The following is a 57671-nucleotide window of genomic DNA, read 5'->3' as shown; positions in this document are numbered from 1 at the left end:
ATCCTGTGTATAATGAAGCTGTAAGACTTTTAGAGTTTTTACAAATGTTTAAAGATATTGATAAGGATTCTGTTCCATCAAATTCTTTAATAAGAGAATTTATTGGAGGAAGCTGTTTTTATCAATATTAATATATTTTTAAAAATATATTTATTAAAATTAAATATTAACAGTTTAAGTTTATCAAAGATAGTAATTAAAAAGGTTAATTGCTATCTTTTTTCATTTGAAGAAATAAAAATTCTTTAAAATATGTTGAATTAATAGATATTTTTTTTATTTTAGTCGTGATATTATATTATGTGGGCATACTAATGAAAAGAATTATTAATAAGTTTGTGGCAATTTTACCTAGTATGTTTAAGGTTGATCTATTAGGAGGCTGATTATGAAAAGTTATAGTGTATTTGATATTATGGGACCAATAATGATTGGACCATCAAGTTCGCATACAGCAGGCGCCGCAAGACTGGCAAAGCTTGCAGCAAAAATTGCAGAAGGTAATGTTAAGGAAGTTATATTTATGCTTCATGGATCTTTTAGCAAAACCTATAGAGGCCATGGTACTGATAGAGCTTTAGTTGCTGGGATTTTAGGCATGGATCCATGGGATGAAAATCTTAGAAATTCCTTTAACATAGCAGAAGAAAGAGGATTAAAATATAAGTTTGAAGAAGCTGATTTAGGAGATGTTCATCCTAATACAGTTAAATTTATTATGACTGATTCAAATGGAGTTAAAACTACAGTAACTGGGTCATCTATCGGTGGAGGAAATATTGTTATTTTTGAATTAGATGGACAAAGTATCCAATTTACAGGAGCTCATCCTACTATAATAATTAACAATCTCGATGTTCCAGGTATGATTTATAGAATAAGCAATCTATTGTTTGAAAATAACATAAACATTGCATCTATGAATGTGTACAGAAAATCAAAGGGTTCAGAGGCTACTACCGTCATTGAAACAGATGGTGCAGTTCCAGCAACAATTATAGATAAGATTAGAGGAATTGAACATGTAAATAATGTTGAACAAATTCTTCCACCAGTGAAAGGAGAATAAGTGAATGTTTTTATCTAAAGCTACTGAAGTTATAGAAGTTTGCAATGAAAAAAAAATATCTATTGCGGAATACACAATACAAGAAGAGTGCAAGCTTTCCGAATCAACTAGAGAAGAAGTAATAGAAAGAATGAGAGAAAATTTAATGGTTATGAAAACATCTGCTCAAGAAGCCATGGATAGAGAGGTTATTTCTATTAGTGGATTAATTGGTGGAGATGCAACAAAGCTAAGAAAATATTATGAGAATAATGAACCACTATGTGGAGAGTTTATGGTTAAAGCCATGGCAAGAGCACTTTCTTGTTCAGAAGTGAATGCAGCTATGGGAAGAATAGTTGCGTCACCAACAGCAGGAAGCTGTGGAATAATACCTGCGGCTGTAATTACTGCAGGTGAAAAATTAAATAAATCAGATGAAGAAATGATTCAAGCTCTATTTACAGCATCTGGTGTGGGCGTAATAATTGCTAAAAATGCTACTATGGCTGGTGCAGAAGGTGGCTGTCAAGCAGAGTGTGGAAGTGCAGCAGCTATGGCAGCAGCTGCAGTTGTAGAGATGATGGGTGGAACCCCACAGATGGCCTTTGACGCTGGTGCAATGGTAATCAAAAATGTTGAAGGGTTAGTTTGTGACCCGATAGCAGGTTTAGTTGAAATTCCTTGTGCAAAAAGAAATGTAGCTGGGGCAGTAAGTGCATTAACTATGGCTGATGTAGCTATGGCAGGAGTTGTGAGTAAAATTCCTTTCGATGATACCATATTGTCAATGTATAAAATCGGAAGAGGACTTCCAAGTGAATTAAGAGAAACTGCATTAGGTGGTTTAGCTGTTACACCTTGTGGATTAAAGTTAAAAGAAAAGGCATTGGCAGGAGATAAGTAAGTTATCATGTAGGATTACTTTCTATTATGAAAGTAATCCTATATTTTTTTTCAATGATTTTTAAAGTGTAACTGTTTTTTTGTTATTGAATAAAGTAAGTATATAACTAATAAAACAGGAGAAGAAATGAAAGAGATGCAAAATGTAAGAAGTAATTTAAACATAAGAAATATGATTAATAAATATGGAGTGGTTATTACTATTATTTTATCAATAGGAGCTTTATTTTTAAGAATAAACTCAGAAATATTAAGTTTGTTAATATATTCTTTTATGATGATACCTTTAGCAATTGTGCTAGGAAAAGGAACTTCTAGAATATCTGATTATGTAGGTGAAAAAAGAGGTGGACTAATTTCAGCAACAGCTGGGAATATTCCTGAATTGATGATGGGATTATGGTCAATTAAATACGGAATGGTGGCTATGGCTAAGGCTGGACTTTTAGGTTCAGTAATAACTAATATGCTTTTAGGTCTTGGAATAGCTGTATTTTGTGGAGGAATGAAATATAAGGAACAGACTTTTAATAAAAACATAGCAAGAACAAATTTGAATATGATATTCTTAGTTGCGTTTACAATTATAATAATTTCTGCCCTTAATAAATATTCTTTTATTGGTGAGGTGAAATTTCAGCAGTTAAGTGTTATAGTGTCATTTGTTCTTATTGGAGTATATATACTAGGGTTAGTATTTTCATTGTTTACTCATAGTAATTTATTTATTGTTACAGGTAAAAAGTGCGAAGAGCAGGATGTTAATAAAAATGAAGTTTGGATGATTTTTGGGCTTATTATTGTAATCACAATTTTATTATATTTTATAAGTGAAAGACTTATTTCTAACATTAGTTCTATTGTTGTAGATTATAAAATTTCACAAGAATTTATTGGTATTATTTTAATTCCGCTTCTTGGATCATTTGGAGAGAATGCTTCAAGTATAGTATGTGCCTTGGAAAATAAAATTGATGCTAGCTTAGAGACAGCAATAGGATCAAGTATTCAAATAACAATGTTTGTTATACCTATTCTAATTATTTCATCAGCAATAATGGGTATTGATATAAATTTATTATTTTCTACATTTCAAATAATTATAATGTCTATTGCCATGGGGATGTCTTACTTTGTATTTCAAGATGGGAAAACCTATTGGTTTGAGGGTGCTTTATTAATTTCTGTATATATAATAGTTACTTTAGCATATTATTATGTGGTTTAAATAAAATTAAAGTCAACTACAGTTGGTGTAGTTGACTTTAATTATCTTTTCTTAATTTGGAAGTGACTAACCATTAAGTATGAAAGCAATAACATCAATACAAATGGTACAAGTAAAGGCATTGTTTTTATTTTTACTGCAGTGAAAATTTCAAGCACTGCCATTAAACTACCTGCTATTGTAATGGGTATACCAGTAAATACATTGTTAAAATCAGAACAATTATAACGAGCTAGTCTGAATCCTCCAGCTACTGGAAATACTATTAATGGTATGTAACCAAAAAGTCCGAGGTTAGAAAAGTTATACAAAGAAAATGCAAGTATAGCTGGCGCAACACCAAAAGTTACTAAATCAGCTAAGGAATCTAATTCCTTACCTAGATCACTATGGGTATTTAGAAATCTTGCGACAGTTCCATCATATCGGTCTAAAATACCGCCAAGAAGAATAAAAATTCCGGCAGTAGTAAAATCTTGATATATAGTACATTGTATGGATAAAACTCCACATATTAAATTTCCTAAAGTCATAGTATTTGGGATAATAGATTTATTCACAATATCACCTCTCCTAATATTATATACATTTTGCCGACTTATGTAAAATATATATGCACATTAAATAAATTTTATTTAAAGTATTGGTACAAAGTGGTAATATCTATTGAAAAAGAAATACTTAAGTGCTACTATAGTATGGATTAACTGATACATATGGAGGAAATTATGAAAAGGGTAAAGTTTATTTATAATCCTTATTCAGGAGAAAATGCAATTATAAGTCGTATAGATGATGTTGTAAATACCCATCAAAAGGCGGGTTATACTGTTGAACCTTTCAGAATAGATAAAGACTCAGATATAAAGGACGCCTTTGAAGGTATTGATGACACATATAAATATATACTTATTGCTGGTGGGGATGGAACTATTGATTCTGTTATAAACAAGATGAAACAGAATAATATAGATTTACCAGTAGCATTTTTGCCTGTTGGAACAGCAAATGATTTTGCAAAGTATCTAGGTATGCCTAGCGACGTAGAAGAAGCTTGTAATCAAATAATTAATAGTAAAATTAAGCGTTTTGATTTAGGTAAGATAAACAATAAGTACTTTGTTAATGTAGCTAGTACAGGGGTATTTACTGATATATCTCAAAAAACTGATAATAGTTTGAAAAATACCATGGGTAAATTAGCTTATTATGTTAAAGCATTAGAAGAAGTCACTAATTTAAAAAGAATAAATGTAAAGATTGAATCACCAGTAGTTAACTTTGAAGGTAAAATCTATACTTTATTAGTGTTCAATGGCCAAACTGCTGGAAACATAAAGTTTGCTGATTTGTCACAAGCTGATGATGGTCTTTTAGATGTTGTTGTATTAAAGCAAGAGCTTATTACAAGTGCTTTAAATAATTTAATTATTAAAATGAAAAAGGGTCAGCTTGCAGATATGGATGGTGTATTATACTTTAAGTGCAGTGAACTTAGAGTTGAATGCTATGATGATGTGGTTACTGATATTGATGGAGAAAAGGGGCCTGATTTCCCATTAAATATAACCTGTGAAAGAAGAGCAGTTAAAATATTAGGCTATAAAGAATAAATTTTCATAATCTAATCAAAAGGATAATATATATAAATTGAAATAGGTTTTAGGAGAGTGAAACATGAATATTTATATATATCTATCCTTTTTGTTATTTTTAGTATTTTTAAGCTATGAAGTTATTACGTCTACATTAAAGTTTTGTCCAATTAAAATAAAGGAAGCAGTTATTCTGCCACTAATTTTAATTTGTTTTAGAATAGGAAGCTTGTTGACTTTATTGCTAGTAGATGATATTAAGTATGTTTACATAGTAAGGAACTTCATATTTTTAAATATAATTTATATACCAATGCTTATATTCTTAAGTGTTTATGTATTTTATAGAAATACTAAAATTAATATTAATTGGATTTATGGAATATTTTTTATTGGAGCAGCAGCATATATGATATGTATATTTATATATCCTATGGAGTACTATATATCAATGTCATATGGATACAATGTTGTGTTTAATAGTCAATTGCCATATAAAATACTGTTATGTATTAATGCGGTTTCATTTTTTATTGGTGTTAAAAGTTTGAGATTTAAACACAGTATTAAGTGGGGTAGCTTCATAATTATATTAGCTTCTTTGGTATTTATAGGTGGCGCAGCAACAAGTTTAAAGAGCACAGAGCATATTGGGTATCTTTTAATTGGTGACTTAAGCTGGATTATTTGTCTTTATACAAGTATTTTGACATTTAAGATTAAAGCAAAGGGACATAATATAGTAAAGTATAGTATGTAGTTTATAAAGGTAAATTAATAAAAACTCTAAGGAAAAGAATTCCTTAGAGTTTTTGTTATTATCTTTGTCTAGAAGTAGTTTTTTTATTTCGACTTGAAACTTTTCCATTCTTTGAAGCTTTAGGTCTTTGAGATGAAGGGCTTTGTTGTTTTTTTGAAGAAGAATTTTGAGTGTTTCCTCTTCTAGAACCCTTAGTTGTGTTTTGAGCTATATCTGTAGGTGTAGTTTTCTTCTTTTTACTTCTATTAAATGGCACAGGTGTTATTAAACAATTTTTACCATGTCCTATTAGATCTTCTCTATTACATTTTATAAGAGCTTCTTTTACTAAGCCGTGGTTATCTGGATTACCAAATTGAAGTAAAGCTCTCTGCATGTTTTTTTCCTTCTGACTCTTAGCAACATATACCTTTTTACCAGTATTAGGGTTAATACCTGTGTAGTATATTGCTGTTGATAAGCTTCCGGGAGTAGGGTAGAAATCTTGAACCTGTTCTGGAAGATGTCCCATGGATTTAATATATTCTCCAAGCTCAATGGCAGCATTTAAATCACTACCAGGGTGGCTTGACATCATATATGGAACAACAAATTGCTTCTTACCCATTTTAGCATTTATATCTATATATTTTTTTCTGAATTTCTCGTAAACATCCTTAGATGGTTTTCCCATTTCCTTAAGAACAACATCACTGATATGTTCTGGGGCAACTTTTAGCTGTCCGCTGATATGGTGTTCACATAATTCATTAAAGAATTTAGGGTTTTTATCATATATCAGATAATCATATCTAATTCCAGAACGAACAAATACTTTCTTTACTTTAGGAAGACTTCGTACTTTCTTTAATAGACTTAAGTATTCAGTATGATCGATGATTAGGTTCTTACAAGGTGTTGGGAAGATACATTGTCTATTTTTACATACACCATGTTCCACCTGTTTTTTACAAGCTTTTTGTCTGAAGTTTGCTGTTGGACCACCAACATCATGGATGTAGCCTTTAAAATCATTATCTTCAGTTAAAAGTTTTGCTTCGTCTATGATAGAATCCTGACTTCTGTTTTGAATAACTCTTCCTTGATGGTAGGTTAAGGCACAGAAGGAGCAACTTCCATAACAGCCTCTATGGCTTGTAATTGAAAACTTAACTTCGTTTAATGCTGGTATGCCGCCGTCTTTTTCATAGATTGGATGGTAGGTTCTTGTGTAAGGCAGATTATAAACCCTATCCATTTCCTTTGTTGATAGTGGAGCTTGAGGAGGATTTTGAACAACATATTTATCTCCATAAGGCTCTACAATGGTTTTTCCCCATACAGAATCCTGCTCGTGGGATGCTAAATAATAACTTTTTGCATATGCTTCTTTACTATTTGTTATTTCTTCAAAGGTTGGAAGCTCTACAAAATCCTTTACTTTATCTAAGTTTTTTGCAACATAACAAGTACCTCTTACAGAAGTTATGTTTTCTACTGGCTTACCGAAGTTAAGAAGTTTTGCAATTTCAACTACAGGGCGTTCACCCATACCATAAATTAAAAGGTCAGCAGTTGAATCTAAAAGAATGCTTTTTCTAACTTTATCATCCCAATAGTCATAATGAGCAAATCTTCTTAAACTGGCTTCGATTCCACCAATGATAATTGGAACATTTTTATAGGCTTCTCTAGCTCTGTTAGAATATACTATTACAGCACGATTAGGTCTATAGCCACCCTTTCCACCTGGAGAATAAAAATCATCATGTCTTTTTTTCTTGGCAACTGTATAGTGGTTAACCATGGAGTCAATATTACCGGAGTTGATTAAAAATCCAAGTCTAGGTTCTCCAAGCTTTTTAAAGTCTTCACAGCTATCCCATTTTGGCTGGGCAATTACCCCTACAGTATAACCCTCGCTTTGTAGTAATCTTCCGATTATGGCAGTTCCGAAGGATGGGTGATCGATATAAGCGTCACCAGTTATTATTATAAAATCAAGCTGATATATTCCTTCAGCTTTCATATCTTCTTTTGAAATTGGTAAAAATTTTTCGTTTTTATTCATAGGTTTGCCTAAAATATTTCCTTTAGTAAATTTCAATAAAATTGATAATAATATGAGATGAAACAACAATAATACTGAAATTAAAAGAAACTCAAGGCCTACGCCTCCTTTCGTATAGTGAGTGCACATTAAATTATATTAACATATAATCTAGGAAATATGAATAGAAACTAAAATGGCAAATTGTGATATGGAAATTATACATTATTAAAAAAATAATCATATTTTCATAAAATAGTTACATTCCCATGGTTTCTCGACTATAATAAATTATGTAAAAATATTTTTGAGCATAAAGGAGTGAACACTTAATGGACAGTGGGCCTTGGCATGAGGACTATGATAATAATTACAAACTGAATAAGGGTGAAGGAAGACTGTTTATTATAATTTTTACAATTTAATTTAGTACCTAGTCATTCCTTCATCGAGGGAGGAGACTGCTATGGAAAAATTAAAAGAGTTTTACTTAAGTGATATACTAGGGAAGTATGTATATGATGAATTAAATTATTGCATAGGTAAATTAGAGGATATATACGTTACAACAGAATTTGGATATCCAAGAGCAATAGGTTATAAAATAAAAAGCGGAAGAGAAATAGAAAATTTTGAATTTAGAACTATCGATATTTTTAAGGACAATGGAAAATGTGTAATCAGAGTAGTTCAAGTTAAAGATATTATTCCAAGGAAATATTCATACTTATTATCTAAAAATTTATTAGATAAGGACATTGTTGATGTAGATGGTAAAAAAATTGTTAGAGTAATGGATTTAAAGATGATAAAGAGCGGTGGATATTTAACTGTTGTAGGGGTTGAATCAGGTCCACTTGCTATAGCAAGAAAAATTGGATTAGAGGGGATTACAAAGAAAGTTTGTAAAATAATAAATAAAAATCCTAAGAAAAATATTTTAAGTTGGGAAAGTGTCCAATCACTAGAGATGGTTGCATCTTCATTAAAATTAACAACTCCATACAATAAGTTGAGTAAACTTCATCCAGTTGATATTGCAGAGCTTATAGAGGATTTATCTCCAGAGGACAGGGTAAAGGTTATAGATGGACTAAATATTGACTTAGCTTCAGATACTTTAGAAGAGTTAGATCATGATATTAGTCAGGAGATTCTTAAAGATTTAAGTGAAAATAAAGCTAAGGAGCTTTTAGACTTAATGCCAAATGATGAGATTGCTAATATGCTTGACGATTTAGATGAAGAAGCAACTAATAAAATGTTAGTTAATCTGGATGATGAAGATGAAAGTGAAGTAAGGGACTTAATGAAATATGAGGATGAAGTAGTAGGAAATATAATGAATACCGAATTTATTTCATTTAATATTGATATTACAGCTGAAGAAACCATCAATATATTAAGAGAACTTAAGCCGGAAGAAGAAATTTTACATTATGTATATATAGTAGATAATTATGAGCGATTGTTAGGCGTTATTTCATTAAGAGATTTAATAATAGCAAATCCTAGCAGTAAGCTGAAATCCATAATGGATACAAAGATTTTTAAGGTATCTGATAGTGATGAAATAGAAAAAGCTATAGCAATGGCTGTTAAATATGATTTATATTCGGTTCCAGTTGTGGATGAAGAGGATAAACTATGTGGTATTGCAATTATAGGAGATATTATTGATGAAGTTCTGTCACCAAGCTGGAAGAGGAAAATCAAGAAAATAATCTAGCAAAATTAAATGAAGATATATTTAATATCGTTAGTGTATTGTTGTTAATAAGAAGTTCTGCTCAAGGAAATTTGAGCAGAACTTTATTTTTATTATTAAGGATAGAGTAGATAGAAAGAAACTCATAGTAATAATATACTTAACAACCTAATATACTTCCATAAGAAGAATAAAATATTCTTTTGCTTATGGAGGGGAAAGTGATGATGAAGAAAAATTTTTTGATTGCGGTTAGTATATTAATGGGTATACTTTTTTCCATAATCATCTTTATAATTTTTGAAATACATATGGTTGTTACTGAGCATGATAATCTCATATATAAAGGGATAAGCATTAATGAAATCGATGTATCACTTTTAAATAAAGAGAGAGCTGAAAGAAAGATAACAGAGAATTCTATAAAACTTAATGAAAATAGGAATATATTGATATATGCAGATGAAAAAGAATATAAGATTTCTTTTAAGGAGTTAAAGGTTGAGGAAAATATTGATCAAATAGTAGATGTAGCCGTAAATTATGGTAAGAATGACAAGATAATAGATAAATATAAATATGTAAAAGAAGGCTTAGAAAGAAATTTTAAAACAACAATTACCTTTGATGAAGAAGCTTTTTCAGCCCTTTTAAAGGTTCTTTGCAAAGAACAAAATATGTCTCCAGTTAATGCGGTTATAGAACATGATTGGAGTGGTTTTAAAGTAACACCGCACCAGAGTGGAAGAACCATCGATGAGGCTGCTTTAAGAGGGGATATTAAAGAGTCTATAGAAGAAAATAGAGATGGTGAAGATATTATTATAAATCTAACATTTAAGAAATCAGAACCAGCAATTTATGAAGAAGACTTAAAGGCTATAAATACATTAGTATCAAGCTACAGTACAAGTTTTGCAAACTCATCTTCTGGAAGAACTAGAAACATTGAAGTAGCATCATCTTATATTAATAATAAAGTGATAATGCCTGGAGAAGAGTTCAGTTTTAATAAAGTTGTTGGAGCTACTACAAGTGGAAAGGGATATTCCTATGCAAAGGTAATAAAGAATGGGGGTTATGTAGATGAAATTGGTGGTGGAATATGTCAGGTATCATCAACTTTATATAATGTTGTTTTAAAGACTAGTTTAGCAATTACAGAAAGAAGAAATCATAGTAAGGTAATAAATTATGTTCCGAGGGGACAAGATGCAATGATAGCTTACGGCGTATCAGATTTTAAGTTTGTTAATAATTTCAAATATCCAATTCTTATTGAAAGTGTAATAAATAATAATATGCTTACTTTTAATATATATTCTAACAAAGATTCATTTAATTATTTGTATGAGATAAAAAATGAAGTTGCAAAAGAAGTAAAACCTAAGAAAGAAACAATTTATGACTATGGGTTAAGCAAAGGTACTGTTATTGTAGAGCAAGAAGGGAAAAATGGATATGTAATAAACACATATAGGGTTAGGTATGAGGAAGGAAAAATTAAGGAAAAAATTCTGGTTTCAGAAAGTGTATATGCAGGAAAAAATACAATAGTAAGAATAGGAAAAGATTAAAAAAGAAAATATTAATGTAAAATATTGTATTGTGTAGCTTGGATTGTATATAATTGAAGTTATACAATACTTTTTTTATATATTTTTATTGGAAAAAGTAAATATGTAGATTATTTGGGGAAAAGCCTAAGAATAAGGGGATGTTAAAGTGAATCACAATGTGGAAATAGTTGAGAAGATAATTAATAATGTTGGTAAAGTGATAATTGGTAAAAGACAAAATGTTTATGAGATAGTTAAGGGAATGATAGCTGGTGGACATATACTTATAGAGGATGTACCAGGAGTTGGTAAAACAACTTTAATTAAGGCAATTAAGCAGAGTTTTGATTTGAGCTATAGCAGAATACAGTTTACACCAGATTTGTTGCCATCGGATATTACAGGAATATCAATTTACAATTCAAGCACAGGTACTTTTATCTTTAATAAGGGACCTGTGTTCTCGAATATAGTATTAGCAGATGAAATAAATAGAACATCACCAAAAACGCAGTCTGCTTTATTAGAGGTAATGGAAGAAATGCAGGTATCAGAGGGTGGAAAAACTTATGAGCTTGAAAAGCCTTTTTTTATAATGGCTACGGAAAATCCAATTGAATATGAAGGGACCTTTTCCTTGCCTGAAGCTCAGCTTGATAGATTTATTATTAAGGTACATATGGGATATCCAATTAACAGAGATGAAGCAGAAATTCTACGCTTATACAGAAAAGATAATCCACTTGAAGAGCTAACACCAGTTGCTACAAAGGCTGATTTAGAAAATCTTCAGAGGGCGGTTAAAGAAATTAAGGTTAAAGACGATATTAATAAGTTTATAGTTAAGATTGTGGATGGTACAAGAAATCACAGGGATATTTTCTTAGGAGGCAGTACAAGAGCTTCTTTAGCGCTTTTGAGAATTTCACAAGCTACAGCATTAATAGAGGGCAGAGATTATGTAATACCAGAGGATGTTAAAAGCAGTGTAAAACTAGTGCTTAATCATAGAATTATTTTAACAAATAGTGCTACTGCAAGAGGAGTTAAGGTTGAAGATATACTAGATGAGATATTAAGTATGATAATTGTTCCTAAGGTGAGAGAAAATGATTAAGATTAGAAAATCATTTTTAGTTCTTCTTCTTTTATCCTTTGGATATGCTTTATTCTCTGGTGGAAATCTACCTTATTCTGTGTTTTATGCCTTGCTTTTAATAGTTTTATTTATGGGAATTTCAACCTATTTTTTAGGTAAGAGTATGTCTGTGAAGATGGAAGCTGAAAAGTGGGAAATGACATCAGGAGAAAATAATAATTTGGTTATAAAGGTGTATAACGACTCTATTTTCCCTGTTCCCTACGTAGAAATAAAAAGTTCATTAGTTTCTGAAATTTTACCACGAGATAGAGGAGATATAATTTCAATAGGTGTTAATTCGCAGAAGTTTATTAAAAAAAACTTTAGAATAAATACAAGAGGACAATATCATTTGGGAGAAATATCATGCAGTATCGGTGATGTTTTAGGGGTGTTTTCCTACAAGAAAAAATTTAAATATAAGAAAATAATAAAGGTATACCCTAAAATATATGATTTAAATAATGTGAGAATAGTTGGTGCTAACTTAAGGGAATTCAACACTAAGAATATTAGAGCATATAATAAAGGTCCTGAAAGTGCTGAGACTATTAAAAATATTAGGGAGTACAGGAGAGGGGACAGTTATAAAAGGATAAATTGGAAGGTTACAGCAAAGCATGGAAAGCTATTTGTTAAGGAATATGATAGTAGTGAAAGTCCACGTATACACGTGTTTTTAGATTTGAGAAAATCAGGATTTGTACTTGATAAAGATGGTGAGAATGAAGAAGCTATAGTTGAGTTTTATCTATCATTAGTTCGATATATCATTCAAAGAAATGGAAATTGTCAAAGTATTATTATTAATAATAAGGTAAAAGTCAGTGATATAGTAGGAGAAAGTTCCTTAGAGCTTTTAAAAGAACAAATGGTAACCACTTTTAGTGGAGGAAGTGGAAATTTATCAGGTTACATGAAGAAATTTTTATGTGAAATAAGCAAAAAGAGCGCGGTTGTGGTTGTAACTTCAAATATCACAAGAGATAATTTGAATTATTTAGTTTCATTAAAGCAAGAGGGATACGAGATAAATTTATTTTATTTTAATAAATTCATTGGAGATGAAGCAGAATTAATTGCAGAGATAAAAGGACAAGGGGTAAGCTGCTATAATATTGAGGGAATTAGGTGATTGAATGAGGCTGAAAAGTGAGAAAACACTAAGCTTATTTTTGGTTATAATCAATTTAATAGTGATAGTTAAACTTTTAAAAGATTCGTTTATAATTCAAAATTTTGATTATGGATTCATTGCATTTCTTATAATTTGTGGAATATTAATTTATTTGCTGTTATCAGAAGTGTTAAAAGGAAAAAGAAGAAAGTTGATTTTTATTGCTACTATTCTTTTAATATCAGGAGTACTTGCATATAAATATTTTAATGTGCTTGTTGATGAGATACTTTATCTAAAGCAAAATATTCTTAGTATAAATAACGCAGCTTTAGAAAGAAGCCCCATTGATTTTCAAGTATTTAAGCATTTATTTGCAATAGTAATACCAGTATTAGTAGTTACAGGTGCAGTGATAACAAAAAGGTGGAGCAAGTATCCTATAGCACTTACAAGTATTATTTTTATTGGATTTTGGTACTTAATTTTTTATAAAAAGGTAGAGTCTAATTTACCATATTTTATTGGAGTGTTTGTTGCAAGTATAGGTGTGAGTGAACATATAAAAAGGTGCAAGGAGTATGAAGGCAAAGAACTTAAAATCAATATAAGTAAAAGAGTTGTGATAGTTACAATACTGATTTTATCCATAAGCCTACCGTTTATAGTAAAGGTTTTGCCTCAAGAGTTTAATGGGAAGTCAATCAATGGAATATTTAAGAGCATGAAAAATCAATTTGCAGAGCAGGAACTTACAGAAGCTGATTATATAAGTAATGCTGTTAGATATAGATTTTCAATGCGAGAAAGTGGGTATAGTGACTCTAATTATAGTTTAGGAGGTCCAATTCGCATTAGTAAACGAGAGGTTTTTACAGTAAAAGCAGATAAGCCATATTATCTTCGAGCTAGGGTTAAGGATACTTATTCAGGTAACAGCTGGACTGCGCCAAGAGAAAATATCAGGGAACAGCTTGAAAATACTTCTAAATATGGGGGTGGATTAAATTATTTATATGAGGCTTTAGAGGGTTATGAAGGATATACGGATTTAAAGGCGGAAGAAAAGGAAATTGTGATCACTCCTGAAAGGAATTTTAAGAGTGGAAGTTGTTTTACTCCAAATGGTGCTTTTAAAATTGAAGAAGTTAAAGATAAAGTATTTTATAATGATATTCCAACCTTTATGTCAGACAATTATATTAGAGAACCATATGTGGTGAAGTTTGTTTCTTACGGTAATTATGATAATTATCTTGAAGGAATTGAAAATGAAAATTACTTTAAATATGTCTATAAAGAGGATTACACGCTACCTATGAGAACCTATGGACAAACTGACTTGGATTATTATGGTTATTTAGATTCTTTGGTTAATACAACGGATCCAGATGAACTAAAAAAATACAATAAATTTAAATGGTCTTATATAAATTATATGCAGGTTCCTGAAACAGTAGGTGAGGAAGTATATTTATTGGTAGAAAGCATACTTAATGAAGCTGCCAAAGTAAAGGGTAGTTCAGGTATAGAAGCGCTTTCAAATCAGGAAAAAGCTTTAGCTATAAGAAATTATTTGAAGGAAAATTATAAATACAAAACAGATGTAAAGGCTGTTGACCCTAATATAGATTTTGTTACTCAGTTTTTAAACGTAGACAAAGAGGGCTATTGTACTTATTTCGCATCTGCCAATACCATTATGTGTAGAATTGCTGGTATTCCAGCCAGGTATGCAGAAGGATATAATATGTCAGATAAAAAGAATTCAAAGGATGAATATGTTGTTACTAATGAAGAGGCTCACGCATGGACAGAGGTGCTTGTAAATCCAAATAGGGATATCTGGGGAATCACAGACGCTGTTGCTGATGCCAATGAAGAGGTAACTGATGTAGAAGAGCAGGTTCAAATAGAGGAAAATATTCCAAATAAACCTGAAGTAAGCAAGCCAGATATGGGTGTAGAAAAAGCTGAGCCTGTAAAGAGTGATTTTAGCTTAGGTTTAAAAATAGTATTAGTATTTGTGGGGATAATCATATTTAGTATAGCTGTAATTGGTATAATTATGGGGATTTTTACGCTTAGGAGGAAGCGAATAATTTCTAGTAGCAGTATAGTTCCATTGTATAATTATTGTTTAAGAAGGTTAGGAACTATAGGTATTGTGAAAAAGGATAATCAAGGTGATTTAGAATTCTCAAAATCTATTGGAGATGAAGAATTAAGAGAGTTAATGATGAAATTAGCTCAAGGTGTTTATGAGGAATTCTATGGAGGTTTTTCTAACAATAGTATTGATAAAGGTGAGTATTTTGATTATATTGAAAACTATATAAAGGGAATAAATAAGGGGCATAAATATATAGTTAAAAAGTATTGCTCTTTTACGATTAATGGAGGATATTAATGAAATATAAATTAATTTGTATGGATATGGATGGAACACTTTTAAATGATAAAAAGGAGGTTTCTGAAAGAGCTAAAGTTGCTATAAGCAAAGCTCATAAGCTAGGGGTAAAGGTTGTAATAGCTACAGGAAGAATATTTGTTTCAGCAGAGTATTATGGAGATGTAATAGGGGTTAAAGCTCCTATTATAGCTTCGAATGGTGCATATGTAAGGGAAAAAGATAGTGATAGGTCTATATATGAAGAAGGTTTAGGTTATGAAAATTATGATTTAGTTGTTCAAATGCTAAATAAATATAATATAGTACCACATTTTTATACGGAAGATACAATATACACTGGAAAGTTAGTACATTCCTCTTTAGCATATAAAAAAGCTAATAAAACACTTCCAAGCAACCGTCAAGTGAAAATTGAGGTGGTAAATGATTGGAGCAAGTTTTTTATTGAAAAGCAGCCAAGAATTATTAAAGCTATGGCAGTTTCCGAAGATAAAGAAAAAATTATAAATGCTAAAAATGAGTTTATAAAGCTTAACAAGTTTCAAGTGGTAAGCTCAATGAAAAATAGTTTTGAGGTTATGGCTAAATCAACATCTAAAGGCAAGGCATTGAAAAAGCTATGTGATTTCTACGATATTGACAGGAATGAAATAATTTCAATAGGAGATAATGAAAATGACATATCAATGATTAAATTTGCAGGCTTAGGAGTGGCAATGGGAAATGCAGAAGAAGTTGTGAAAAATATTGCTGATTATATTACAGACACTAATGAGGATGATGGAGTTGCAAAGGTAATTGAGAAATATATTATCAACGAAGGTAGTACTCAAATTGACCTGTAAACTTTACATAGAAATAAAATTGAAGTATTATATAGTTTAGTAAGCCTTTTTAGGTTTAGTTTTAGGAGGCAACAGAAGTGAATTTAAATATAGTATTATTTCAACCAGAAATTCCACAAAACACTGGAAATATAGGAAGAACATGTGTACTTACAAATTGTAAACTACACTTAATAAAACCTTTAGGCTTTAGTTTAGATGAGAAAGCAGTGAAAAGATGCGGACTTGATTACTGGCCATTGTTAGACTTAGAGATTCATGAAAGCTATGAAGCATTAAGAGAGAAATATAAAGAGAGTAATTTTTATTTTTGTACTACGAAAGCTACAAAGTATTATCATGAAGCAGAATTTAAAGAAGGTGACTTTTTAGTTTTCGGAAGAGAATCAAGTGGGCTTCCAGACTATATTAGACAAGAGAATAAGGAAACACTTATAAAGGTACCTATGATAGATACTACTGAAAGATCTTTAAATCTTTCTAATACTGTAGCTATTATTGCTTATGAAGGATTAAGACAGCTTGGATTTAAACATATGAAATAAGGGGGGTTAGCTTTGAATAAGATAAAAATTATAACAGACAGCACGTGTGATTTGCCTAAGGAGTTGCTTCAAGAAAATGATGTGTTATGTTTACCGCTTCAAGTTACGGTTAATGGGAAAACTTATTTTGATGGTGTAGATATAGACATAAATACTTTTTTTGAAGAGATGGACAAAAGTAGTGAAGCGCCAAAGACAAGCCAAATACCTCCAGCAAAGTTTGCAGAAATATTTAAATCATATATTGAAGATGGATATGAGATAGTAACATTACATTTATCCTCTAAAATGAGTGGTACTTACCAGTCTGCATGTATAGCAAAAGAAATGCTTGAAACTGATAAAATACATGTTGTTGATTCTCAAAATGTTACTGCCGGTTTAGGTGTGCTTGTGTTAAAAGCATGTAGCCTTAAAGAGGAAGGGAAAAATGCTGAGGAGATTGTTCAAGGGGTAAAGTCTATAATGCCGCATGTGAAAAGTACATTGAACTTTCAATCCTTAGATAACCTTGTTAAGGGTGGAAGACTTAGTAAAACAACGGGCTTTGTTGGTGGACTTTTAGGTATAAAGTTAAACTTAGCTGTGGAAGATGGAGAGATGGTAGTAAGGGATAAGGTTAGAGGTAGTAAAAAAGCTCTAAGATGCCTTATTGATTATCTTGAAGAGAATGGAATTTCAAAGGAAGTTAAACCTGTAGTTCTTAATGCTGCAGCCGATGAAGATAATAGAGGGGTTTTAAATGGAATTATTGAGTATCTTCAGGAAAAAAACATTGAATATATAGAGTCAAGTGTTGGATGTGTTGTAGGAACACATTCAGGTAAAAATGCTTGTGGTATATTTTTTGTTGAAAAGCATTAGCAATTATATATTTTATTATATTAAAAAGCCTTGGTATCTAAGGCTTTTTTATTCGGGTGGAATATTTAGAAAATATTCTTTATTTTGAATTGAATAAATAAATAGATAATATTACGAAATCAAATACATTACTTTTGAATTTGTGTAGAATTTAACAATGATTTGGTATATACTACAATTGTAAAGAGAAAAGTGAATTTGGATGATATTTTCGAGAGACAGTCCATTAGGAATTCAACGATTGGATGACTAGTTCTTAGGAGTAATATCCTGAATGTTTTATATGACAAAAAGAACTTATGGACGGCCGAAGAAGCAAGTGTTTATTACCCGAGATAAATATGAAACTCTCAGGCAAAAGGATCGAAAATTGACAAAACTCTGGAAAGCATAGCACCGAAGGAGCAAAACTCTCAGGTTAAAATACAGAGGCATAGGGTAAGAATATATTTATATATATTCTTACCCTATGCCTTTTATATTTGTTAGGAGGACGAAATGATAGAGCCACTTTTTATAATTACTAATAATCCTATGTCCAAGTCAGCATTTGAAAATAAATACGTGGTTGAATACATAGAAAATGGTACTCAGATTGATATTCTAAAAAAAGCTAGAGACTATGTACATCTTGGAAATAGGCTTTTAACCCACCCTTTAATGGGAAGTGTGAAGCCTAATGAAACTCCATATAGGACAATATGTATTTCTAAAAAAAGAGAAGAAAGAGTAGATTTTGGCTCTCTTGATATTATTGAGAGTGCTATAGCTACAACAGAAAAATTTATCAGAGATTTTAACACTCCTAATTGGAGTGAAAAAATATTATTAGATTTTCAAGTAATTGATTTAGATTTGATAGCTCATGCTATTACTTAGGAGGGGAATTGTTATGGCAGAAATTTTTGATACTATAATTATTGGTGGTGGTCCAGCAGGATTATCAGCAGGATTATACGCTTCAAGATCAAGAATGAAAACGTTAATAATTGAAAGAGCAAAATATGGTGGGCAGGCAACAACAACAGATGAATTAGAAAATTATCCAGGTTCAATTGAAAATTGTACTGGTACTACTTTAAGTCAAAGAATGAGACAGCAGGCAGAAGAATTTGGTACTGAATTTGTTAAAGATGAAGTATTAGATGTTGAGCTTGAAGGTGAAGTAAAAGTTATAAAATGCAGAAAAGGCACTTATGAAGCAAAAACTATTATAATTGCAACTGGTGCAACTCCTAGACTAGGTGGTTTTGATAATGAGCTAGAGCTTAGAGGTAAAGGAATATCATATTGTGCAACATGCGATGCTGATTTCTTCACAGATCTTGATATAGCAGTTGTTGGAGGTGGAGATTCAGCTATAACAGAGGCTATATACTTAGCTAAGTTTGGTGAGTCTGTAACAGTAATTCATAGAAGAGATGCTTTAAGAGCTGCGAAGTCTTTACAAGAGAAAGCTTTTGCAAACCCTAAAATTAAGTTCATTTGGGATTCAGTTGTAGAATCTGCAAATGGAGATGAAATTCTTGAAAGTTTAACTATTAAGAATGTTAAAACAGGGGAAAGCTCAGAGTTAGAAGTTAATGGATGCTTTGTATTCGTGGGATACCTTCCAATAAGTGAATTGTTTAAAGGAAAAGTTAACATGAATAGCAGAGGAGATATTATAACTGACGAAGAAATGAGAACTAATATACCTGGAGTATTTGCAGCAGGAGATGTTAGAGAAAAATTATTAAGACAAGTTATAACTGCAGCTGCAGATGGAGCTATAGCAGCAACATGTGCAGAGCATTATATAGAAAATCTTCATTAATTATAATTGAAGTAAAATAAGGAGGAAATATCATGTTAGAACTAAATAAAGAGAATTTTGAAGCAGAAGTACTTAATAGTGACAAACCGGTTTTTGTTGATTTTTGGGGAGATAAATGCGAAATTTGTATAGAGTTAATGCCATCTGTACACGATTTAGAGCCTAAATATGGTGATAAAATAAAATTCGCAAGCTTAAATATCGGTGGAGCTAGAAGAGTTGCTATAGGACAAAAGGTGTTAGGTCTTCCAACAATGAAGATTTATAATGGAGGAGCTTGTGTAGAAACAATAACTCCAGATAAGATAACAACTATTGATGACATTGAGAGCTTTATTAAAGCTTACTATGAAACATTATAATAATAACTTTTAAATTGTAGTTTAATAAGGGAGGTTATCCTCCCGATTAAATATATTAATAAGCAATTTACTGAATATTTTAGGGGGTGAAGGTTTTGCGTCTAGAAATTGGAAAGATATTTATCAAAGATCTTCAATTTGGTTCAGAAACAAAAATAGATAATGGTGTTCTTTATGTAAATAAAGAAGAACTATTAAATGCGGTATCAGGTGACGATAGAATAGAAAGTATTGAATTTGATATAGCAAGACCAGGTGAAGAAGTAAGAATTATTCCGGTAAAGGATGTTGTAGAACCAAGAGTTAAAGTTGAAGGACCTGGCGGAATTTTCCCAGGTTTCGTAAGTAAGGTTGATACAGTTGGTTCAGGAAAAACTCATGTATTAAAAGGAGCTGCAGTTGTTACAACAGGTAAGATTGTAGGTTTCCAAGAGGGTATTGTTGATATGTGTGGAGAGGGAGCTAAATACACTCCATTCTCAAAAACAAACAACTTAGTTATAATCTGCGAACCTAAAGAAGGTGTATTACAACACGAACATGAAGAAGCAGTAAGAATGATTGGATTTAAAGCTGCAAATTATCTTGGAGAAGCAGGAAGAAATGTAGAGCCAGATGAAGTAAAAAGTTTCGAAACTTTACCACTTTTAAAGCAGGCTGCACAGTATCCAGAGTTACCTAAAGTTGTGTATGTATACATGATTCAAACACAAGGACTTCTTCATGACACTTATGTTTATGGAGTTGACGGTAAGAAGATAATACCTACATTCTTATATCCAACAGAAGTGTTTGATGGTGCTGTAGTAAGTGGAAACTGCGTTTCTGCATGTGATAAGAACCCTACTTATGTACATATGAATCATCCTATAATTGAAGATTTATATGAGAGACATGGTAAGGACTTCAACTTCTTAGGCTGTATAGTTACAAACGAGAACGTTTATCTTGCAGATAAGGAAAGATCTTCCAATATGGTTGCAAAGCTTGTTGAGTATTTAGGTGCTGATGCTGCAATTATATCTGAAGAGGGATTTGGAAATCCAGATGCTGACTTAGTTATGAACTGTAATAAGGTTACAGCAAAAGGTGTGAAAACTGTTTTAGTTACAGATGAATATGCTGGGCAAGATGGAAAATCACAGTCATTAGCAGATTCAACTCCTAAGGGTGATGCAGTAGTAACTGGTGGAAATGCTAACGAAGTAATAGTTTTACCTCCAATGAAAAGAGTTATCGGACATGTAGATGCAGCAAACATTATTGCAGGTGGACACATGGGTAGTTTAATGGAAGATGGTTCAATCGAAGCTGAAATCCAAGTTATTACAGGAGCAACAAGTGAGGTTGGATTTAATACATTAACAGCTAGAACATTCTAGTTAAATAAAGAATTAAAATGGAAACTCCTCTGGAGTTAAAAATGATGATATAAGGGAGATTGAGATATATGTTACAAGGTAAAAAGGCCATTTGTATAGGCGATAGAGACGGAATACCAGGACCAGCAATCGAAGCTTGTGTTGCTTCAGCAGGAGCAGAAGTAGTTTTTGCATCAACAGAATGCTTTGTCTGAACAGCTGCAGGTGCAATGGATCTGGAGATCCAACAAAGAGTTAAAGATTTAACTGAAAAATATGGTGCTGAAAACATGGTAGTTGTAATAGGTGGAGCTGAGGCAGAAGCATCAGGTTTATCAGCAGAGACAGTTTGTGCTGGAGACCCAACTTATGCTGGTCCTTTAGCAGGTGTTGAGCTAGGATTAAGAGTTTACCATATGTTAGAAGCAGAAGTTAAAGATGAGTGTGATGCTGCAATCTATGATGAGCAGTGCGGTATGATGGAAATGGTTCTTGATGTAGATGACATCGTAAACGAAGTTAAATCTGTAAGAGACCAATTCTGTAAATTTCAATAATTAAAGTTTTAAACCAAATCTTTGATTGAATAAGTATCATTACTTGAATAAAATTTAGAATTAAGAATGTTTGAATGTAGGTAAAACTCGAGAAGCGTTTTAAAAATTACATAAAAGAAATTGTGTCAGAAATTTCAATCATCATTCTTAATTCTATATTCTAAATTAGTATAAGATGACAAAATAATAAAACTAGTCCCAGAAAGGGGGAGGAGCCTATGTTAAAAGTTGTTCATTATATAAACCAATTCTACGCAGGAATAGGCGGAGAAGAGAAAGCTGATATAAAACCTCAGGTTCAAGAAGGTTTTGTAGGACCAGGAATGGGTTTAAATGGATTATTAAAGAAAGAAAATATTGAAATAGTTGCTACTATCATCTGTGGAGATTCTTACTTTGCTGAAAATACTAAAGAAGCAAAGGTTGAAATTCTTGAAATGATTAAAGGGTATAGCCCAGATTTATTTATAGCTGGACCTGCTTTCAATGCTGGAAGATATGGTGTTGCTTGTGGTGAAATCTGTAAAACTGTACAAGAAGAGTTAAACATTCCTGTACTTTCAGCAATGTATATTGAGAATCCAGGTGCTGATATGTACAAAAAAGATATATATATAGTTTCTACAAGAAATAGTGCTGTTGGAATGAGAGATGCTCTTCCAAAGATAGCTAACTTAGCTGTTAAATTAGCTAAAGGCGAGGGTGTTGGAACTCCAGCAGAGGATAACTATATTGAAAGAGGAATCAGAAAGAATTTCTTTGCTAAGGAAAGAGGTTCAAAAAGAGCCGTAGATATGCTTGTTAAAAAGCTTAAAGGTGAAGAGTTTGTTACTGAATTCCAAATGCCAAACTTTGATAGAGTTGAACCAAATGCACCAATAAAGGATATTACTAAGGCTAAGATTGCAATAGTAACATCAGGTGGAATAGTTCCAAAGGGAAACCCAGATCATATTGAATCATCATCAGCTTCTAAAATCGGTAAATACGATATAGAGGGAATTGATGATTTAACATCAGAGAATTTTGAAACTGCTCATGGTGGACATGACCCTGTTTATGCAAACGAAGACCCAGACAGAGTTATACCAGTTGACGTTTTAAGAGATCTTGAAAAAGAAGGTAAAATAGGATCTTTACACAGATACTTCTATTCTACTGTTGGAAATGGAACAGCAGTAGCATCATCTAAGAAGTATGGTGAATTTGCAGCTAAAGAATTAATAGCTGATGGTGTAGATGCTGTTATATTAACCTCTACGTGAGGAACTTGTACACGTTGCGGTGCAACGCTTGTTAAAGAAATAGAAAGAGCTGGACTTCCGGTAGTTCACATGTGTACTATTACACCAGTATCTTTAACAGTTGGAGCTAATAGAATAATACCAACTGTAGCTATACCTCACCCACTAGGAAATCCAAACCTAGGAAAAGAAGAAGAATATAATTTAAGAAGAAAGCTTGTAGAAAAGGCATTACAAGCACTTCAAACTCCAGTAGAAGGTCAGAATATTTTCGAATAAAGATAATATTTGAAATATTTTGATTGAAATACGGTTTAAATTGAGTGATTGAAGAAGAAGCTTCAATCACTTAATTTAAATAGTTAATGATAAAAATTAAGTAATAAGTGGTTTGCACTATGTACAATGAATAACAAAGGATAAGTAAATTATTTATTTTAGATGGTGCAAAATTTATTACTATAAATGTTTATTTGCACAAGAATTAAGGAGGTATTAGAAATGAATTTTCCAGTTGTTAAAAAAGCATCTTATATTTTAGTAAATACTCCAGATATGGTAATACATAATGGAACTACACAAACTTTAGAAAGACAGACTAATCCTGATTCAGAATATCTTCAAAACTTAAAAAATGGTCTTAGACCTTTCAATGAAGTAGTTGCATATCCGCCAAATCAAGCTTATGTTGGAAACATAACTCCAGAACAGTTAAGCGAAATTGCTAGACCATGGTTAAACAATACTATTGAGGGAGCTAATAGATTTGGTAAGTTTGGTGAAATTATGCCACAAGATGAATTCTATGGCTTAATGAAAATTTCAGATGTATTTGACCTAGTTGTTTTAGAAGAAGGTTTTGCAAATGAAATAAGAGAAAAATTAAGTGTACATCCTTTGTTAAAAGCTAAAGCTGAAAAAGTAATTGGTGATAGTTTTGAAAAGGTTGAAGATTTAGTTTCAAATGTTGGAGCTGAAGGATTATATATCGATGGTAAATTAGTTGGATGTGTTAGAAGAGCACATGAGTTTGATCCTAACCTTTCTGCTCACTATATGTTAGAAAACTTAGTAGTAAAGGCATCAGCAGTTATTGCAGGAATGCATCTTGTTGATGGCTTAGATATTGATATAAATGAAATTGAATATGTGATTGAATGTTCAGAAGAAGCAATAGGAGATATGAACCAAAGAGGTGGCGGAAACGTTGCAAAATCTATTGGTGAAGTAATTGGCTTAAGCGGAGCAACAGGAATTGATATGAGAGGCTTCTGTGCTGGACCTAGCCATGCATTAATTAATGCATCTGCTTTAGTACAAAGTGGAATATACAAAAATGTTTTAGTTATAGCTGGAGGAGCTACAGCTAAACTTGGAATGAATGGAAAAGATCACTTAAAGAAAGGTTTACCAATCATGGAAGATTGCTTAGGTGGATTTGCTGTTCTTGTTTCTCAAAATGATGGTGTTAGTCCAGTATTAAGAACAGATATTATTGGAAGACATACAATTGGACATGGAGCATCTCCTCAAGCTGTATTAGAGGCTTTAGTTTTAGATCCGTTAACTAAGGCAGGACTTAAAATAACAGATGTAGATAAGTTCGCTCCAGAAATGCAGACTCCAGAAATCACAGAACCAGCAGGTGCAGGAGACGTTCCTACTCAAAACTATAAGATGATAGGAGCTTTAGCTGTTAAAAAAGGTCAGTTAGATAGAAAAGAATTACCTAACTTTATTAAAGAGCATGGATACCCAGGATTTGCACCAACTCAAGGTCATATTCCATCAGGAGTGCCAATAATTGGACATGGAATAGAGCATATTAAAAGTGGTGTGTTAAATAACTTTATGGTAATTGGAAAAGGTAGCTTATTCCTAGGTAGAATGACAAACCTATTTGATGGAGTTTCTATATTAGTTGAGAAAAACAGCGGACTTCAAGAGAATGCTGAAAATACAGTAAGCAAAGAAGAAGTTAAAATGATGGTTGCAGATGCTATGAAAGAATTTGCTGATTATCTTTTAAGTGAATCTAAGTAGAGTGTTTCTAAAGCATAAAGAAAAGGGGTGTAGGAATGAGCCAAGAATCTACTAAGGCAATGATTGCTGAAGTATTTAGTGATATAGCACAGGGAATAAAAAGTGGTCAATTTAAAAAGAAGGTTAGAATAGGACTTACTATTCTTGGATCTGAGCATGGTGTTGACGAAATGATAAAAGCTGCAAGACTAGCAAAGATGAAATATGATGACTTTGAAATTGTTCTAATAGGACAAGAGGTTGAAGGCTTTGAAAGTGTAGTGGTTGAATCAGCAGAGGAAGGTCATAAGAGAATGACTACAATGCTTGAAGCTGGAGAGATTGATGGTTGTGTTACTCAGCATTTTGATTTCCCAATCGGAGTTTCAACTGTTGGAAGAGTAATAACACCAGGACTTGGAAGAGAACTTATAATAGCAACTACTACTGGAACAACTTCAACTAACAGAGTTGAAGGAATGGTTAAAAATGCTGTTTCAGGAATAGCAGTAGCAAAGGCTTGCGGAATTGAAAATCCAACAGTTGGAATATTAAATTTAGATGGCGCAAGACAGGTTGAAAGAATTCTTAATGATATTAAAGGTAATGGATATGAAATTAATTTTAGTGATTCATTAAGAGCTGATGGTGGAGCTGTTATGAGAGGAAATGATCTTTTAGCAGGAACTCCAGATGTTATGGTTTGTGACTCCTTAACAGGAAATTTATTAATAAAAATATTCTCATCTTTCACAACAGGTGGTAACTATGAGATTTCAGGAAGTGGTTACGGACCAGGAATTGGTGAAGACTATGATAAGGTTGTTAATATAGTATCAAGAGCTTCAGGGGCACCTCTTATTGCAGAAGCTTTAAGATATTGTGCAACTTGTACACAAAATAAAGTTCTAGATATAGCTAGAAAAGAATATAAGGCTGCTAATGAAGCAGGATTAGAAGCTGCTATTAAAAAAGTAACAGAAAAAAACAATAAATCAGTGGCTGAAGAGGAAGTTACAGCACCGCCTAAAAAGGTAGTAACTTATTCTATTGCTGGAGTTGATATTTTGGAACTTGAAAATGCATGTAAGTGTTTATGGAAACAAAATATTTATTCAGAAAGCGGTATGGGATGTACTGGTCCAATAATCCTTGTTGCAGAAGAAGATGGAGAAGCTGCTAAAAAGGTGTTAATTGATTCAGAGTTTATTGCATAATATTTAAATGTTAAGAAGAATTGTAAACTACAAAGTTTATGATTCTTCTTTTTTATTATTAAAAATATATTCTTATATATCAGTTATAAAGGAAAAAATTTCATCAAAAATAGAGCTTGTTGATATTTATCAGATGAGTATATAAGAAATGATATAAAGCATAATAATATTAGAAATTTATAATTTAAAATGAAAAAGAAAGGAAGGATATTCGATGAAGATAAAAAAATTTACCGCAGCAATTTTGTCGACAGTTATAATTACTGCATCCATAGTTGGATGTGGCAGCAGTAATACTTCTAGTGGAGAAAGTAATAATGAGACATCGGGTATTTCTATAGGACTTGCTACTGATGAAGGTGGTGCAAATGATAAATCCTTTAATCAGTCTGCTAACACTGGTCTTGAAAAGGCGGAAAAAGAATTCGGATTTCAATATACAGTGATAGAGTCTCAAAAGAAAGAAGATTATCAACCCAATTTACAGGCTCTTGTAGATAGTGGGTGTCAGTTATCCTTTGCAACAGGATATCAATTAGCTGATGCTATAACTACTGTTGCTAAAAACAATCTGGATATGAAGTTCTGTCTTGTAGATACTGTGGCTGAAGGAGATAACATAAAATCAATAGTATTTAAAGAAGAGGAAGGTTCATTTTTGGTTGGAGTAATCGCAGGATTGACAACTAAAACTAATAAGATTGGATTTATTGGTGGAAAAGATCAAGAAACCATTGTTAAGTTTGAAGCAGGGTTTGCTGCAGGTGTGGCAGCAGTCAATCCAGAAGCAGCAAAAGGGTTAATTAGTGTAGATGGAAAAACTCCAGGTTCAACTGTAAAATATGCAGATTCTTTTGCAGATACAAATAAAGGATATGAATTGTCAAAGTCCTTATATGAATCAGGGTGCGATATTATCTATCATGCAGCTGGAGGAGTTGGAATAGGTATGTTCCAAGTTGCTAAACAGTTGAAAGAGGAAGGTAAGGAAGTTTGGGGTATTGGAGTTGATATGGATCAGGCAATTTCTTTACCAGAATATGCAGAAATAATACTTACATCAATGATTAAAGATGTTGAAAAAGCTACATATGATACTGCTAAATCCATGGTTGAAGGTAATTTTGAAACTGGAATAACGGTTTTGGGAATTGCAGAAGGAGGAGTGAGAGTTTCAGAATCAACATCTGAAAAGGTTTCTCCTGAAATTCTTGCAAGGGTTAATGAGCTAGAGAACAAGATTAAAGATGGAAAAATAATTGTACCAGCAACACGACAAGATGTAATGGAGTTTAAGATAAGTTAATTTACATTTAAAAATAATAAATCACATAAGGAGGAAGTTCCATGAAAATGAAAAAAGTTACGGCAATAATTATGTCATTGATAATGACAGCAGGAATATTTGTTGGTTGTGGTGGAAGTGATAATAAAAATCAGGGAAGTAGCGGAGGTTCATCATCTGGATCCAATATTACTATAGGGCTTTCAACTGATGAAGGTGGAATTAATGATAAATCCTTTAACCAGTCTGCCAATGAAGGAGTAGAAAAAGCAAAATCAGAATTTGGTGTAAATTATACAGCTATAGAGGCTCAGAAAAAAGAAGATTATGAACCTAATTTACAGGCTTTAGTTGATAATGGGTGTAACTTAACATTTGCTGTAGGTTATCAGTTAGCTGATGCAGTTGCAAAGGTAGCTAAAAATAATCCGGAAGCAAATTTCTGTATTGTAGATTCAGTTGTTGAAGCTGATAATGTTGAATCCATAACATTTAAGGAAGAGGAAGGATCTTTCTTAGTTGGAGTTATTGCTGGATTAGTAACAAAAACTAATAAAATAGGTTTTATTGGTGGAAAGGATCAAGATACTATTGTTAGATTTGAAGCTGGCTTTGCTGCTGGAGTTGCATCTGTAAACCCAGAAGCAGCTACGGGGTTAATCAGCACTGATGGAAGCACACCAGGTGCTACAGTTAAATATGCAGACTCCTTTGCTGACACCAATAAAGGATATGAATTAGCAAAATCTTTGTATGAATCAGGATGTGATGTAATTTATCATGCTGCAGGTGGAGTTGGAATTGGAATGTTACAGGCAACAAAAGAGTTTAAAGATCAAGGCAAAGAGGTATGGGCTATTGGAGTAGATATGGATCAAGCAATTTCTTTACCTGAATATGCTGATGTTATTCTTACATCAATGGTTAAAAGAGTTGATAAAGCTACCTATGATGCGGTTAAGGCTCAAGTTGACGGGAATTTTAAAGGGGGATCTAAAGTTATAGGTATAGCAGACGATGGAGTGGGTGTGGCAGATTCATCATCTGTAAATACTCCTGAAGATGTTCTTGTAAAGGTTGAAGATTATAAGAATAAAATAAAAGCAGGAGAAATTGTTGTACCACCTACAAGAACTGAAGTTATGAATTTTAAAGTTCAATAAAAAGTAAAAACAAAGATAGAAAATTTTATTTATTCTAATTAGATAATATTAATTGATAAAAACGACTATTTTAATTAGTCGTTTTTATTTGATTTTTGTCTAAAGTTATGTTATATTCACCTTGTAAGTGAAAGCAAATAAATTGTGTAGCACATATATGCTGAAATATAGGACAAGCTTCATGATATATGATACTCAATTATCTTTTACAACTTACAAATGATAAATACATAAGTTAAAATGTTTGGGAGGTTTTTACATGAAAATGAAAAGATTAATTGCTCTAATGGCAACTGTCGCTCTTTCTGCTACTATGTTAGTTGGATGTGGAAGTGACAAATCAGGTAGTGAAGGCGGAGATTCTTCAAAATCTGAAATCTCTATAGGGCTTTCTACCGATGAAGGTGGAATAAATGATAAGTCATTCAATCAAAGTGCTAATGATGGAGTTTTAAGAGCTAAAGATGAGTTTGGGGTGGAGTATACTTACTTAGAAGCTCAGAAGAAAGAGGATTATGAGCCAAACCTACAATCTTTAATAGATAATGGCGCTGATTTAACATTTGCTATTGGATATCAATTATCTGATGCAGTTAAAGCTGCTGCTAAGAATAATCCAGAAGCAAAGTTTGCTCTAGTGGATTCAGTAGTGGAATCAGATAATGTATTATCAATAGTATTTAAAGAAGAAGAAGGTTCTTTCCTAGTTGGAGTTATAGCTGGATTAACAACTAAAACTAATAAAGTTGGATTTATAGGTGGAAAAGACTCAGAAGCTATACAAAAGTTTGAAGCTGGCTTTGCTGCTGGTGTTGCTGCTGTTAACCCAGAAGCTGCTAAAGGTCTTATAAGTTCAGATGGTACAAGCACTGGAGCAACAGTTAAGTATGCTGATTCTTTTGCAGATACAAACAAAGGTTATGAGCTGGCTAAATCTTTATACAATGAAGGGTGTGACGTAATATATCACGCTGCTGGTGGAGTTGGTGTTGGGTTATTCCAAGCTACTCAAGAATTAAGAAACGAAGGAAAAGATGTATGGGCTATCGGAGTTGATATGGACCAAGCAGTTTCACTTCCTAATTTTGCTGACTCAATTCTTACATCTATGATAAAAAGAGTTGATAACTCAACATATGATGCAGTTAAATCTGTAGTTGATGGAAACTTTGAAGGTAAAGTTTTAAGTTTAGGAATTGCTGATGGTGGAGTTGGTATTGCTGAAACTACTTCAACAAATGCTTCAGAAGAGGCTATAGCAAAATCTAAAGAATTCGAAGAAAGAATCAAGAATGGTGAGTTTGAAGTTCCAGCAACTAGAGAAGGGGTAATGGAGTTCAAAATAAACTAATGAAATTATAGGATTGTTTACAATTTGTTAGAATACTTACAAAAAGCTAGATATTACACTAGCTTTTTTTTGTAGGTTGATGTAAAATAAAGGTGAATATGTATAAAAATTTTTCAGGGGGTTTTTGAAATGAAAATGAAAAGAATTGTTGCACTTTTAGCAACAGTGGCAATGACAGCTACTCTTTTAGTGGGATGTGCAAGTCCTAAAGATGGAGGAAGCACAGGGGACACATCTAAGGGAGATGAAGGAACAAAGTCAGAAGTATTTATAGGTTTATCTACTGACGAAGGTGGAATTAACGATAAATCCTTCAACCAAACTGCCAATGATGGAGTTGTAAAAGCAGAAAAAGAATTTGGATTAAAATACAAATACTTAGAAGCAACTAAAAAGGAAGATTATGAACCAAACCTTCAAGGTTTAATAGATGAAGGTGCAGATTTAACTTTTGCTATTGGATATCAATTATCTGATGCAGTTAAAAATATTGCTAAAAATAACGCAGATTCAAAACTTTGTCTGATTGACTCAGTTGTAGATGCACCAAATGTACTATCTATTACTTTTAAAGAAGAAGAAGGCTCTTTCTTAATGGGAGTTATAGCTGGATTAACGACTAAAACTAATAAAGTTGGATTTATTGGTGGTAAAGATCAAGAGACAATTGTAAAATTTGAAGCAGGTTTTGCTGCAGGAGTAGCTGCTGTTAACCCAGAGGCTGCTAAAGGTTTAATAAGTCCAGATGGAAAAGCAGTAGGAACAACTGTTAAGTATGCAGATTCTTTTGCTGATACAAATAAAGGATATGAGTTAGCTAAGTCTCTTTATGATGATGGAGTTGACGTAATATACCATGCGGCAGGTGGATGTGGAATAGGATTATTCCAAGCTACTAAAGAATTAAAAGAAAAAGGACAAGATGTATGGGCTATAGGAGTTGATATGGACCAACAAGTATCACTTCCTGAATATGCTGATGTAATGCTTTCTTCTATGATGAAGAGAGTAGATAATGCTACTTATGACGCTGCTAAGTCAGTTGTAGATGGAACATTTGAAGGTGGAAATAAAGTGCTTGGAATAGCTGAAGGCGGAGTTGGAATGTCAGATTCTACTTCTAAGAATACTGATGCTAAAGTTATAGAAAAGGCTAAAGAATTTGAGGAAAAGATTAAAAAAGGTGAAATTAAAGTTCCAGGAACAAGAGCAGAAGTTAAAGATTTTAAAGTAAACTAATAAAACACATATGATTTTATGAATTAAAAGCTAGATATTTTTATCTAGCTTTTTCTGACTGATAAGTTTAGTAGATTAATGTTATAGAATTTTTAATAAAGTGACGTTTAACACTAGATCGATATACAATTATTAGAAAAATAAAAAAATACCTATAAAAAACGTTTTATGGTATAATATAAGACGGATTATAAAGAATATATAGTAGCACTTTTATTTGCGTGAAAATTATTACATATCTAAGTATTTAAGCAGCAAATGCAGGTAGTATTATTAAGGAGGAAGGGAAATGAAGAAAGTAATTGAAATGAAGGGCATAACCAAAGTTTTCCCTGGTACAATTGCCAATGATAACGTTGACTTCGATCTGTTACAAGGTGAAACTCACGTATTATTAGGTGAAAATGGAGCGGGAAAAACAACCCTGATGAATATACTTTACGGTCTTTATCAGCAGGAAAAGGGTGATATATATGTTGATGGTCAATTAGTTAAAATTGATAACCCTAATGAAGCTATTAAGCTTGGTATAGGTATGGTGCATCAGCACTTCATGCTAGTAGATAATTTTACAGTAGCTGAAAATATAATATTAGGACGTGAGCCTAAAAAAGGATTAAAGCTTGATAGAAAGAAAGCGGTGGCTGATGTTAAGGAAATTGCAGATAAATACGGATTTGCTATAGATCCAAATGCAGTAATTGAAAACATATCTGTTGGTCAACAACAAAAGGTTGAAATACTTAAGGCTCTTTATAGAGGAGCAAAAACATTAATACTTGATGAGCCTACAGCAGTTTTAACACCTCAAGAGATTGATGAATTAGGAAAAATTATTGATAATCTTAAAAAAGAAGGAAAATCAGTAATACTTATAACTCATAAATTAAAAGAAGTTATGAGCATGAGTGACAGAGTTACAATCATTAGAAGAGGTAAAGTAACTGGAACTGTAAAAACAAAAGATACTAATATAGATGAACTTGCAGAATTAATGGTTGGAAGAAAAGTAAACCTAGTAGTTGAGAAAGAAGCTGCCAAACTTGGCTCAGAGATTCTTAAGGTTGAAAATCTTTCTGCTAATGACCAAAGAGGGATTCCAGCAGTTAAAAATGTTTCCTTTGAAGTTCGTGGTGGAGAGATACTAGGAATAGCAGGTGTTGATGGTAATGGTCAAACAGAACTTTTAGAAGTTTTAACTGGCCTTAGAAAGCCTCATAATGGAAGTATTACTATGAATGGTAAGGACTTATATGGCAAATCACCAAGAGAGATAATTGATGCTGGAGTAGGTCATATACCAGAGGATAGACATAAAAGAGGTTTGATACTTAAATACTCTTTAGTTGAAAACTCTATCTTAGGTATTCATAAAAATAAAGAGTTCACGAAAAATGGTTTTATCATGGATTATAAAGCAATAAGAACTCATTGTGAAAAATTAATTGAAGAGTTTGATGTAAGAACTCCTAATGCAGATGTATTTGCATCAGCTTTATCTGGTGGTAACCAGCAGAAGTTAATTGCAGCAAGAGAGATTGCTAAAGATCCAGAACTTTTAATTGCTGCCCAGCCAACAAGAGGTATTGATGTTGGAGCAATAGAATACATTCACAGCAGATTAGTAGAGGAAAGAGATAAAGGAAAAGCTGTACTTTTAGTTTCTCTTGAACTTGATGAAGTGTTGGCTCTTTCAGATAGGATTGCTGTTATGTATGATGGTGAAATTGTAGATATTTTAGATAGAAAAGATGCAGATGAGCAGAAACTAGGTATTTTAATGGCTGGTGGAAGCTTAGATAAGAAAGGGGAATAAAAGTAAAATGAAAGAAAAATTTAAAGGTTCCGCTAAAGCCATCCTCTTTCCGATAGTAGCGGTTATACTTTCTTTATTTATTTCAGTGTTCTTTGTAATGTGGGCAAAAGGTTACCCTATTACACAGTATTTTACAGCTTTAAGTGATTTGGTTTCAACTATTTGGAGAGGTAGCTTTGGAACATCTAAAAACGTTTTATCAACTATTGCTGAAGTAACTCCGTTAATATTTACAGGGGTTGCAAATGCTGTTGCATTTAGATGTGGTCTGTTCAATATCGGTGTTGGTGGACAGTTTGTTTTAGGTATGCTTGGAGGAGCTATGGTTGGATGTATTCCAGGACTTAGCCCAATTGTCCATATACCTTTAATGATTCTTGCAGGTATTGTGTTTGGAGGAATATGGGGAGCAATTCCAGGATTCCTTAAAGCTAAGTTTGGTACTAGTGAAGTTATCAATACAATAATGATGAACTACATATCTATTGCTTTAGCTAACTATTTTATTTTAAGAACGGCCTTTGGGGTGCCTGGTAAGTCATCAAGTCCTGAGATTCAAGCAAGTGCTATGATTCCAAGATTTGTTGAAAGTAATGGAGCTAACTATAGTATATTTATTGGAATAATAGTTGCTATTCTTATGGCTTTCTTACTATGGAAAACTACTACAGGATACGAAATAAGAGCAGTTGGTATAAACCCATATGGAGCTGAATATGGTGGAATTAATATAGCTAAAAAAGCGGTGTTAGCTATGGTTTTATCTGGTGCCATTGCTGGCCTTGGTGGAGCTACTCACGTTGCGGGAGTTAAGCATTTAATTCAAGATTTTATGGTTGTTCCAAGTTACGGATTTGATGGTATTGCGGTTGCTCTTTTAGCTAAAAAGAATCCTATTGGATGTATTTTAGCTGCGGTATTATTTGGAGCTTTAAATAGTAGTTCAAGAGCACTTCAAATTAGTGGAATACCAAAAGAAATAGTATTCTTAATTCAATCAGTAATCATCATATTTGTTGCTACTGATTATGTTATTACTTACTTTGATAATAAGAAAAAGAAAGGGGAGATAATGAATGGATAGCGCAATCTTAGCAGCAATAATTTCTCTTATAACAGCTACTCTAAGAATAGCTACACCACTTATCTTCACAGCACTTGGAGGAATGTTTTCAGAGCGTTCAGGTGTAGTTAATATAGGACTTGAAGGTATGATGACTATAGGTGCATTCTTTGCAGTATGGGGAACATTTATATCAGGAAATCCTTTAATTGGGGTGTTATTTGCCATAATAGCAGGAGGGGTTTTAGCACTTGTTCATGCTGTGCTTTCAATAAATTTAAAGGCGGACCAGGTTATATCTGGTACTGCAATTAACTTATTTGCATCAGCTTTAGCTAGCTTCTTGATATTCATATTATTTGGTAAGGGTGGTCAAACCGATGTAGTTAGCACTCTTCCATATAAATTACCTGAGTTTATAAAAAAGATTCCGATATTAGGAGATATATTAGGCGGGTTAAACTGGTTTGTTATTCTAGCGATAATTCTAGTGTTTGTTGCACATTTTGTTTTATATAAGACTTCTGTAGGTCTTAGAATAAGAGCTGTTGGAGAACATCCAAAGGCTGCAGATACATTAGGAATAAATGTTTATAAAGTGAGGTATGCTTGTGTTGTTTTATCTGGTATGCTTGCAGGTTTAGGTGGAGCAGCACTATCAATAGGTATCACTCCAATATATAGAGAAGGTATGGTATCAGGACGTGGATTTATAGCTCTTGCAGCTGTAATCTTTGGTAACTGGACACCAATTGGTTCCTTTGGAGCATGTTTATTATTTGCATTCGGAGAATCATTTCAAATACTTGCTCAAGGTTTTGGATGGGCACTTCCATCAGAAGTGTTTACTGTAATACCATATGTTCTTACAATGTTAGCTCTAGCAGGATTTGTTGGTAAAACAAGTGCTCCAGCAGCATCAGGTGAAGCTTACGAGAAAAATGGAAGATAATTAAAAAAAGAATTTAGCGGAGAAAAATTTTTCTCCGCTTTTTTTATGTATAAAATCTCGAAGGTATAAAAAGGTTTACAATAAGTTGATTGAAAATTCTATCTACAGTGTGATAATATAGTATTACATAAAGGGGTGGAGAAAATGAACATGGGATTTGATTTGAAATTAAGTCAAGAGCAAAAGTTGGTAATGACCATGGAAATGCAGCAGTCTATAAAGCTTTTACAAATGTCATCCTATGAGCTTTTACAGCATATTGATAAAGAACTACAGGAAAATGTTGTTCTGGATATAGATAATAATGTTGAAAATTTAAAAGAAGATAATTTTAAAAGTAATGAGCTGGCTGAATATAGAAATTTAGTTAAATATCTTGAGTTTGACAGTTATAGTAGTCGTGCGTATTCTCAAGATGAAGAAAAAGAACAGCTTTCACCTTTGAATTTTATTAGTAATAAGCCGACTTTAAAAGATTATTTGAAGGATCAGGTTATGTATAGTGGTGTTAGTAAACCTATACAATATATTAGTAATTACATAATTGATAATATTGATGGTAGAGGTTATTTAGATGAAGAAATTGTTGGAGCGGTTTCTGAAGAGTTGAATGTTTCCTTAGAATTAGTTGAAAAAGGATTAGAAATAATACAAAGTTTTGAACCAGCAGGAATTGGTGCTAGGAATTTGAGTGAGTGCCTTAAAATTCAGCTTGGAAGAAAAGGTATTCATGATGAGATTTTAAACAGAATTATTGATGAGTATCTTTTAGAAATATCCAAGGGAAAATATCAACAATTAAGCAAGATTCTAAATATTCTACCTAAACAGGTGCAGGAATATGAGGATATAATTAAAGAATTGGAACCTAAGCCATCTAGAGGTTTTTTTACAGGAGAAGAAATAGGATATGTTGTACCGGATGTATATGTTAGAAAGTTAAATGATGAATATATAGTGCTTATGAATGAAGGTGTATTACCTAAGCTTATGATAAATAATACATATAAGAAGGTTTTAGAATTTAGTCAGGATAAAAACACTATCGAATATGTAAAAGAAAAAATTAGCAGTGCTATGTTTTTAATAAAAAGTATAGAAAGCAGAAAAAATACTTTGTGCAGAGTGATGGAGGAAGTTGTTAAATCACAAAGAGAATACTTTGATAAAGGGGATGATTATTTAAAACCAATGACTATCAAGTATATAGCACAAAAGTTAGATATGCATGAGTCTACTGTGAGCAGAGCTATTAGAGATAAATATGTTGCTTTAAATAGCGGTGAGATAAAAAGAATCAAGAGTTTATTTACAAGTTATGTGAATATAAGAAATGAAGAAGTGTCTGTTAGTAATGTGAAGAAGGATATAGAAAGAATAATTGAAGGTGAAAACAAAAATAAACCTTTTTCTGATTCAGTTATTTGTGAACAATTAAACAAACAAGGTATAGATATATCAAGGAGAACTGTTGCAAAATACAGGGAGGAATTGGGGATAAAATCCTCTTCTCAAAGAAAAAGACTGGTATAACTATACCTTTCTTAATTGAACATACCAAAGTTCCACTACTCAAATCTTTGATTTGGGTAGTGGAACTTTCACAGAGTGCATCTATGATTTGATAATGTGAAGTTAAGGAATAGTCTAAATCTATGATTTGGATACTAGAACTTACTCTTTGAGCATTCATTTGAACAAATTTTAGAATGGGTTTCATATAACACTAATATATGTAATAAAAGAATATAGAAATAAAAAATAAAATATTTTTTTCTTAATATTAAAAAAAACACTTCACAAATTAGGAGAATTGTCGTACAATTAATGTGTAGTTAAAAATTAACACAGGGACATTAATCGTCCACAGGGACAATAATCGTCAACAGGGGTGAAAATGGAACAGTTAATAAGGTTACAAAAACAGCTGATACCAGAATTGTTAGAGGTATTAGAAGTAAGATATAAACTCTTAAGGAACATAAAATATAGACAGCCTATTGGAAGAAGACTATTATCTGCAACTGTTCAGATTTCAGAAAGAATAGTTAGAAGTGAAACAAATTTCTTGAAAGATCAAGGCCTTATCGATATAACTTCGGCAGGTATGAATATCACAAAAGAAGGTGAAGATGTTTTAAATGGACTTAGAGAGTTTATGAGAGAAACTAGTGGAATAAATCTTTTAGAAGCTCAGTTAAAAAAGAACTTAGGTGTTCATCAAGTTATAATAATCAATGGTAGTGTTGAAGAGGATGATACGCTGTTTGAAGAATTAGGTAAAGCAGCAGCAAATTATCTTAAACAAATTTTACATGATGACATAATAATATCCTTAACTGGGGGAAGAACTATAAAAGAGGTAGTTGATAAATTTCCTGTTCTGCAGAAATATAAAAATGTCAAGGTTTTACCTGGCAGAGGCGGGATGGGGAAGGAAACAGAACTGCAAGCTAATACATTAGTAGAAGTTTTAGCTAATAAGATGTCAGCGTCCTATGAACAGCTTCATATTCCAGATAATTTAAGTCAAACCTTGTTTGATGCAATGATTCAAGAAAGTGAAATAAAAGATATCTTTACAGCTATAAGAAATTCAGAAGTTTTACTTCATGGAATTGGTCTTGCAAAAGAAATGTGTGAAAAAAGAAGTTTAACTGGAGAAGTAAAGGGTAGAATAATAGAGTGTGGTGCAGTTGGAGAAGCCTTTGGACATTATTTTAATTGTAATGGTGAAGTGGTTTACTCAATGCCTGCAATAGGAATCAGAAGAGAAGAAATTGATGCTATACCTCATATGATAGCAGTTTCGGCAGGTGTTAATAAAGCACAGGCGATTGCAGCTATTGAAAAGGGGAGAAGTAATTCTGTTTTAATTACCGATGAAGAAACAGGAAGAGCTGTTTTGAAAATTTTGAAGGAAACTCCTTGTAATATTCATTCTAAGGAGTAGTCTAATGAGTGAGGTTCACTTATGAAATTTAGGATTTCTAGTGTTACTTAAGCTCAAATTAACCAAATCAAAGATTTGGTTAAATGCTTATTATGTTAACAATGCTTAACTTATAAATTTAAAATAAGTTAGCACAAAATATAAATATAAAAGTATTTTACTTAAATTTAGGAGGTATTTTGTAATGGTTAAAGTTGGTATTAATGGATTTGGAAGAATAGGTAGAAATGTTTTTAAGGCAATTCTTAATAACTATAGCAATGATATAGAAATAGTGGGAGTCAATGACTTAACAGACCCTAAAACATTAGCACATCTTTTAAAATATGATGCTTTATACGGAAGATTCAATGGAACAGTTGAAGCTACTGAAAATTCTATCATAGTAAATGGAAAAGAAATAAGAATATTTGCTGAGAGAGATCCCAAAAACATTCCTTGGGGACTTCAAGGTGCAGAAATAGTAATCGAGTCTACTGGATTATTCACAGATGCAGTTAAAGCTAAAGCACACATTGAAGCAGGAGCTAAAAAAGTTTTAATATCTGCTCCAGCTAAAAATGAAGATATAACAATAGTTATGGGAGTTAACGAAGAAAAATATGATAGCGAGAAGCACAACATAATTTCTAATGCTTCTTGTACTACAAACTGTTTAGCACCATTTGCTAAAGTTTTAGATGCAGAGTTCGGAATTAAGAGCGGTCTTATGACAACAATTCACTCTTACACTAACGACCAAAAAATATTAGATGCTCCTCACAAAGATTTAAGAAGAGCAAGAGCAGCAGCAGAGGCTATGATCCCAACAACAACTGGAGCAGCAAAAGCAGTTGCACTAGTATTACCACAACTTAAAGGAAAATTAAACGGAATGGCAGTTAGAGTTCCAACTCCAACAGTTTCTATGACTGACTTAGTATTTGAAACTGAAAAGCCAGTAACTGCTGAAGCAGTAAACGGAGCTTTAAAAGCAGCATCAGAAGGAGCTTTAAAAGGAATATTAGGATTCTCTGAAGAGCCACTAGTATCTATCGATTACAGAGGAGATGAAAGATCTTCAATAGTTGACGGATTATCAACTATGGTAATGGGAGATAACTTAGTTAAAGTTGTATCTTGGTATGACAATGAGTGGGGTTACTCAAACAGATTAGCAGACTTAACAAAATATGTTGCTGACAGATTATAATTAGCAAATTATATAAATAGCAGATAATACAATAAAAAATCTAGTTCAGCGAGACACTCATGAACTAGATTTTTTGATGAGAAGGAAGGTAATTATATGTCATATAATAAAAAATCAGTAGAAGACGTTAATGTAACAGGTAAAAAGGTATTAGTTAGATGTGACTTCAACGTGCCAATAGTAGATGGCAAAATTACTGACGAAAATAGATTATTAGGTGCAATGCCAACAATAAATTATTTAATAGAAAATGGAGCTAAAGTTATACTTTGCTCACACCTTGGAAAACCAAAAGGAGAGCCAAAGCCTGAGCTTTCTTTAGCACCAGTAGCGGTAAGATTAAGCGAGTTATTAAATAAAGAAGTTGTTTTTGCAGATGATGCTGAAGTTGTTGGCGAGAATGCAAAAAAAGCTATCGAAAACATGAAAGATGGAGAGATAGTACTTCTTCAAAATACAAGATACAGAAAAGAAGAAACTAAAAATGAAGAAAATTTTTCTAAAGAATTAGCTTCTCTTTGTGAAGTATATGTAAATGATGCTTTTGGTTCTGCTCACAGAGCACACTGTTCAACAGTTGGTGTAACTGAGTATGTTGACGCAGCGGTTTGCGGATACTTAATAGAGAAAGAACTTCAGTTCTTAGGAAATGCAATAGATAATGCTGAAAGACCATTCACTGCTATCCTTGGTGGATCAAAGGTTTCAGATAAAATTAATGTTATCAATGCTCTTTTAGAAAAAGTAGATAACTTAATAATTGGTGGAGCAATGGCTTATACATTCTTAAAAGCTCAATGCTACAGCATCGGAACTTCAAGAGTTGAAGAAGATAAACTTGATTATGCAATTGAAATGATGAATAAAGCTAGAGAAAAGAACGTTAAGTTATATCTTCCAGTTGATCATGTTGTTGCATCAGAGTTTTCAAAAGATGCAACTCCAGTAGATACTGAAAATGAGAATATTCCTGATGGATACATGGCATTAGACATCGGACCAAAGACAAGAGAAGTTTATGCTAGTGTTATAGAAGGTTCTAAAACAGTAGTATGGAATGGACCTATGGGAGTTTTTGAATTTGAAAACTTCAGTAAAGGAACAATAGCGGTTGGAGAAGCAATGGCTAAGTGTGAAGGTGTTACTGTTATCGGTGGTGGAGACAGCGCAGCTGCAGTAAATATCTTTGGATTAGGTGATAGAATGACTCACATATCTACAGGTGGTGGAGCATCACTTGAATTCTTAGAAGGAAAAACACTTCCTGGTATAGCTGCACTACAAAATAAATAAAACTAAATAAATGGCTTTAAGTAAATGGACTTCTAGTAAATATATGTTTATAATATAGGTATAAATTTGTAATATTTTTAGGAGGTAATTATGAGAAGAGCAATAATAGCAGGTAACTGGAAAATGAATAACACTATTTCAGAAACTGCTGCTTTAATAGATCAATTAAAACCAATGATTAAGGATGCAAAGTGTGATGTAGTGGTATGTCCTACATTTTTATCTTTACCTACGGCAGTAGAACTTTGCAAGGGTACTAATATAAAAGTAGGTGCTCAAAATATGCACTTTGAGGATAATGGAGCATTTACAGGTGAAGTGTCACCTTTAATGCTGAAGGAACTAGGGGTAGATTATGTAATTATTGGACACAGTGAAAGAAGACTGTATTTTAATGAAACAGATGAAACTGTTAATATGAAATTAAAGGCTGCTTTTTCTCATGATATATCTCCAATTTTATGTGTAGGGGAAAGTTTAAGTGAAAGAGAACTTGGTATAACAGAAGAAGTTCTTGCAACTAAAGTAAAGCTTGATTTATTAGGACTTAGCAAAGAACAAGTAGAAGAGCTTGTTATTGCATATGAGCCAATATGGGCAATTGGAACAGGAAAAACTGCTACAGCTGAAGATGCAAATAATACAATTGGATTCATTAGAAGCGTAGTGGGTAAACTATATGGAAATGATGTGGCAGAGAAAGTCAGAATCCAATATGGTGGATCCGTTAAGCCATCAACTATTAAAGAGCAAATGGCTATGGAACACATAGATGGAGGCTTGATTGGTGGGGCTAGCCTTAAAGCTTCGGATTTTGCTGCAATTGTAAATTATTAATATGTGATAAATTTAGGATGGAGATAAATATGAATAAAAAACCAGTAATGCTTATGATATTAGATGGTTTTGGTATAAGTGATAACGTAGATGGTAATGCTGTTAGGGAAGCTAAAAAGCCTAATTTTGATAATTTGATGGCTAAGTATCCTCATACACAGTTATCAGCATGTGGTTTAGATGTTGGTCTTCCAGAGGGACAAATGGGTAACTCAGAAGTTGGACATTTAAATATAGGTGCAGGAAGAATAATATACCAAGAACTTACTAGAATATCGAAAGAAATAAAAGAAGGAACATTCTTTGATAATGAAGCTTTAAACTATGCATGTGATGAAGCTTTAAAGAATAATTCTGCTGTACACCTTATGGGGTTATTATCTGATGGTGGAGTTCACTCACATATAAACCATTTAAAAGCACTTTTATCTCTTTGTAAGAAAAAAGGTATAAAAAAGGCTTATGTTCACTGCTTTTTAGATGGAAGAGACGTGGCACCGGGTTCTGCAATAAATTTTGTTAAGGATTTACAAGAATTTATGGCTGAAGAAGGTGTTGGAGAAATTGCAACTCTTTCTGGAAGATATTATGCAATGGATAGAGACAACAGATGGGAAAGAGTAGAGCTTGCTTATAATGCCATCGTAAAAGGTGAAGGAAATAAATATACTTCAGCTGTAGAGGCTTTAAAGGATGCTTATCATGATAATAAATCAGATGAATTTGTTGTTCCATCAGTAATAACAAAAAATGATAAACCGGTTGGAAATATTAAAGATAAAGATTCTGTAATATTCTTTAACTTCAGACCAGACAGAGCTAGAGAAATTACAAGAGCTATCAATGATGTAGAGTTTTCTGGTTTCAAAAGAGATAGATTAAGTTTAACTTATGTATGTATGACTCAATATGATAAAACTTTAGAAAATGTAAGAGTGGCATACACTCCTGAGCATTATACTAACACTTTAGGTGAGTATATCAGCAAAAAAGGTCTTAAGCAGCTTAGAATTGCAGAAACAGAAAAATATGCTCACGTTACCTTCTTCTTTAATGGAGGAGTTGAGCAACCAAATGAAGGGGAAGACAGAATTCTGATTCCTTCACCTAAGGTTGCAACATATGACTTAAAACCTGAAATGAGTGCATATGAAGTTACAGATGCAGTGATTAATGCTCTAAGCGAAGATAAGTATGATTTAGTTATTCTTAACTATGCAAATCCAGATATGGTTGGTCATACTGGAGTAATTGAAGCTGCGGTTAAAGCGGTAGAAACAGTGGATGAGTGTTTAGGAAAAGTTGTCGATAAAGTAGTATCTATGGACGGAACAGTATTTATTACTGCTGACCATGGAAATGCTGAATCTATGATAGATTATTCAACAGGAAAGCCTATGACTGCACATACAACAAATTTAGTTCCTTTCTTATATGTATCAAACCATTCAAAAGATTTAAAGGAAGATGGAATTTTAGCAGATATATCTCCTACAATTCTTACAGAGATGGGTCTTGACATACCTAAGGAAATGGAAGGAAAATCTTTAATATAAAACATTACAAAAATAAGTAAGTATAGTATAATTTTTTATGGATGTAAATTTATTAATATAGATTTATATAAACAAAGTTTAGGAGGAAGAATAATGAAACAATATGTTGAAATCATTGACGTATTTGCAAGACAAATACTTGACTCAAGAGCATTCCCAACTGTAGAGGTAGAGGTAGTATTAGAAGACGGTACAGTTGGAGTTGCAGCAGTACCATCAGGAGCATCTACAGGTATGTTTGAAGCTGTAGAATTAAGAGATGGTGATAAAGAGTTCTTCAATGGAAAAGGTGTTTTAAAGGCAGTTGAAAATGTAAATGAAATAATCGCTGAAGAATTAGTTGGAATGAACATTTTCGATCAAGTTGCTATAGATAAAGCTTTAATCGAATTAGATGGTACACACAACAAAGCTAAATTAGGTGCTAACGCTACTCTAGGAGTTTCTCTTGCTTGTGCTAAAGCAGCAGCTAACTACTTAGGATTAGGTTTATACCAATACTTAGGAGGAGTTAACGCTAAAGTTCTACCAGTTCCAATGATGAACATATTAAACGGTGGATCTCACGCTGATAACAACGTTGACCTTCAAGAGTTCATGGTAATGCCTGCTGGAGCTTCTTCATTCAGTGAAGCTTTAAGAATGGGTGCTGAAGTTTATCATGCATTAAAAGGAATATTAAAAGCTAGAGGCTTAAGCACTGGTGTTGGTGATGAGGGTGGATTTGCTCCAAACTTAGACTGCAACGAAGATGCTATAAAAGTTATCATCGAAGCTATAGAAAAAGCTGGATACGTTCCAGGAAAAGATGCTTTCATAGCTCTTGACCCAGCTTCATCTGAGTTCTTCGAAGATGGAAAATACAATCTTGCTGGAGAAGGAAGAATTCTTACTCCAGAGCAAATGGCTGATTACTATGTAGAGTTATGTGAAAAATACCCGATCATCTCTATCGAAGATGGTATGGCTGAAGAAGATTGGGAAGGTTGGAAATACCTAACTGATAAAATTGGACACAAAGTTCAATTAGTTGGAGACGATTTATTCGTTACTAACACTGAGAGATTATCAAGAGGAATTGAAGCAGAAACTGCTAACTCAATCTTAATAAAATTAAACCAAATCGGTACTTTAACTGAAACTTTAAATGCTATCGAAATGGCATCTAGAGCTGGATATACTGCAGTAGTATCTCACAGATCTGGAGAAACTGAAGATAACACTATTGCTGACTTAGTTGTAGCAACAAATGCTGGTCAAATTAAGACTGGTGCACCAGCTAGAAGTGAAAGAGTTGCTAAGTACAACCAATTATTAAGAATTGAAGAAGAGTTAGGCGATATGGCTGAATTCAGAGGCTTAAAATCTTTCTACAACGTAAAAAGATAATTTAAGTAATTAAATTTATTATGAAATTAAGCAGGGATAATTATTTGTCCCTGCTTTTAATTCAATATGGATGAAGGGCTATTTACATTTATTGCTTTTCAAGTTGTAAAAACATTTTTCCTATGATAAAATGGGAGATAGATATTTAGGAATATTTTAAGGGGGTGCCACGATGAGAACAGCACTTGAAATCATTATTGTTATATCAGCAATACTAGTAATAATATCAATATCTTTACAAGAAAGTAAGGCATCAGGACTTGGTGGGCTTGTTTCAGGAACATCAGAAACTTTCTATAGCAAAAACAAAACAAAGACTAAAGAAGCTTTCCTTATGAAGCTTACAATAGTATCTGCAATAGTATTTGCAGTAGCAACTATCTTAATTAACAGAATACTACTATAGAAAAAAGCTATCTATTAAGATAGCTTTTTATTATACGGTTATTGCAAATGTTAAGCGGCAGGTTTAGCCGATTTTGATTTAATAGATTTTATTTTTGGAATTCCAAAGGCTATTGAAACACACCCACAGATTAACATTAAAATAGGATAATGCAGGTATTTTATTATTTCAAAGGGAGATATACCAGCAAGACCTGCGGCAGTTAAAAGTTGTGCGCCATAAGGGATGATGCCCTGCCATACTGATGAAAAAATATCTAATAGACTAGCAGACTTTGCTGGGTCTACTTCATATTCTTCGGAAATATCTTTAGCTAGCGGTGCTGCCATTACAATAGCTATTGTATTATTTGCAGTACATAAATCCATTACACTGACTAAAGCAGCAATTCCCAATTCAGCACCCCTCTTACTTTTAATTCTTTTAGTTATAAAGTTCAGTAGAAAATCAATACCTCCATTGAATTTAATTAATTCAACCATTCCACCAACAACGATAGAAATTAAGCATAGTTCTTGCATGGAAACCATTCCACTTGAGATTGCAGCAATTAATCCAAACATATCAAAAGCTCCTGAAATTAATCCAATTATTCCTGCAAGGATAACACCTCCGCCTAAAAGGAAAAATACATTTGTCCCAAGAATAGCACCGATAAGCACAAACATATAAGGCAAAACTTTTATTAATTCATAGCTGTAATTTGAAGAAGGAGTGCCTTTATAACCAATAGTTAAAAGGGTAAGAATTATTACAGTTATTATTGCAGCTGGGAGTACAATTAAGAAGTTAGCTCTAAACTTGTCCTTCATTTCACAACCCTGAGTTCTGGTAGCTGCAATTGTGGTATCAGATATCATAGATAAATTGTCACCGAACATAGCACCGCCAACAACAGCACCTAAAATTAAAGCTGTTGGAATTCCTGTTTTTGAAGCGATAGCCAATCCAATAGGTCCAAGTGCTGCAATTGTTCCAACAGAGGTACCCATAGAGATTGATATGAAGCATCCTATAATAAATAAACCTGAAACTAAAAGATTAGCTGGAAGAATAGATAATCCTAAGTTTACAATGGAATCAACACCTCCCATGGATTTCGCAACGCTGCTAAAGGAACCTGCAAATAAAAATATCATCAGCATTAAGATAATGTCTTTATTTCCACCACCTTTACAAAACACTTCTAACTTAGTGGAAAAGTCAGCTCTTTTGTTAATTAAAAAGGCTGTAGAAGTAGAAATGATGAAAGCAACAAGAACCGGCATCTTATAAAAGTCTCCACTTATAATTCCGCTTCCAATAAATAATAGTAGGAATACGCCTAGGGGCAGCAAAGCAAGAGCATTGCCTTTTGTTTTTGAGTTATTCATATTAAGTCTCCTTTAAGTAATTTTAAGTAATAAAAAAAGCTTGAGATGAACTCAAGCTAGAATTAACTAAGTAAACTCATCTATCAGCATGAAAAGCTGCAGGATTTAGCACCATTATATGTGTATTGAACATATTGGTTGCTGGGTATCGACGGGCCAGTCCCTCCACCACTCTTGATAAGATATATTTTTAATTAGTTTTATATTATTTTAAAGAGCATAAAATGTCAATAGCTAATAGGGTGAGAGAAATAATTAAAAATATTCTTTATTTTCTAAAAATATTTACATAAATTAAATTTAACCCTATAATATTAATAGGGGTGATGTAAATAATGGAAGAATATAAGTCTAAACTTAAAAGTTTGGAAATGGATTACTTAGTTGATGCAATCAGATGTTTAGAAACTAGAGAAGAAGTCTATAGATTTTTAGAAGATGTATGTACTATTACTGAAATAAAAGCAATGGAACAAAGACTTAAGGTTGCTACCATGCTAAAGAATAAGAAAACATATTTAGATATTGCCAGTAGTACTGGTGTAAGCACCGCCACCATAAGCAGAGTTAATAAATCCCTTAATTACGGTACAAATGGGTATGATGCTATTTTTGAAAGGGTAAACTGGAAGGACTATTATAAAGAAGAATTGTAGATAAATAATGCTTAACCTAATCATATAGGTTAAGTATTTTTTTTATTCTAAGACGGATAATACTATATGATGGAATAGAATTCGCGAACATAAATTCTTAAATTGGATAAAATTCGTTTATAATATGTAACTATATGATATAATAAAAGATAGATTAAAAATAAGTGAGTGTTCAAATCTATGGTTTGTAAACATGAAGCTAATTTATATAGATGTAGGAGTGATTAAATGGACTTGAAAAATCTGCTTAATAAAGAACAGTATGAGGCAGCAATAACCGTTGAAGGACCATTATTAATATTAGCAGGTGCTGGTTCAGGAAAAACAAGGGTTTTAACTTATAGAATAGCCCATATGATAAATGATTTAAATATATATCCATCACAAATATTAGCGCTGACTTTTACAAATAAAGCAGCTGGTGAGATGAAGGAAAGAGTTAAAGGTCTTGTAGGGGATGTAGTTGACGGTATGTGGGTTTCAACCTTCCACTCAAGCTGTGTTAGAATTCTTAGAAGAGAAATTGACAAGATGGGATATAATAAAAATTTCACCATCTATGACAGCTATGACGCTAAGTCTTTAGTTAAGCAATGTATGAAGGAGCTTAATATAAATGATAAAGACTTAACTGAAGGTGAGATAATTGGAAAGATATCTGACGCTAAGAATAAATTAATTTCTGCAAAGAAATTTAAAAAAGAAAATGAACATAATTTTAGAATGAATAAAATTGCTGATGTATATCTAGCTTATGAGAAGAAGCTTAAGACAGCAAACTCTTTAGACTTTGATGATTTAATATATTTAACAGTTAGATTGTTTAAAGAAAATGAAGAAGTTAGAGAGTTTTATAGAAGAAAATTTAAGTACATATTAGTAGATGAGTATCAAGATACTAATAAGTGTCAATATGAACTAGTTAAGTTACTAGTAAATGAGAATGAAAATATCTGTGTTGTTGGTGATGATGACCAATGTATTTATGCATGGAGAGGTGCAGATATTCACAATATATTAGATTTTGAAAAAGATTTTCCTAAGGCGAAGGTGGTTAAGCTTGAGCAGAACTACAGATCTAAGTCAAACATTTTAGAAGCTGCCAATAAAGTTATCAGAAATAATGCCCAAAGAAAAGATAAAGCTCTTAGAACAGAAAGTGAAGCTGGAGACCCAATTAAGGTATATAGGGCTTATAGTGATATAGATGAAGGTAACTTTGTTGCAACTCAAATTAAAAGATTAATGACTGAAGAAGGCAGAAGTCTTAAAGACTTTGCTATACTTTATAGAATGAACTCTCAATCTCGTATTTTTGAGGAAGCTTTTAGACGTAACTCAATAACATATAAAATTGTTGGTGGACTTCGTTTCTATGAAAGAAAAGAAATAAAGGATATTATGGCTTATTTAAAGCTGATAAATAATCCATTAGATGATGTAAGCTTAAAAAGAATAATAAATGAGCCAAAGAGAAGTATAGGTGATACAACTATTGCAAAGGTTCAGGAGTTTGCTACTGATAAGGAAATCTGTATGTATGATGCTTTATTAGATGCAGACTTTATTCCAAACCTTACAGCAAGAACTATAACAAGCATTAATAAGTTTGTGAGCTTAATGAATACACTGATTACAGATGCAGAAAATTTAAGTGTTTCCCATTTAATTGAGGAAATTTTAGATAGAAGCGGATATATGAAGATGCTCAAGGGATCTACGAGTGCAGAAGATGAAAGCAGAGTTGAGAACTTAAAGGAATTGGTTTCTGATGCTGTTGCCTTTGAAGCTTCTTCTGAGGATAAATCTTTAAGTGCATTCTTAGAGAAGGTTACTTTAGTATCTGATATAGATAATTTAGAGGAAGATAATGATGCTGTAGTTATGATGACTGTTCACAGTGCTAAAGGACTTGAATTCCCAGTGGTATTCTTAGTTGGTATGGAGAATGGTATTTTCCCAGGAATGTCTTCATTAAACAGCAATAGTGAAATGGAGGAATCAAGAAGGCTTGCATATGTTGCAATAACAAGAGCAAAGGAGAATTTATATATTTCTTCTGCAGACCAAAGAATGGTTTTTGGTAGAACGGTAGCATATCCTCTTTCAGATTTCGTAAATGAAATTCCTAAGGAGCTAAGAACTAGTTTAAATGAAGTAACAAGGGTTCATCAAAAACCAGGAACTTCACCTAGTAGCAGTACCTTTGGAATGGAGAGAGACAATAATCCTCATTCCTTTAGAAATAGTTTTTATAATAAGTCAACCTCAAGTAATGCTGACTTCTTAAATGAAAAAAAGGTAGCTGCATCTCAAGGAATATCATGTAGTGAAGTTACAGTTGGCAGAAAGGTTAAGCATGGGAAGTTTGGAATAGGTACTGTTGTATCAACGACTAAGGATGCTTCAGGAACCATTGTAACAATAGCCTTTAATAATATGGGAATAAAAAAATTAATGCTGAATAAGGCAGGATTAGAATTATTATAGGTGGAGGATATTTATGAGTAGTTCAAAACGTGAAAGAATGCTGGAGCTTATTGAAGAGTTAAATAGATATTCCTATGAATATTATACTTTGGATAATTCTTCAGTTTCGGATAAAGAGTATGATAAAAAATATGATGAACTTAAGGAAATTGAAAAGGAATTAAATGAAGTATTACCATATTCTCCGACTCTTAGAGTTGGAGATGTGGTTCTTGATGAATTCAAAAAGTATAGACATAGAGCTCCATTGTGGAGTTTAGATAAAGCTCAATCAATAGAGGAAATTGTGGATTGGCATAATAGAAACTTAAAGGCTGTGAAGGAATTTAATAGTACTCATGAAGAGCAGCTTCCGAAGCTTCAGTATATTATAACAAAAAAGTTTGATGGGCTTTCTGTTAACTTAACCTATGATGAAGATGGAATTCTATCAGTAGCTGCTTCAAGAGGTACAGGAGAAGTTGGGGAAGATATTACAAGTCAGGTTAAAACTATTAAGTCTATTCCTTTAAAGATTGATAACAATAATGTGTTAGAAATCCATGGTGAGGCTATTATGACAAAAGAAGCCTTTGAAGAGTATAATAAGAATGCTGAAACACCACTTAAAAATCTTAGGAATGGAGCCGCAGGAGCTTTAAGAAATTTAAATGTAAAAGAGACTGCCAGAAGAAATTTATCTGCTTTTTTCTATGATGTTGGATATAACGAAGGTCAGCAGTTTAAGACCTATGAAGAAATGTTAGGTTTTATAAAGAAAATGGGGCTGCCTATGGATAATTATATTTGTAAGGTATCCAGCATAGAAGAAATAGAAGAGCAGACAAAATATATAAATGAAATTAGACCTTCATTAAATTATGATATTGATGGAATTGTTATTGCAATAGATGATATGAGAACTAGAGAAGTTTTAGGCTATACAATTAAATTTCCTAAGTGGGCTATTGCATTTAAGTTTGAAGCAGAGGAGACAACGACAACACTTTTAGATGTAGAGTGGAATGTTGGTAGAAGTGGAAGAGTTAGCCCTACAGCTATATTAGAACCAGTGGAATTGGCGGGAGTAACAGTAAAAAGAGCAACTTTAAATAATATGGATGATATTGCAAGGAAAGGTGTACGTATTGGAGCAACAGTTTTTGTGAGAAGATCTAATGATGTTATTCCAGAAATTATGGGAGTAGTTGAAGAATCATTAGAAGGAACAAAAGAAATTGAAGCACCAGAAGTATGCCCTAGCTGTGGAGAAGCATTGTTTAGAGATGGAGTTCATATATTCTGTGAAAATACCTTGGCATGTAAACCACAAATGGTAAAAACTATCGTGCATTATGCTTCCAGAGAAGCTATGAACATTGCAGGATTTAGCGAGAAGACTGCAGAGCAGCTTTTTGAGCAGTTAGGTATAAAGTCTATATCAGATTTATATAGAATGACTCAAGAGCAGTTAGAAGGCTTAGAGAGGTTTGGTAAGAAAAAAGCAGAGAATTTACTTAATGCATTAGAAAAAAGTAAGGATTGTGAGCTTGATTCGTTTATTTATAGCTTAGGAATCGTTAATGTAGGTAAGAAAACTGCGAAAGATTTAGCTAAAACCTTTAATACTTTAGAGAATATTGAAAATGCAACCTTTGAACAGTTAGTTGCAATTCCTGATATAGGGGATGTAGTAGCAAAAAATATTGTTGAGTTCTTTTCTTTGGAAAAATCGAAGGAAACAATAAATGAACTTCTTCAGTTAGGGGTTAAGCCTAGAGAAACTGAAGTAAAAGAAGTTGTAGATAATGCATTTGCAGGGAAAACTGTAGTTGTAACAGGAAGTCTGCAGGATTTTTCAAGAACAGAGATAAAGGATAAGCTGGAAGATCTGGGAGCCAAGGTGTCGGGTTCTGTCAGCAAGAAGACTGACTATGTAATTGTTGGTGAGGATGCAGGATCTAAATATACTAAAGCCGTTGAGCTTGGAATTAAAATTTTATCAGAAGAAGATTTTAAGAACATGATATAAAAATAAGCTGATGAAAAGATTATTACTTTCTTTTCATCAGCTTATTTTATTTTTCATCATCAAAAGTTTCTGCGATATCACATTCATCTATGTTAGCATCTGAATTTGAATTACTGCCTTCTGTAGAAGTTAATTTATCATTATATCTTCGATTTCTTTCTTGTATGTTAAGAATATGAGATATTTTTTCAAGTAAGTAATTTGTGTATCTCATTTGGCTGTAGATGCCGTTAAATACAACAAATCCCCAGATGAAAATTATCATGAATGCTATTAGTGAAAGAATACCAAGAGATTTTAAAATAATGTCCAAGTAAAACATAGTTCAACCTCCAAAAAAAATTCTCGTTAAATAATATTATATCATATGTATTAAAAAGTAGTAAAAGATATAATAAAAAATATGATATGTTTATTAATTTAATAAATAGGTAATAATTTCTAAAAGGGAGGAGATGGATATGAAAAAAATATTAGCGTTTACAATGATAGTCATGATTATTTTTTTAGGGATATCTATTGAAAGAGATATATCAGTAGTGGATAATAAAAATCCATATGATCAATATATAAATTATAATATGGCAGCTAATCCGGAAAACCTAAAGCTGACTGCGACCAATTATGTTAGAGAAAAGGATTTGTTAATAAATTTATTTCAAGGACTAGTCAAAGAAGATGAAAATGGAAAAATAGTTGGTGCCCTAGCGGAAGAATTTCAAGTATCAGAGGATGGATTGGAGTATAACTTTAAGCTGAGAGATAACATTTATTATAGTACAGGATCAAAAATAACTTCTAAGGATTTCGTGGATTTCTTTAAAAGTTTTTTAGATGATGAAAGCAATATATATAGAAGTGATTTAGATTTTATATATGGTGTTAAGGATTATCGAGAAGGAAGAATAGATTTTTCACAGGTTGCTATTATTTCTAAAGATGATATGTTAACCATAAGATTGAATAATCCATGCCCTTATTTTCTTGAAATTTTATCTCATCCGATTTATGTTTTAAGGGATTATGAGAAGCTAAATAATTATAAGAATAGATATAATGAAATTCGATATACAGGACCATTTATTATAAAAAGTGTTTTGGGTGATGAAGTAATTCTTTCGAAAAATGAAAGATATTATAATTCTAAGAATATTACGGACGAGGAAATTAGAATTTCTTTTATTGATAGTGCTGAAAATGCCCTTGCAATATTTGAGGATACAGAGAATAAAACTGGCAATAAAGTTGATGTAATGATGGATGTGCCTGTTAATGAGGTGTATAGATTAAAAAAACAAAATATGATTAAAAGCTTTGCAGGCAATGAATCACTATTTCTAAGCTTTAATGATAGTGAAGAAAGGATTTCAGGGGATATTAAATTTAGAATAGCTGTTAAAGATAGTTTGAATCGAGAAGTGTGTTCTGAAAGTATTTCTGAAAGTTTATTAAACACAGTATATTCTTCTGTGGAGGCTGAAGGCAAAACGCTAGAAGTTTTCAAACCGCAATTTGAAGGCAATGCAAAAAAATATTTTAAAGACTTAAATAAGGAAAGAAATTCAAAAATTATAGTTATCTATGAGGACAAAAGTCTTCAAAGAAGAGTGGCAAAGGAATTGTGTGAAGAACTTTCAAAGGCAACGGGGATGGAGTTTGAACCAATGGCATACTCAAGTGAAGAAATTAAAAATGTTATTGAAGCTGGCGAATATGACATATGTATTAGCAGCTTTCAATATAAATACGAGGGAGAATTTGAGTATTTGAATCAATTAGCTGCTGCGCAGGGAAACGAAGAGTGTAAAGATAAAGTTCATAAAACTTTATATATCATGGATGAAGATGAAAGAAATACAGTATTTGAAGAGTGTGAGCAAATATTATCTGAAAAGTTATCACAAATTCCTTTGTATGAAGTAAATAATGTAATATGTTATAAAAATGAGTTTTCTGGATTTTATGTTAATAAAAGAGGAAATATTGATTTAGAAATGATTAAAAGAGTACGATGAGGATCGTACTCTTTTAAATTTATAAACAAATTAGAAATCTAAAGTAGAATTTAAGTATATTATTGTGAAAAAGTTAAACATATTTTTGCAGGAGTCAAATGTACTCTTATATTGTTTATAGCTTTCTTTTTTTCTATTAAGAGAAACGCTTTTTACAAAAATAGGTGCAAGATTATTTGAATCAGTTCCAAGACAATTAGCCATTCTAAAGTAGCTGTCATCTAAAAGGTCTTCGGATTTATTTGAAAAGTTTTTATATCTTTCTACATCATCAAGAGGAGGTGCTTCAGGCCACCTAAGAATAATACCTGAATTAACAACTTGATTTTTATAGATGTTGTGAATTTTTGAGGAAAGTTCATTTTGCTCATTTCCTTCTAAGGTTGCCCTTTGAATCATAAAGGAATATAAGTAAAGAAGAATTTCATCAGAAGTAAACTTGTTTTCTTTTTCAGATAAATCTTTAATAAATACACCACGCTCATTGTCATATAATCGCTCTAGACCTTCAAAAATATATTGTGCATCGTCAGTAAATTTTTCAACACCAGTATTTTTGAATGCTAGATGAGCAGCTATATAACTTAAACAAGACATATCAACATTATCGCGGATAACTGATGGAGGCATATGTTTTATGTTTTCTAACATTAAATCAGTGAATTCCACAAGTATTTCTCTTGCTTCATCAAGTTGTGATGCCTCATAAAAAATATTAAAAGCTAGACAGATTTTAACGAGTTCATCTTGAGAAGTATTTCGAATTTCTCTTTTTAGTTTGGAGAATAAATTCAAAATATCTAAAGAGAAATCTTTGAAATCATCTCTTTTCTTATCTGATAAAGTGTAACATTTATAGTAGGCAGCCATAAGCAGAGCTTGAGTTGAAAATTTGAATTTAATATCTTTATCAGTCAAATTATAATCATTTTCTAGAGGATCAGATGAATCATATTTATCGATAAATAATCCATCAGCACTCCTGCAGTTAATCGCATAGAATTCAAGTTGTTCACTTGCTAAGTCAACGTAGTATTTTGCCAGATTAAATTTATCTTTATCAATGCCAGAAAAGTTACGGTAGTATTCTGATAAGTAAAGTAATCCAAGGGTCATATAACCGTTGGAGCATATGTTTATTTCTTTCTTGAATTTTCTATGATTCCAGATAAGTTTATCTTTTTCTTGAAGAAGTTTTCCGTCAGCTTTTCGGTATACACATAATAGTGGAGAAATCACACTATTTGTGGTATCATCATCAGTAGGTAAGGCTTTATTCCTTAAATCGGAATTTTTGCATATAATTCCACAGCCTGAGTAAAGAACTATATGCTTTAAGGACTCTTTAGATAAATGAAATAATTGACTTTTTATATTGTCATTATTTAATATGTTAATTCGTAAAAAAGGTCCTATAAATTTCAAAAATAACACCACCAGAATATTAATCTTATATATTCATATGATTTAAAGTTCGAAAATGTGCTTAAAATCAAATAGTTTTTTAGGTTAGGAGAATTTATATGAGAGTAGGGAAACTTAATTGGGATGAATTAAACTATATAATAGATAATCATACGGGGAAAAAGAGGGAAGAGGTTAAAATTTCTAATGGCGTTGGTGAAGATTGTGCTGTAGTTGATTTTGGCAGTAGTAAATGTGTGATATCAACAGATCCTATAACTGGTGCAGTTGAAAATATAGGAAAGTTAGCAGTTAATATTAATTGTAATGATATAGCTTCATGTGGAGTTGAACCTTTAGGACTTTTAGTTACTATTTTAGCGCCACCAGCAATAAAGCTTCAGGAACTTCATGATATTATGGAAGAGCTACATCAGGAGGCCTTAAAGGTTGGAGCACAGATAATTGGTGGGCACACGGAAATTACAGAGGCGGTAAATAAAATAATAGTTTCTTGTACAGCTTTAGGAAAAAGTAATGAAAATGAACCTATAAGTACTTCAGGCGCAACGGTTGGAGATTCCATTATTGTTACTAAAGATTTATGCTTAGAAGGAACGGCTATATTAGTGAGCGATTATGAAGATAGGTGCTCAAAAGTATTGAATGAAGAGGAAATTACTGAGGCTAAGTCATATGTAAATTTGATAAGTGTTGTAAAAGAAGGTATTATAGGTGGTAAGTGTAGTGTATCTTCCATGCATGATATAACAGAAGGGGGAGTTTTGGGTGCACTTTGGGAAGTGGTAAGTGCAAGTGGCACTGGATTTATTGTAGAAAAAGAACTAATGCCTTTAAGTGATATAACATGTAAGGTCTGTGATGAATTTAATGTGGATCCGTTAAAATTGATTTCTTCGGGAAGTATGCTTATGACAACTAATAATCCTCAAGTTGTTTTAGCGAAACTTAAAGATGCAGGGATTAAAGGAACTATAATTGGTAATATAATTAATTCAGGCGGCTGGATAAAGGAAGAAGGAAGCTTAGTAGAAGTAAATCCACCAGAAGCCGATGAATTATTTAATATACAATAAACGTAAGGAGATAAAATTATGAGAAAACTAGTAGTTGCAAGTAATAACGCACATAAAATTTCAGAAATAAAGGAAATGCTTAGTAAATTTGATCTGAAGGTTTTGTCTTTAAAAGAAGCTGGAATAGATGTTGATGTTGAAGAAAATGGAACAACCTTTATGGAAAATGCTTTAATTAAAGCTAGAGCTATAAAAGCTTTATGTAAAGATGCGATGGTTCTTTCTGACGATTCAGGATTATCAGTTGAAGCTTTAGATGGCGCTCCAGGGATCTATTCTGCAAGATATTGTGGAGAGCATGGAAATGACGTAGAGAATAATAAAAAGCTAATAAGAGAAATGGAAGGAATTCCGTTTGAGGAGAGAAAAGCAAAGTTTGTATGTGCAATGGCATTGATTGTTGATGAGGCAAATGAAGTTCAAGTACAAGGTGAAGTAGAAGGCTTTATTTTAGAAAGCTATGAGCCATGTGAAGGATTTGGTTATGACCCATTATTTTATGTACCGTCATTAAAGGCTACTTTTAATGATGTTTCAAGTGAAGTTAAAAACTCTATGAGCCATAGAGGTAGAGCTTTAGAAAAATTAACTGTGGAAATAAAAAAATACCTTTAAGGGAATTTAGAGCTCCTGATATAAGAATAGTTAAGTTGAATATAATAGGATATATTTATTCAATCTGAATGAAGGAAACACTTTCTATATAGGAAGTGTTTCCGATACTTTTATTAGGGGTTTTACAAGATTTAACTATTGAAAATTGCAAAGTATGTAGGTAATGCAGATATATAAGTAGTGAAAATGCAAGTTATATCAAAGGGTTGAAGCGTGTGAAAGAAAAAATGACATAATAATATAAAAAAACTTTAAAAAAAGTGTTGACTAATTAGGGTTAAGTCTGTATAATAAATTTTGTCGTTAAGGTTACTAAATGTCAGAAAGTCAAGAGACAGTGAAGTTTAGACAGTAACGGGGTGTGGCGCAGATGGGAGCGCGCGTGGTTTGGGACCATGAGGTCGCAGGTTCAATCCCTGTCACCCCGACCACTAAATTTTAATAATATGCGGGTGTAACTCAATGGTAGAGTGCTAGCCTTCCAAGCTAGTTACGAGGGTTCGATTCCCTTCACCCGCTCCAAATAAGCGTCTTTAGCTCAGCTGGATAGAGCAACGCCCTTCTAAGGCGTGGGCCAGGAGTTCGAATCTCTTAAGACGCACCATATATGGTGAATGTAGTTCAGTTGGTAGAGCGCCAGATTGTGGTTCTGGTTGTCGTGGGTTCGAGTCCCATCATTCACCCCATTTAATTATTGGGATATCGCCAAGCGGTAAGGCACCAGACTTTGACTCTGGCATTCGTAGGTTCAAATCCTGCTATCCCAGCCAAAATGTGGTTCGCTAGCTCAGTCGGTAGAGCACATGACTTTTAATCATGGTGTCCGGGGTTCGATCCCCCGGCGAGCCACCAGAATGAACATGCAGATGTGGCGGAATTGGCAGACGCACTAGACTTAGGATCTAGCGCCTTAGGCGTGGGGGTTCGACTCCCTTCATCTGCACCAATCATTCTAAAAAGTAAAATATGCGGGAGTGGCTCAGTGGTAGAGCGTCACCTTGCCAAGGTGAACGTCGCGAGTTCGAATCTCGTCTTCCGCTCCAATATGCGGGTGTAACTCAATGGTAGAGTGCTAGCCTTCCAAGCTAGTTACGAGGGTTCGATTCCCTTCACCCGCTCCAAATAAGCGTCTTTAGCTCAGCTGGATAGAGCAACGCCCTTCTAAGGCGTGGGCCAGG

General features: G+C 32.6%; 48 protein-coding genes, 10 tRNA genes and 2 riboswitches (2 of these 60 cut by a window edge). Of the genes, 53 read left to right on the top strand and 5 right to left on the bottom strand.

All coding sequences use genetic code 11. From position 1 onward, the window contains the following. From BN1075_RS10315 to cax, 4 genes are all read left to right on the top strand, one after another. Nucleotides 1–131, top strand: the 3' portion of a protein-coding gene (locus BN1075_RS10315) for a nucleoside kinase (protein ID WP_040193064.1). The gene continues 1543 nt to the left of window position 1, outside the view; 131 of the gene's 1674 nt are visible here — the last part of the coding sequence; its start codon lies beyond the left edge, outside the window; it ends in the stop codon at nucleotides 129–131. A 257-nt stretch (nucleotides 132–388) separates the two neighbouring features. Continuing rightward, nucleotides 389–1069: an L-serine ammonia-lyase, iron-sulfur-dependent subunit beta gene (gene sdaAB / locus BN1075_RS10310; protein ID WP_040193063.1), complete on the top strand. Its 681-nt coding sequence runs from the start codon at nucleotides 389–391 to the stop codon at nucleotides 1067–1069. 4 nt (nucleotides 1070–1073) lie between these two features. Further along, nucleotides 1074–1955: an L-serine ammonia-lyase, iron-sulfur-dependent, subunit alpha gene (gene sdaAA / locus BN1075_RS10305; protein ID WP_040193060.1), complete on the top strand. Its 882-nt coding sequence runs from the start codon at nucleotides 1074–1076 to the stop codon at nucleotides 1953–1955. Between the two features lie 126 nt (nucleotides 1956–2081). Further along, complete coding sequence (gene cax, locus BN1075_RS10300; RefSeq protein ID WP_235777781.1) at nucleotides 2082–3182, top strand: calcium/proton exchanger; 1101 nt, start codon at nucleotides 2082–2084, stop codon at nucleotides 3180–3182. A gap of 41 nt (nucleotides 3183–3223) precedes the next feature. Here the strand turns inward: cax and pssA are convergent, their stop codons facing one another. After that, complete coding sequence (gene pssA / locus BN1075_RS10295) at nucleotides 3224–3742, bottom strand: CDP-diacylglycerol--serine O-phosphatidyltransferase (protein ID WP_040193059.1); 519 nt, start codon at nucleotides 3740–3742, stop codon at nucleotides 3224–3226. A 168-nt stretch (nucleotides 3743–3910) separates the two neighbouring features. Here pssA and BN1075_RS10290 point away from each other — a divergent pair, with 168 nt between their 5' ends. Beyond that, entirely contained in the window at nucleotides 3911–4795 is an 885-nt protein-coding gene (locus tag BN1075_RS10290; RefSeq protein ID WP_040193058.1) for a YegS/Rv2252/BmrU family lipid kinase, read from the top strand. 64 nt (nucleotides 4796–4859) lie between these two features. Further along, a complete protein-coding gene (locus tag BN1075_RS10285; RefSeq protein ID WP_040193057.1) occupies nucleotides 4860–5537 on the top strand; it encodes a hypothetical protein in 678 nt (225 codons plus the stop codon). Between the two features lie 58 nt (nucleotides 5538–5595). Here BN1075_RS10285 and BN1075_RS10280 read toward each other — a convergent pair whose 3' ends face one another. Further along, the gene (locus BN1075_RS10280; RefSeq protein ID WP_040193515.1) at nucleotides 5596–7587 is read right to left on the bottom strand and encodes a YgiQ family radical SAM protein; all 1992 of its coding nucleotides are present in this window, start codon (nucleotides 7585–7587) and stop codon (nucleotides 5596–5598) included. 445 nt (nucleotides 7588–8032) lie between these two features. Here BN1075_RS10280 and BN1075_RS10275 point away from each other — a divergent pair, with 445 nt between their 5' ends. From BN1075_RS10275 to secG, 31 genes are all read left to right on the top strand, one after another. Continuing rightward, complete coding sequence (locus BN1075_RS10275) at nucleotides 8033–9295, top strand: magnesium transporter MgtE N-terminal domain-containing protein (RefSeq protein WP_040193055.1); 1263 nt, start codon at nucleotides 8033–8035, stop codon at nucleotides 9293–9295. 203 nt (nucleotides 9296–9498) lie between these two features. Next, the gene (locus BN1075_RS10270) at nucleotides 9499–10851 is read left to right on the top strand and encodes a VanW family protein (protein ID WP_040193054.1); all 1353 of its coding nucleotides are present in this window, start codon (nucleotides 9499–9501) and stop codon (nucleotides 10849–10851) included. 148 nt (nucleotides 10852–10999) lie between these two features. Then, nucleotides 11000–11950 (top strand): AAA family ATPase, encoded by a 951-nt coding sequence (locus BN1075_RS10265; protein ID WP_040193053.1) that lies wholly within the window; start codon nucleotides 11000–11002, stop codon nucleotides 11948–11950. Further along, entirely contained in the window at nucleotides 11943–13109 is a 1167-nt protein-coding gene (locus BN1075_RS10260) for a DUF58 domain-containing protein (RefSeq protein ID WP_040193052.1), read from the top strand. Before BN1075_RS10265 ends, BN1075_RS10260 begins: the two co-directional genes overlap by 8 nt. Nucleotides 13110–13113: 4 nt before the next feature. Next, entirely contained in the window at nucleotides 13114–15501 is a 2388-nt protein-coding gene (locus tag BN1075_RS10255) for a transglutaminase-like domain-containing protein (RefSeq protein ID WP_040193051.1), read from the top strand. Further along, entirely contained in the window at nucleotides 15501–16349 is an 849-nt protein-coding gene (locus BN1075_RS10250; RefSeq protein ID WP_040193050.1) for a Cof-type HAD-IIB family hydrolase, read from the top strand. Before BN1075_RS10255 ends, BN1075_RS10250 begins: the two co-directional genes overlap by 1 nt. A gap of 77 nt (nucleotides 16350–16426) precedes the next feature. Beyond that, complete coding sequence (locus tag BN1075_RS10245) at nucleotides 16427–16894, top strand: tRNA (cytidine(34)-2'-O)-methyltransferase (RefSeq protein ID WP_040193049.1); 468 nt, start codon at nucleotides 16427–16429, stop codon at nucleotides 16892–16894. A 12-nt stretch (nucleotides 16895–16906) separates the two neighbouring features. After that, on the top strand, nucleotides 16907–17758 hold the full coding sequence (locus BN1075_RS10240; RefSeq protein ID WP_040193048.1) for a DegV family protein: 852 nt from the start codon (nucleotides 16907–16909) through the stop codon (nucleotides 17756–17758). Nucleotides 17759–17960: 202 nt separating this feature from the next. Then, a riboswitch (glycine riboswitch) is annotated at nucleotides 17961–18134 on the top strand. Between the two features lie 122 nt (nucleotides 18135–18256). Further along, entirely contained in the window at nucleotides 18257–18637 is a 381-nt protein-coding gene (locus BN1075_RS10235; RefSeq protein WP_040193047.1) for a GrdX family protein, read from the top strand. A gap of 13 nt (nucleotides 18638–18650) precedes the next feature. Further along, nucleotides 18651–19574 carry a thioredoxin-disulfide reductase gene (gene trxB / locus BN1075_RS10230; protein ID WP_040193046.1) on the top strand — a complete coding sequence of 308 codons (924 nt, stop codon included), beginning with the start codon at nucleotides 18651–18653 and terminating at the stop codon, nucleotides 19572–19574. A 32-nt stretch (nucleotides 19575–19606) separates the two neighbouring features. Continuing rightward, nucleotides 19607–19936 (top strand): thioredoxin family protein, encoded by a 330-nt coding sequence (locus tag BN1075_RS10225; RefSeq protein ID WP_040193045.1) that lies wholly within the window; start codon nucleotides 19607–19609, stop codon nucleotides 19934–19936. Nucleotides 19937–20031: 95 nt separating this feature from the next. Then, nucleotides 20032–21318: a glycine/sarcosine/betaine reductase component B subunit gene (locus BN1075_RS10220; protein WP_040193044.1), complete on the top strand. Its 1287-nt coding sequence runs from the start codon at nucleotides 20032–20034 to the stop codon at nucleotides 21316–21318. A gap of 68 nt (nucleotides 21319–21386) precedes the next feature. Next, nucleotides 21387–21854 carry a glycine/sarcosine/betaine reductase complex selenoprotein A gene (gene grdA / locus BN1075_RS10210; RefSeq protein WP_081911553.1) on the top strand — a complete coding sequence of 156 codons (468 nt, stop codon included), beginning with the start codon at nucleotides 21387–21389 and terminating at the stop codon, nucleotides 21852–21854. 218 nt (nucleotides 21855–22072) lie between these two features. Then, nucleotides 22073–23377, top strand: a complete 1305-nt coding sequence (gene grdB / locus BN1075_RS10205; RefSeq protein ID WP_081911552.1) for a glycine reductase complex selenoprotein B — start codon at nucleotides 22073–22075, stop codon at nucleotides 23375–23377. Between the two features lie 222 nt (nucleotides 23378–23599). Continuing rightward, a complete protein-coding gene (grdC, locus tag BN1075_RS10195) occupies nucleotides 23600–25141 on the top strand; it encodes a glycine/sarcosine/betaine reductase complex component C subunit beta (protein WP_040193039.1) in 1542 nt (513 codons plus the stop codon). 35 nt (nucleotides 25142–25176) lie between these two features. Continuing rightward, a complete protein-coding gene (gene grdD / locus BN1075_RS10190) occupies nucleotides 25177–26337 on the top strand; it encodes a glycine/sarcosine/betaine reductase complex component C subunit alpha (protein ID WP_040193038.1) in 1161 nt (386 codons plus the stop codon). A 214-nt stretch (nucleotides 26338–26551) separates the two neighbouring features. Continuing rightward, nucleotides 26552–27643, top strand: coding sequence for a BMP family lipoprotein (locus tag BN1075_RS10185; protein WP_040193037.1), 1092 nt, complete (start codon nucleotides 26552–26554; stop codon nucleotides 27641–27643). A 41-nt stretch (nucleotides 27644–27684) separates the two neighbouring features. Next, nucleotides 27685–28785, top strand: coding sequence for a BMP family lipoprotein (locus tag BN1075_RS10180; protein ID WP_040193036.1), 1101 nt, complete (start codon nucleotides 27685–27687; stop codon nucleotides 28783–28785). 259 nt (nucleotides 28786–29044) lie between these two features. Then, the gene (locus tag BN1075_RS10175) at nucleotides 29045–30136 is read left to right on the top strand and encodes a BMP family lipoprotein (RefSeq protein ID WP_040193035.1); all 1092 of its coding nucleotides are present in this window, start codon (nucleotides 29045–29047) and stop codon (nucleotides 30134–30136) included. 129 nt (nucleotides 30137–30265) lie between these two features. Then, nucleotides 30266–31375 (top strand): BMP family lipoprotein, encoded by a 1110-nt coding sequence (locus BN1075_RS10170; RefSeq protein WP_040193034.1) that lies wholly within the window; start codon nucleotides 30266–30268, stop codon nucleotides 31373–31375. A gap of 289 nt (nucleotides 31376–31664) precedes the next feature. Next, complete coding sequence (locus BN1075_RS10165; RefSeq protein ID WP_040193032.1) at nucleotides 31665–33191, top strand: ABC transporter ATP-binding protein; 1527 nt, start codon at nucleotides 31665–31667, stop codon at nucleotides 33189–33191. 7 nt (nucleotides 33192–33198) lie between these two features. Then, complete coding sequence (locus tag BN1075_RS10160) at nucleotides 33199–34275, top strand: ABC transporter permease (protein ID WP_040193031.1); 1077 nt, start codon at nucleotides 33199–33201, stop codon at nucleotides 34273–34275. Then, a complete protein-coding gene (locus BN1075_RS10155; RefSeq protein WP_040193030.1) occupies nucleotides 34268–35206 on the top strand; it encodes an ABC transporter permease in 939 nt (312 codons plus the stop codon). Before BN1075_RS10160 ends, BN1075_RS10155 begins: the two co-directional genes overlap by 8 nt. Before the next feature lie 150 nt (nucleotides 35207–35356). After that, nucleotides 35357–36739, top strand: coding sequence for an RNA polymerase factor sigma-54 (rpoN, locus tag BN1075_RS10150; protein ID WP_449727767.1), 1383 nt, complete (start codon nucleotides 35357–35359; stop codon nucleotides 36737–36739). 364 nt (nucleotides 36740–37103) lie between these two features. Next, a complete protein-coding gene (locus BN1075_RS10145) occupies nucleotides 37104–38159 on the top strand; it encodes a sugar-binding transcriptional regulator (protein WP_040193028.1) in 1056 nt (351 codons plus the stop codon). Between the two features lie 184 nt (nucleotides 38160–38343). Beyond that, nucleotides 38344–39351 (top strand): type I glyceraldehyde-3-phosphate dehydrogenase, encoded by a 1008-nt coding sequence (gene gap, locus BN1075_RS10140; RefSeq protein ID WP_040193027.1) that lies wholly within the window; start codon nucleotides 38344–38346, stop codon nucleotides 39349–39351. A 96-nt stretch (nucleotides 39352–39447) separates the two neighbouring features. Continuing rightward, a complete protein-coding gene (locus BN1075_RS10135; RefSeq protein WP_040193026.1) occupies nucleotides 39448–40644 on the top strand; it encodes a phosphoglycerate kinase in 1197 nt (398 codons plus the stop codon). Nucleotides 40645–40734: 90 nt separating this feature from the next. After that, complete coding sequence (tpiA, locus tag BN1075_RS10130; RefSeq protein ID WP_040193025.1) at nucleotides 40735–41481, top strand: triose-phosphate isomerase; 747 nt, start codon at nucleotides 40735–40737, stop codon at nucleotides 41479–41481. Nucleotides 41482–41510: 29 nt separating this feature from the next. Next, nucleotides 41511–43037 carry a 2,3-bisphosphoglycerate-independent phosphoglycerate mutase gene (gene gpmI, locus BN1075_RS10125; RefSeq protein WP_040193024.1) on the top strand — a complete coding sequence of 509 codons (1527 nt, stop codon included), beginning with the start codon at nucleotides 41511–41513 and terminating at the stop codon, nucleotides 43035–43037. Between the two features lie 93 nt (nucleotides 43038–43130). Beyond that, the gene (gene eno / locus BN1075_RS10120) at nucleotides 43131–44426 is read left to right on the top strand and encodes a phosphopyruvate hydratase (RefSeq protein WP_040193022.1); all 1296 of its coding nucleotides are present in this window, start codon (nucleotides 43131–43133) and stop codon (nucleotides 44424–44426) included. 172 nt (nucleotides 44427–44598) lie between these two features. Further along, complete coding sequence (gene secG / locus BN1075_RS10115; protein ID WP_040193021.1) at nucleotides 44599–44832, top strand: preprotein translocase subunit SecG; 234 nt, start codon at nucleotides 44599–44601, stop codon at nucleotides 44830–44832. A gap of 50 nt (nucleotides 44833–44882) precedes the next feature. Here secG and BN1075_RS10110 read toward each other — a convergent pair whose 3' ends face one another. Then, the gene (locus tag BN1075_RS10110) at nucleotides 44883–46205 is read right to left on the bottom strand and encodes a Na+/H+ antiporter NhaC family protein (protein WP_040193020.1); all 1323 of its coding nucleotides are present in this window, start codon (nucleotides 46203–46205) and stop codon (nucleotides 44883–44885) included. A 73-nt stretch (nucleotides 46206–46278) separates the two neighbouring features. Further along, nucleotides 46279–46389: riboswitch (SAM riboswitch) on the bottom strand. Between the two features lie 151 nt (nucleotides 46390–46540). Here BN1075_RS10110 and BN1075_RS10105 point away from each other — a divergent pair. From BN1075_RS10105 to ligA, 3 genes are all read left to right on the top strand, one after another. Next, the gene (locus tag BN1075_RS10105) at nucleotides 46541–46861 is read left to right on the top strand and encodes a YerC/YecD family TrpR-related protein (RefSeq protein WP_040193018.1); all 321 of its coding nucleotides are present in this window, start codon (nucleotides 46541–46543) and stop codon (nucleotides 46859–46861) included. Nucleotides 46862–47089: 228 nt separating this feature from the next. Continuing rightward, nucleotides 47090–49351 carry a DNA helicase PcrA gene (gene pcrA / locus BN1075_RS10100; protein WP_040193017.1) on the top strand — a complete coding sequence of 754 codons (2262 nt, stop codon included), beginning with the start codon at nucleotides 47090–47092 and terminating at the stop codon, nucleotides 49349–49351. Nucleotides 49352–49364: 13 nt separating this feature from the next. Beyond that, on the top strand, nucleotides 49365–51362 hold the full coding sequence (gene ligA / locus BN1075_RS10095; protein ID WP_040193016.1) for an NAD-dependent DNA ligase LigA: 1998 nt from the start codon (nucleotides 49365–49367) through the stop codon (nucleotides 51360–51362). Between the two features lie 46 nt (nucleotides 51363–51408). Here the strand turns inward: ligA and BN1075_RS10090 are convergent, their stop codons facing one another. Beyond that, nucleotides 51409–51684, bottom strand: a complete 276-nt coding sequence (locus BN1075_RS10090) for a hypothetical protein (protein WP_040193015.1) — start codon at nucleotides 51682–51684, stop codon at nucleotides 51409–51411. Between the two features lie 139 nt (nucleotides 51685–51823). Between BN1075_RS10090 and BN1075_RS10085 the strand changes: the two genes are divergently transcribed. After that, nucleotides 51824–53377: an ABC transporter substrate-binding protein gene (locus tag BN1075_RS10085; RefSeq protein ID WP_040193014.1), complete on the top strand. Its 1554-nt coding sequence runs from the start codon at nucleotides 51824–51826 to the stop codon at nucleotides 53375–53377. Between the two features lie 30 nt (nucleotides 53378–53407). On the opposite strand, the gene BN1075_RS10080 is transcribed toward BN1075_RS10085, so the two are convergent. After that, the gene (locus BN1075_RS10080) at nucleotides 53408–54802 is read right to left on the bottom strand and encodes a hypothetical protein (protein ID WP_040193013.1); all 1395 of its coding nucleotides are present in this window, start codon (nucleotides 54800–54802) and stop codon (nucleotides 53408–53410) included. Nucleotides 54803–54900: 98 nt separating this feature from the next. Here BN1075_RS10080 and BN1075_RS10075 point away from each other — a divergent pair, with 98 nt between their 5' ends. The 12 genes from BN1075_RS10075 to BN1075_RS10020 form a co-directional block, all read left to right on the top strand. After that, nucleotides 54901–55878 (top strand): AIR synthase family protein, encoded by a 978-nt coding sequence (locus BN1075_RS10075; protein ID WP_040193012.1) that lies wholly within the window; start codon nucleotides 54901–54903, stop codon nucleotides 55876–55878. Nucleotides 55879–55896: 18 nt separating this feature from the next. After that, a complete protein-coding gene (locus BN1075_RS10070; protein WP_040193011.1) occupies nucleotides 55897–56493 on the top strand; it encodes an XTP/dITP diphosphatase in 597 nt (198 codons plus the stop codon). Nucleotides 56494–56848: 355 nt separating this feature from the next. Continuing rightward, nucleotides 56849–56924 (top strand) — tRNA-Pro (locus BN1075_RS10065). A gap of 17 nt (nucleotides 56925–56941) precedes the next feature. Beyond that, nucleotides 56942–57015, top strand: a tRNA-Gly gene (locus BN1075_RS10060). 5 nt (nucleotides 57016–57020) lie between these two features. Further along, nucleotides 57021–57097, top strand: a tRNA-Arg gene (locus tag BN1075_RS10055). A gap of 6 nt (nucleotides 57098–57103) precedes the next feature. Then, nucleotides 57104–57179: transfer RNA gene (locus BN1075_RS10050), tRNA-His, on the top strand. 9 nt (nucleotides 57180–57188) lie between these two features. Then, nucleotides 57189–57263, top strand: a tRNA-Gln gene (locus tag BN1075_RS10045). Nucleotides 57264–57269: 6 nt separating this feature from the next. Further along, a tRNA-Lys gene (locus tag BN1075_RS10040) sits at nucleotides 57270–57345 on the top strand. Nucleotides 57346–57355: 10 nt separating this feature from the next. After that, nucleotides 57356–57439: transfer RNA gene (locus BN1075_RS10035), tRNA-Leu, on the top strand. Between the two features lie 22 nt (nucleotides 57440–57461). Next, a tRNA-Gly gene (locus BN1075_RS10030) sits at nucleotides 57462–57536 on the top strand. A gap of 4 nt (nucleotides 57537–57540) precedes the next feature. Continuing rightward, nucleotides 57541–57614: transfer RNA gene (locus tag BN1075_RS10025), tRNA-Gly, on the top strand. A 5-nt stretch (nucleotides 57615–57619) separates the two neighbouring features. After that, nucleotides 57620–57671, top strand: a tRNA-Arg gene (locus BN1075_RS10020); it runs 25 nt beyond the window's last position.

The organism is Clostridium culturomicium (genome assembly GCF_000821305.1).
Taxonomy (GTDB): domain Bacteria; phylum Bacillota; class Clostridia; order Clostridiales; family Clostridiaceae; genus Clostridium_J; species Clostridium_J culturomicium.
This window is presented reverse-complemented; position numbering and strand designations above follow the sequence as displayed.

Excerpts from the sequence above, each read along its gene's own strand:
- BN1075_RS10165 (WP_040193032.1), top strand. The coding sequence starts at position 31,665 with ATGAAGAAAGTAATTGAAATGAAGGGCATAACCAAAGTTTTCCCTGGT.
- trxB (WP_040193046.1), top strand. The coding sequence starts at position 18,651 with ATGGCAGAAATTTTTGATACTATAATTATTGGTGGTGGTCCAGCAGGA.
- pcrA (WP_040193017.1), top strand. The coding sequence starts at position 47,090 with ATGGACTTGAAAAATCTGCTTAATAAAGAACAGTATGAGGCAGCAATA.
- sdaAA (WP_040193060.1), top strand. The coding sequence starts at position 1,074 with ATGTTTTTATCTAAAGCTACTGAAGTTATAGAAGTTTGCAATGAAAAA.
- BN1075_RS10235 (WP_040193047.1), top strand. The coding sequence starts at position 18,257 with ATGATAGAGCCACTTTTTATAATTACTAATAATCCTATGTCCAAGTCA.
- BN1075_RS10285 (WP_040193057.1), top strand. The coding sequence starts at position 4,860 with ATGAATATTTATATATATCTATCCTTTTTGTTATTTTTAGTATTTTTA.
- ligA (WP_040193016.1), top strand. The coding sequence starts at position 49,365 with ATGAGTAGTTCAAAACGTGAAAGAATGCTGGAGCTTATTGAAGAGTTA.
- rpoN (WP_449727767.1), top strand. The coding sequence starts at position 35,357 with ATGGGATTTGATTTGAAATTAAGTCAAGAGCAAAAGTTGGTAATGACC.
- BN1075_RS10250 (WP_040193050.1), top strand. The coding sequence starts at position 15,501 with ATGAAATATAAATTAATTTGTATGGATATGGATGGAACACTTTTAAAT.
- secG (WP_040193021.1), top strand. The coding sequence starts at position 44,599 with ATGAGAACAGCACTTGAAATCATTATTGTTATATCAGCAATACTAGTA.
- cax (WP_235777781.1), top strand. The coding sequence starts at position 2,082 with ATGAAAGAGATGCAAAATGTAAGAAGTAATTTAAACATAAGAAATATG.
- BN1075_RS10155 (WP_040193030.1), top strand. The coding sequence starts at position 34,268 with ATGGATAGCGCAATCTTAGCAGCAATAATTTCTCTTATAACAGCTACT.
- BN1075_RS10090 (WP_040193015.1), bottom strand. The coding sequence starts at position 51,684 with ATGTTTTACTTGGACATTATTTTAAAATCTCTTGGTATTCTTTCACTA.
- grdC (WP_040193039.1), top strand. The coding sequence starts at position 23,600 with ATGAATTTTCCAGTTGTTAAAAAAGCATCTTATATTTTAGTAAATACT.
- sdaAB (WP_040193063.1), top strand. The coding sequence starts at position 389 with ATGAAAAGTTATAGTGTATTTGATATTATGGGACCAATAATGATTGGA.
- BN1075_RS10260 (WP_040193052.1), top strand. The coding sequence starts at position 11,943 with ATGATTAAGATTAGAAAATCATTTTTAGTTCTTCTTCTTTTATCCTTT.
- BN1075_RS10075 (WP_040193012.1), top strand. The coding sequence starts at position 54,901 with ATGAGAGTAGGGAAACTTAATTGGGATGAATTAAACTATATAATAGAT.
- BN1075_RS10225 (WP_040193045.1), top strand. The coding sequence starts at position 19,607 with ATGTTAGAACTAAATAAAGAGAATTTTGAAGCAGAAGTACTTAATAGT.
- BN1075_RS10180 (WP_040193036.1), top strand. The coding sequence starts at position 27,685 with ATGAAAATGAAAAAAGTTACGGCAATAATTATGTCATTGATAATGACA.
- gpmI (WP_040193024.1), top strand. The coding sequence starts at position 41,511 with ATGAATAAAAAACCAGTAATGCTTATGATATTAGATGGTTTTGGTATA.
- BN1075_RS10170 (WP_040193034.1), top strand. The coding sequence starts at position 30,266 with ATGAAAATGAAAAGAATTGTTGCACTTTTAGCAACAGTGGCAATGACA.
- BN1075_RS10290 (WP_040193058.1), top strand. The coding sequence starts at position 3,911 with ATGAAAAGGGTAAAGTTTATTTATAATCCTTATTCAGGAGAAAATGCA.
- gap (WP_040193027.1), top strand. The coding sequence starts at position 38,344 with ATGGTTAAAGTTGGTATTAATGGATTTGGAAGAATAGGTAGAAATGTT.
- BN1075_RS10185 (WP_040193037.1), top strand. The coding sequence starts at position 26,552 with ATGAAGATAAAAAAATTTACCGCAGCAATTTTGTCGACAGTTATAATT.
- BN1075_RS10280 (WP_040193515.1), bottom strand. The coding sequence starts at position 7,587 with ATGAATAAAAACGAAAAATTTTTACCAATTTCAAAAGAAGATATGAAA.
- grdD (WP_040193038.1), top strand. The coding sequence starts at position 25,177 with ATGAGCCAAGAATCTACTAAGGCAATGATTGCTGAAGTATTTAGTGAT.
- BN1075_RS10070 (WP_040193011.1), top strand. The coding sequence starts at position 55,897 with ATGAGAAAACTAGTAGTTGCAAGTAATAACGCACATAAAATTTCAGAA.
- BN1075_RS10145 (WP_040193028.1), top strand. The coding sequence starts at position 37,104 with ATGGAACAGTTAATAAGGTTACAAAAACAGCTGATACCAGAATTGTTA.
- BN1075_RS10270 (WP_040193054.1), top strand. The coding sequence starts at position 9,499 with ATGATGAAGAAAAATTTTTTGATTGCGGTTAGTATATTAATGGGTATA.
- BN1075_RS10110 (WP_040193020.1), bottom strand. The coding sequence starts at position 46,205 with ATGAATAACTCAAAAACAAAAGGCAATGCTCTTGCTTTGCTGCCCCTA.
- BN1075_RS10135 (WP_040193026.1), top strand. The coding sequence starts at position 39,448 with ATGTCATATAATAAAAAATCAGTAGAAGACGTTAATGTAACAGGTAAA.
- BN1075_RS10175 (WP_040193035.1), top strand. The coding sequence starts at position 29,045 with ATGAAAATGAAAAGATTAATTGCTCTAATGGCAACTGTCGCTCTTTCT.
- tpiA (WP_040193025.1), top strand. The coding sequence starts at position 40,735 with ATGAGAAGAGCAATAATAGCAGGTAACTGGAAAATGAATAACACTATT.
- BN1075_RS10105 (WP_040193018.1), top strand. The coding sequence starts at position 46,541 with ATGGAAGAATATAAGTCTAAACTTAAAAGTTTGGAAATGGATTACTTA.
- BN1075_RS10255 (WP_040193051.1), top strand. The coding sequence starts at position 13,114 with ATGAGGCTGAAAAGTGAGAAAACACTAAGCTTATTTTTGGTTATAATC.
- BN1075_RS10160 (WP_040193031.1), top strand. The coding sequence starts at position 33,199 with ATGAAAGAAAAATTTAAAGGTTCCGCTAAAGCCATCCTCTTTCCGATA.
- BN1075_RS10085 (WP_040193014.1), top strand. The coding sequence starts at position 51,824 with ATGAAAAAAATATTAGCGTTTACAATGATAGTCATGATTATTTTTTTA.
- BN1075_RS10275 (WP_040193055.1), top strand. The coding sequence starts at position 8,033 with ATGGAAAAATTAAAAGAGTTTTACTTAAGTGATATACTAGGGAAGTAT.
- eno (WP_040193022.1), top strand. The coding sequence starts at position 43,131 with ATGAAACAATATGTTGAAATCATTGACGTATTTGCAAGACAAATACTT.